This is a genomic window from Colwellia sp. C2M11, from assembly GCF_018860915.1.
GTDB lineage: Bacteria > Pseudomonadota > Gammaproteobacteria > Enterobacterales > Alteromonadaceae > Colwellia.
Genome location: NZ_JAHKQD010000037.1, coordinates 1 through 57,671, shown reverse-complemented (window position 1 = coordinate 57,671; position 57,671 = coordinate 1). Strand labels below are relative to the sequence as shown.

53 protein-coding genes (1 of these 53 running past the window's edge) are annotated in these 57,671 nt (G+C 35.9%); 18 read left to right on the top strand and 35 right to left on the bottom strand.

Annotation, left to right across the window (positions count from 1 at the left end):
- Positions 1 to 368, top strand: partial view of a methyl-accepting chemotaxis protein gene (locus tag KO509_RS09880; protein WP_215973117.1) — the end only. It extends 1,651 nt beyond the left edge of the window; 368 of the gene's 2,019 nt are visible here — the last part of the coding sequence; its start codon lies beyond the left edge, outside the window; its stop codon occupies positions 366 to 368.
- A gap of 125 nt (positions 369 to 493) precedes the next feature.
- Here KO509_RS09880 and KO509_RS09875 read toward each other — a convergent pair whose 3' ends face one another.
- The gene (locus KO509_RS09875; protein WP_215973116.1) at positions 494 to 1,960 is read right to left on the bottom strand and encodes a sulfotransferase; all 1,467 of its coding nucleotides are present in this window, start codon (positions 1,958 to 1,960) and stop codon (positions 494 to 496) included.
- 91 nt (positions 1,961 to 2,051) lie between these two features.
- Entirely contained in the window at positions 2,052 to 4,613 is a 2,562-nt protein-coding gene (locus KO509_RS09870) for a TonB-dependent receptor (RefSeq protein WP_215973115.1), read from the bottom strand.
- A 722-nt stretch (positions 4,614 to 5,335) separates the two neighbouring features.
- Between KO509_RS09870 and KO509_RS09865 the strand changes: the two genes are divergently transcribed.
- Positions 5,336 to 5,542: a cold-shock protein gene (locus KO509_RS09865; RefSeq protein ID WP_033092258.1), complete on the top strand. Its 207-nt coding sequence runs from the start codon at positions 5,336 to 5,338 to the stop codon at positions 5,540 to 5,542.
- Positions 5,543 to 5,718: 176 nt separating this feature from the next.
- On the opposite strand, the gene KO509_RS09860 is transcribed toward KO509_RS09865, so the two are convergent.
- From KO509_RS09860 to arfB, 3 genes are all read right to left on the bottom strand, one after another.
- Positions 5,719 to 6,564, bottom strand: coding sequence for an HDOD domain-containing protein (locus KO509_RS09860; protein ID WP_215973114.1), 846 nt, complete (start codon positions 6,562 to 6,564; stop codon positions 5,719 to 5,721).
- 101 nt (positions 6,565 to 6,665) lie between these two features.
- Positions 6,666 to 7,517, bottom strand: a complete 852-nt coding sequence (locus KO509_RS09855) for a DUF2797 domain-containing protein (RefSeq protein WP_215973113.1) — start codon at positions 7,515 to 7,517, stop codon at positions 6,666 to 6,668.
- Between the two features lie 64 nt (positions 7,518 to 7,581).
- Positions 7,582 to 7,995: an alternative ribosome rescue aminoacyl-tRNA hydrolase ArfB gene (gene arfB / locus KO509_RS09850; protein ID WP_215973112.1), complete on the bottom strand. Its 414-nt coding sequence runs from the start codon at positions 7,993 to 7,995 to the stop codon at positions 7,582 to 7,584.
- A gap of 43 nt (positions 7,996 to 8,038) precedes the next feature.
- On the opposite strand from arfB, the gene KO509_RS09845 reads away from it, so the two are divergent.
- Both KO509_RS09845 and KO509_RS09840 read left to right on the top strand, forming a co-directional pair.
- Complete coding sequence (locus tag KO509_RS09845) at positions 8,039 to 8,314, top strand: GIY-YIG nuclease family protein (RefSeq protein WP_215973111.1); 276 nt, start codon at positions 8,039 to 8,041, stop codon at positions 8,312 to 8,314.
- Positions 8,315 to 8,413: 99 nt separating this feature from the next.
- A complete protein-coding gene (locus tag KO509_RS09840) occupies positions 8,414 to 9,157 on the top strand; it encodes a DUF3581 family protein (RefSeq protein ID WP_252727484.1) in 744 nt (247 codons plus the stop codon).
- Between the two features lie 194 nt (positions 9,158 to 9,351).
- On the opposite strand, the gene KO509_RS09835 is transcribed toward KO509_RS09840, so the two are convergent.
- On the bottom strand, positions 9,352 to 9,864 hold the full coding sequence (locus KO509_RS09835) for a hypothetical protein (protein WP_252727482.1): 513 nt from the start codon (positions 9,862 to 9,864) through the stop codon (positions 9,352 to 9,354).
- 108 nt (positions 9,865 to 9,972) lie between these two features.
- On the opposite strand from KO509_RS09835, the gene KO509_RS09830 reads away from it, so the two are divergent.
- On the top strand, positions 9,973 to 10,863 hold the full coding sequence (locus KO509_RS09830) for a DNA ligase (protein WP_215973109.1): 891 nt from the start codon (positions 9,973 to 9,975) through the stop codon (positions 10,861 to 10,863).
- Positions 10,864 to 10,912: 49 nt separating this feature from the next.
- Here KO509_RS09830 and KO509_RS09825 read toward each other — a convergent pair whose 3' ends face one another.
- The 13 genes from KO509_RS09825 to mlaF all read right to left on the bottom strand — a co-directional run bounded on the left by KO509_RS09825 (position 10,913) and on the right by mlaF (position 24,390).
- Complete coding sequence (locus KO509_RS09825; RefSeq protein WP_159817613.1) at positions 10,913 to 11,071, bottom strand: DUF3012 domain-containing protein; 159 nt, start codon at positions 11,069 to 11,071, stop codon at positions 10,913 to 10,915.
- A gap of 170 nt (positions 11,072 to 11,241) precedes the next feature.
- Complete coding sequence (locus KO509_RS09820; RefSeq protein WP_215973108.1) at positions 11,242 to 12,138, bottom strand: class I SAM-dependent methyltransferase; 897 nt, start codon at positions 12,136 to 12,138, stop codon at positions 11,242 to 11,244.
- 121 nt (positions 12,139 to 12,259) lie between these two features.
- Positions 12,260 to 13,684 (bottom strand): sodium-dependent transporter, encoded by a 1,425-nt coding sequence (locus KO509_RS09815; protein ID WP_215973107.1) that lies wholly within the window; start codon positions 13,682 to 13,684, stop codon positions 12,260 to 12,262.
- A 165-nt stretch (positions 13,685 to 13,849) separates the two neighbouring features.
- Complete coding sequence (locus KO509_RS09810) at positions 13,850 to 14,692, bottom strand: HDOD domain-containing protein (RefSeq protein WP_215973106.1); 843 nt, start codon at positions 14,690 to 14,692, stop codon at positions 13,850 to 13,852.
- A gap of 34 nt (positions 14,693 to 14,726) precedes the next feature.
- Positions 14,727 to 15,197: a winged helix-turn-helix transcriptional regulator gene (locus KO509_RS09805; protein ID WP_215973105.1), complete on the bottom strand. Its 471-nt coding sequence runs from the start codon at positions 15,195 to 15,197 to the stop codon at positions 14,727 to 14,729.
- A 122-nt stretch (positions 15,198 to 15,319) separates the two neighbouring features.
- Complete coding sequence (putA, locus tag KO509_RS09800) at positions 15,320 to 19,186, bottom strand: bifunctional proline dehydrogenase/L-glutamate gamma-semialdehyde dehydrogenase PutA (RefSeq protein WP_215973104.1); 3,867 nt, start codon at positions 19,184 to 19,186, stop codon at positions 15,320 to 15,322.
- Positions 19,187 to 19,423: 237 nt separating this feature from the next.
- Positions 19,424 to 20,701 (bottom strand): UDP-N-acetylglucosamine 1-carboxyvinyltransferase, encoded by a 1,278-nt coding sequence (gene murA, locus KO509_RS09795; RefSeq protein WP_215973103.1) that lies wholly within the window; start codon positions 20,699 to 20,701, stop codon positions 19,424 to 19,426.
- A gap of 167 nt (positions 20,702 to 20,868) precedes the next feature.
- A complete protein-coding gene (locus KO509_RS09790; protein ID WP_215973102.1) occupies positions 20,869 to 21,120 on the bottom strand; it encodes a BolA/IbaG family iron-sulfur metabolism protein in 252 nt (83 codons plus the stop codon).
- Between the two features lie 24 nt (positions 21,121 to 21,144).
- Complete coding sequence (locus tag KO509_RS09785; protein ID WP_303495264.1) at positions 21,145 to 21,450, bottom strand: STAS domain-containing protein; 306 nt, start codon at positions 21,448 to 21,450, stop codon at positions 21,145 to 21,147.
- Positions 21,451 to 21,499: 49 nt separating this feature from the next.
- Positions 21,500 to 22,210 carry an ABC transporter substrate-binding protein gene (locus KO509_RS09780; RefSeq protein WP_215973101.1) on the bottom strand — a complete coding sequence of 237 codons (711 nt, stop codon included), beginning with the start codon at positions 22,208 to 22,210 and terminating at the stop codon, positions 21,500 to 21,502.
- Positions 22,211 to 22,236: 26 nt separating this feature from the next.
- On the bottom strand, positions 22,237 to 22,707 hold the full coding sequence (mlaD, locus tag KO509_RS09775; protein ID WP_215973100.1) for an outer membrane lipid asymmetry maintenance protein MlaD: 471 nt from the start codon (positions 22,705 to 22,707) through the stop codon (positions 22,237 to 22,239).
- A gap of 64 nt (positions 22,708 to 22,771) precedes the next feature.
- The gene (gene mlaE / locus KO509_RS09770) at positions 22,772 to 23,551 is read right to left on the bottom strand and encodes a lipid asymmetry maintenance ABC transporter permease subunit MlaE (protein ID WP_215973099.1); all 780 of its coding nucleotides are present in this window, start codon (positions 23,549 to 23,551) and stop codon (positions 22,772 to 22,774) included.
- On the bottom strand, positions 23,548 to 24,390 hold the full coding sequence (mlaF, locus tag KO509_RS09765) for a phospholipid ABC transporter ATP-binding protein MlaF (RefSeq protein ID WP_215973098.1): 843 nt from the start codon (positions 24,388 to 24,390) through the stop codon (positions 23,548 to 23,550). Before mlaF ends, mlaE begins: the two co-directional genes overlap by 4 nt.
- Positions 24,391 to 24,614: 224 nt before the next feature.
- Here mlaF and KO509_RS09760 point away from each other — a divergent pair, with 224 nt between their 5' ends.
- The 12 genes from KO509_RS09760 to mgtE all read left to right on the top strand — a co-directional run bounded on the left by KO509_RS09760 (position 24,615) and on the right by mgtE (position 34,453).
- On the top strand, positions 24,615 to 25,601 hold the full coding sequence (locus tag KO509_RS09760) for a calcium/sodium antiporter (RefSeq protein ID WP_215973097.1): 987 nt from the start codon (positions 24,615 to 24,617) through the stop codon (positions 25,599 to 25,601).
- Positions 25,602 to 25,627: 26 nt separating this feature from the next.
- Positions 25,628 to 26,593 (top strand): KpsF/GutQ family sugar-phosphate isomerase, encoded by a 966-nt coding sequence (locus tag KO509_RS09755; RefSeq protein WP_215973096.1) that lies wholly within the window; start codon positions 25,628 to 25,630, stop codon positions 26,591 to 26,593.
- Entirely contained in the window at positions 26,594 to 27,169 is a 576-nt protein-coding gene (gene kdsC / locus KO509_RS09750; protein ID WP_215973095.1) for a 3-deoxy-manno-octulosonate-8-phosphatase KdsC, read from the top strand. It abuts the gene before it with no gap.
- On the top strand, positions 27,166 to 27,816 hold the full coding sequence (gene lptC / locus KO509_RS09745) for an LPS export ABC transporter periplasmic protein LptC (RefSeq protein ID WP_215973094.1): 651 nt from the start codon (positions 27,166 to 27,168) through the stop codon (positions 27,814 to 27,816). The genes kdsC and lptC overlap by 4 nt, the downstream gene beginning before the upstream one ends.
- A complete protein-coding gene (lptA, locus tag KO509_RS09740; RefSeq protein WP_215973093.1) occupies positions 27,806 to 28,360 on the top strand; it encodes a lipopolysaccharide transport periplasmic protein LptA in 555 nt (184 codons plus the stop codon). Before lptC ends, lptA begins: the two co-directional genes overlap by 11 nt.
- The gene (gene lptB / locus KO509_RS09735; protein ID WP_215973092.1) at positions 28,341 to 29,105 is read left to right on the top strand and encodes an LPS export ABC transporter ATP-binding protein; all 765 of its coding nucleotides are present in this window, start codon (positions 28,341 to 28,343) and stop codon (positions 29,103 to 29,105) included. Before lptA ends, lptB begins: the two co-directional genes overlap by 20 nt.
- Positions 29,106 to 29,189: 84 nt before the next feature.
- Positions 29,190 to 30,701: an RNA polymerase factor sigma-54 gene (locus KO509_RS09730; protein ID WP_215973091.1), complete on the top strand. Its 1,512-nt coding sequence runs from the start codon at positions 29,190 to 29,192 to the stop codon at positions 30,699 to 30,701.
- A gap of 44 nt (positions 30,702 to 30,745) precedes the next feature.
- Positions 30,746 to 31,033: a ribosome hibernation promoting factor gene (hpf, locus tag KO509_RS09725; RefSeq protein WP_215973090.1), complete on the top strand. Its 288-nt coding sequence runs from the start codon at positions 30,746 to 30,748 to the stop codon at positions 31,031 to 31,033.
- Positions 31,034 to 31,050: 17 nt separating this feature from the next.
- A complete protein-coding gene (gene ptsN, locus KO509_RS09720) occupies positions 31,051 to 31,503 on the top strand; it encodes a PTS IIA-like nitrogen regulatory protein PtsN (RefSeq protein ID WP_215973089.1) in 453 nt (150 codons plus the stop codon).
- A 70-nt stretch (positions 31,504 to 31,573) separates the two neighbouring features.
- Complete coding sequence (gene rapZ / locus KO509_RS09715; RefSeq protein WP_215973088.1) at positions 31,574 to 32,428, top strand: RNase adapter RapZ; 855 nt, start codon at positions 31,574 to 31,576, stop codon at positions 32,426 to 32,428.
- 8 nt (positions 32,429 to 32,436) lie between these two features.
- Positions 32,437 to 32,745, top strand: a complete 309-nt coding sequence (locus KO509_RS09710; protein WP_215973087.1) for an HPr family phosphocarrier protein — start codon at positions 32,437 to 32,439, stop codon at positions 32,743 to 32,745.
- A gap of 349 nt (positions 32,746 to 33,094) precedes the next feature.
- Complete coding sequence (gene mgtE, locus KO509_RS09705) at positions 33,095 to 34,453, top strand: magnesium transporter (protein WP_215973086.1); 1,359 nt, start codon at positions 33,095 to 33,097, stop codon at positions 34,451 to 34,453.
- A gap of 98 nt (positions 34,454 to 34,551) precedes the next feature.
- On the opposite strand, the gene pmbA is transcribed toward mgtE, so the two are convergent.
- Positions 34,552 to 35,931, bottom strand: coding sequence for a metalloprotease PmbA (gene pmbA, locus KO509_RS09700; RefSeq protein WP_215973085.1), 1,380 nt, complete (start codon positions 35,929 to 35,931; stop codon positions 34,552 to 34,554).
- Positions 35,932 to 36,082: 151 nt separating this feature from the next.
- On the opposite strand from pmbA, the gene yjgA reads away from it, so the two are divergent.
- Positions 36,083 to 36,607 (top strand): ribosome biogenesis factor YjgA, encoded by a 525-nt coding sequence (gene yjgA / locus KO509_RS09695; RefSeq protein WP_215973084.1) that lies wholly within the window; start codon positions 36,083 to 36,085, stop codon positions 36,605 to 36,607.
- A gap of 155 nt (positions 36,608 to 36,762) precedes the next feature.
- Here the strand turns inward: yjgA and tldD are convergent, their stop codons facing one another.
- From tldD to KO509_RS09620, 15 genes are all read right to left on the bottom strand, one after another.
- Positions 36,763 to 38,217, bottom strand: a complete 1,455-nt coding sequence (gene tldD / locus KO509_RS09690; protein WP_215973083.1) for a metalloprotease TldD — start codon at positions 38,215 to 38,217, stop codon at positions 36,763 to 36,765.
- Positions 38,218 to 38,235: 18 nt separating this feature from the next.
- A complete protein-coding gene (locus tag KO509_RS09685) occupies positions 38,236 to 39,069 on the bottom strand; it encodes a carbon-nitrogen hydrolase family protein (RefSeq protein WP_252727481.1) in 834 nt (277 codons plus the stop codon).
- The gene (locus KO509_RS09680) at positions 39,059 to 43,111 is read right to left on the bottom strand and encodes a YhdP family protein (protein ID WP_215973082.1); all 4,053 of its coding nucleotides are present in this window, start codon (positions 43,109 to 43,111) and stop codon (positions 39,059 to 39,061) included. The genes KO509_RS09685 and KO509_RS09680 overlap by 11 nt, the downstream gene beginning before the upstream one ends.
- A gap of 53 nt (positions 43,112 to 43,164) precedes the next feature.
- Positions 43,165 to 44,622 (bottom strand): ribonuclease G, encoded by a 1,458-nt coding sequence (gene rng / locus KO509_RS09675; RefSeq protein ID WP_215973081.1) that lies wholly within the window; start codon positions 44,620 to 44,622, stop codon positions 43,165 to 43,167.
- 1 nt (position 44,623) lies between these two features.
- Complete coding sequence (locus tag KO509_RS09670) at positions 44,624 to 45,250, bottom strand: Maf family protein (RefSeq protein ID WP_215973080.1); 627 nt, start codon at positions 45,248 to 45,250, stop codon at positions 44,624 to 44,626.
- A gap of 20 nt (positions 45,251 to 45,270) precedes the next feature.
- A complete protein-coding gene (gene mreD / locus KO509_RS09665) occupies positions 45,271 to 45,750 on the bottom strand; it encodes a rod shape-determining protein MreD (RefSeq protein WP_215973079.1) in 480 nt (159 codons plus the stop codon).
- Positions 45,750 to 46,616 carry a rod shape-determining protein MreC gene (mreC, locus tag KO509_RS09660; protein ID WP_215973078.1) on the bottom strand — a complete coding sequence of 289 codons (867 nt, stop codon included), beginning with the start codon at positions 46,614 to 46,616 and terminating at the stop codon, positions 45,750 to 45,752. The genes mreD and mreC overlap by 1 nt, the downstream gene beginning before the upstream one ends.
- 196 nt (positions 46,617 to 46,812) lie before the next feature.
- Positions 46,813 to 47,856, bottom strand: coding sequence for a rod shape-determining protein (locus KO509_RS09655; RefSeq protein WP_215973077.1), 1,044 nt, complete (start codon positions 47,854 to 47,856; stop codon positions 46,813 to 46,815).
- Positions 47,857 to 48,097: 241 nt separating this feature from the next.
- Positions 48,098 to 50,014 (bottom strand): EAL domain-containing protein, encoded by a 1,917-nt coding sequence (locus KO509_RS09650; protein ID WP_215973076.1) that lies wholly within the window; start codon positions 50,012 to 50,014, stop codon positions 48,098 to 48,100.
- A 4-nt stretch (positions 50,015 to 50,018) separates the two neighbouring features.
- Entirely contained in the window at positions 50,019 to 50,690 is a 672-nt protein-coding gene (locus KO509_RS09645) for a transglutaminase-like cysteine peptidase (protein ID WP_215973075.1), read from the bottom strand.
- 47 nt (positions 50,691 to 50,737) lie between these two features.
- Positions 50,738 to 51,376 (bottom strand): OmpA family protein, encoded by a 639-nt coding sequence (locus tag KO509_RS09640; protein WP_252727480.1) that lies wholly within the window; start codon positions 51,374 to 51,376, stop codon positions 50,738 to 50,740.
- Positions 51,369 to 52,775, bottom strand: coding sequence for a TolC family outer membrane protein (locus KO509_RS09635; protein ID WP_215973073.1), 1,407 nt, complete (start codon positions 52,773 to 52,775; stop codon positions 51,369 to 51,371). The genes KO509_RS09640 and KO509_RS09635 overlap by 8 nt, the downstream gene beginning before the upstream one ends.
- A 50-nt stretch (positions 52,776 to 52,825) precedes the next feature.
- Complete coding sequence (locus tag KO509_RS09630; protein ID WP_215973072.1) at positions 52,826 to 54,199, bottom strand: HlyD family type I secretion periplasmic adaptor subunit; 1,374 nt, start codon at positions 54,197 to 54,199, stop codon at positions 52,826 to 52,828.
- Positions 54,196 to 56,370: a type I secretion system permease/ATPase gene (locus KO509_RS09625; RefSeq protein WP_215973071.1), complete on the bottom strand. Its 2,175-nt coding sequence runs from the start codon at positions 56,368 to 56,370 to the stop codon at positions 54,196 to 54,198. Before KO509_RS09625 ends, KO509_RS09630 begins: the two co-directional genes overlap by 4 nt.
- Positions 56,371 to 56,502: 132 nt before the next feature.
- Positions 56,503 to 57,671: hypothetical protein (locus tag KO509_RS09620; protein ID WP_215973070.1), on the bottom strand; the 1,169-nt coding region annotated here is incomplete at its 5' end.

Below are 57,671 nucleotides of genomic sequence, written 5' to 3'. Positions count from 1 at the left end.
CACAAGAGTCTACTGCAGAAATTCACACTATGATTGAATCTTTGCAGTCAGGTGCAGAAAAAGCAGTATCTGTTATGGATACAGGTAAAGCTAAAGCGAGTGATTGTGTAACGCAATCTAAAGAAGCGGATCGAGCACTAGAAACAATTACGCATGCGGTACATGAGGCTTATGATCGTAGTTCACAAATAGCGACAGCTGCAGAAGAGCAAAATGTTGTTGCACATGAAATCAGTGAAAACCTTGAGTCAATCGTTGCTATTGCTGAACAAACGACTGCAGGCTCACAACAAACAGCCGCCTCAAGTAGTGAAGTTGCACGTCTTTCGGAAGAATTACAACAATCAGTACAAGAATTTAAATTATAAACAAAGCTTATTAGTAAAAAGCCTGCATTGTGGAAATAATGCAGGCTTTTTTATTTTAAAATGCTGCACAAACGTGCTCAACTAACATATCAATGCTCATCTTCTTCGCCAATGGCACTCAGAAATTAACACAATTCATTAAAACAAGCAGGAAGGTATTTTTGGTAAGGTAACCACGCCTTAGCTATATTATTCTTTAAACCATTACGTAATTGTATATCACTCAGCGTATCAATATGACGCGATTTGTGTTCAAAGCTTAAGCACTCCTCTTGATAACTTAATGAGCAAAAGCCCAAAAGCTTGGTCAGCGATTCTTTAGGAGATGCGACAAGACTTTCATAACTTATATTATAAATAAACTCTGGCAACACCTGCTGCCAATGAGACATCACTTGCTGATAGTTTTTATGGTACAGAACTATTTCAGACAATGAACAGAAATAAGGCTCGGGTGCATCAAAATGATTAGTGAATATGGACCAACTAACATCTTTCACTGCACGAGAAATATGAATAACTTTCGCATATGGAAAAAGCATTTTAATCAACCCGATAGATTGATAGTTTGCAGGCATTTTATCAATAATAAATTTAGCTTTGGGTGCCAAGGCTTGCATATTAGTTAAATAATGGTGAGCTAATGACTCACGCTGCTTCACAGTTAAACGTGCACACCCATGAGGAAACTCTTGTTTAGTTAGTTGCCAAACTCCCTGAGCAATATCTCCAGCTAAAAAAGGTAATTCACCGGCAGAGTTAATATCAGTATGACTAATTAACATTTGCTCTAACAGAGTAGATCCTGAACGTGGCTGACCAACAATAAAAATTGGCGTTAATAGAGGTTTCTTTATTTGTGATAAATTCACCGCTTGTTCTTGTTTTATTTTATTTATAAAAGTAGATGAAAAAACCTTCATTAATTGCGAGAAGTAGTTTTCCATATCGTCAACCGAGAATGATACTTGTAACGCTTGTAATTTATTGGCTTGAGTAAAATGGTAAAACGCTTGTTTATAATTAGACGATTGTTGATATAACTGTGCAAAGGCATAATGAAGTAACACCTGCTCTTTCTGGGTTAAATCATTGGTTTTATCTGCCAATTTATCTAAAAAATTTTGTGCATGGTCATCAAGTATAACTTGTACATTTATTCGAACTTTTAAACAAAATGCTCGAATATTATTAGGTGCTATAGAAAAGAGTACATCGAGATATTTTTTCGCTTTAACCAACTGATTCGACTGACAATAAAAAATAGCTAAGGATAATAACGTCGTTATACTATCTTTTTTAATCTCATAAGCTGTTAATAATGCTTGTTCCGCCTCTTCAAAACGCTGCAGTTTTTGACAAGATTGAGCTAATGATAGCCACAAAGGTGAGGCATTAGCCACTAACTGCACACATCGTTTGAAAATATCATAACTAGGCTGATAACTATCGAGCGCTAAGGCAACTTTACCCAATCCCCATAATGCATCAATATTATTAGGGTTTTGTGTTAGTAACTGCCGATATAAGGACTCAGCTTGTTTGATTTTATTCTGTTTCAATAGCAAATTAGCTTGAACAATTAAACTCATAGTTTGTGCTTTATTCTCTTTATTAACTTAAGGCTAATAAAAACCCCAGCAATTGCTGGGGCTTTGGCAGATAACATTTAATGTAAAGACATTAGAAGTTATATGTCGCTTTTACATAATAGTAACCACCATTGAATCCAAAAGGAGATGTTTCATAATAAACACCACCCCATGCTCTATCATCACCACCATCTTGACGGTTGATTTTAGTTGCTTGTTCATCAAAGATGTTTTGCGCACCAACAGAAACAGTAAACGCGTCATTTATAAAATAGCTTGCTTCAGCATCAAATAATAAAGCCGCATCACCATCACCAATTGTCGCATCGTAATCTACATGAACACCTTGATATTCACCGTAGTAATTACCACGTACAAAGAAGCTAAAGTCATCATAGCTTTGTGACCAGGTCAATGTAGCTCTATGGTTAGGTAAATCATTTTCTAAACGAGATACTTTAAAGTCTCCGGTAACTTCGCTATAACTATCAACTTCCGTTTCATTATAGTTATAGGCGAAACTAAACACTGAATCACCCTCAAATAATGCTGTCGAGTAGTTTGCTATTAAATCAATACCTTGCGTAGTAGTATCAAAATCATTAGTAAAGAAACTTACTTGTTGAATTGAATCTACATTTGCTACACCCGCTAATTTTAATGCTGCTTTATCATCTTCCGTTAGACTATATTTATCCGACTGAGATATACGATCTTCAACTTGAATGTTGTAATAGTCAAGTGTAATAAATACCTCTCCAATATTCCAAACAGCACCTAAAGTATAACTTTCAGATTCTTCTGGTGTTAACTCAGTAGCACCTAATTGTTGTGCAACAGGGTTAGTAGCAGGTAGTAATGCAGAATCCGATAATACCCCGCCATCTAACGATGTTTGTACATTTGAATAGTTTGCTTGGCCAACCGTTGGGGCACGGAAGCCCGTACTTATTGAGCCACGTAATGAAAAATCTTCAGTTACGTTATATTGAGCGGTGATCTTATAATTTGTATCATCACCAAAACTACTATAATCCTCATAACGAAGTGCTGCACCTAACAATAAATCTTCTGTGATTTCTGCTTCAACATCAACATAAAATGCATAGTTTTGACGTGAAAAAACACCTGCAGACTCCGGCTTAAAACCAGGAAAACCATTAGAACCAATACCGAAGCCTTGATCTGTATATGGCCCTGCAATATATGAATCTACGTCTCCAGCGGTTACTTCAAAAGATTCCGCATGCCACTCATACCCAGCCGCAACCATTAAATAGTTGATGGAATCAAGTTCTAGCTCTTTATTAAAATCAAGATTAAATGTTTTTTCTAATTGCCTATGCTTACCCGGACTAAAATCTCTCCCCGTTTCAGGACCCAAAGAAGCATTTAACGTATCATAAATGACATAGCTGGACTCATTCATACCAACAGAGCCACTCACATCATACATAACGCCATTGTCTAATTCACCACGTGTCCCCATAGTTAATGAGGTGTCAACAATGTTACCGCCAAAGTTTGGAGTGAAACCACCCGGCAGCATTTCATTGAAACTAAAACAGTTATCATCATTGACTACATTATTAATGTAGTCATCTTGAGTTAATACATTATCTGTCGTTATGTTGACAGGGCTACAGCTTCCACCAACACCGATACCATCCAAGTCAGCAATTAATAAATTTGGATTTCCGTCCTCATCAGTGTCGCCATTACTATAGACGCCACCGCGAGTATGAGGATTACGATAGTAAAAACCGCCACGTACATCACGCTCAGAGAAGTTACCAAACATGTAAGCTTCTTTATTATCACCTAAATCTAAACCTGAATTGATAAAAATAGTGTAGTCATCTTCAATTTTCGGCGATCCCCAAATCTGAGCAGGATCTTCTATACCTTCAACACCAACAGCATCAAAAGCAGCAGCATCTGTACGCTGCACACTTCGGCTTGTAGCATCAGAATTTTTATATTGGAAACTAGCATTAATGAAGCCATCTTTGGTCAGCTCCATACCAATGTTACCTGATACTTCAAGCGTATCACCATCACCTTCATAATAAGAGCCGGCTCTTACCGTTAAATTTCCACCGTCTGAGTCATCCTTTAAAACAAAGTTCATTACGCCGGCGATAGCATCACTACCATATTGAGCCGCAGCACCGTCACGTAAAACTTCCACTTGCTTTAATGCAGAGCTAGGAATAACTGAAATATCAGGCCCCTGGGCACCATCATTTATGCCACCACCAAGTAAAGCGATAACAGAAGCACGATGACGACGCTTACCATTGACTAAAATTAAGGTGCTGTCTGAAGATAATCCGCGCAGGTTAGCTGGTTTTACTAAACTTGCTGCATCTGAGATAGGGTTGCTATGAACATTTAAAGAAGGAACACTTCCTTTCAATAATTCAAGCATATCTGTATTACCACCTTTCGCTAATTCATCACCACCGATAATATCAATAGGTACGGGTGAATCATTTACAGATCGCGGTGCGCCACGTGAACCAACAACAGCAATACGCTCTACTTTTTCTTCTTTTACTGACTCAGCTTCTTCCGCTGCATACGAGGGTGCTGTGCCTAATGCTACACCTACAGCTAAAGCTAATGTAGTGGCTCTAAATTTTGTTGACATGATACTTCCTTCTAAAATTATTATTTTTAAATTAGTTACTTACTTTTAAACTCAAAAGTAGAGTACTAATTCTTATATTTTTTATATTTTTTATATTTTTTATATTTTTTTTATAGTATAGCGCATTGAATTTTTCATGTGCCGCATGAATCAGTACAAATAATACTAATCACTACCTATTTATAATGTAGTGTTTCAATACTTACAAGGTATGAAAATTAATCCATTATAAAATCTACTATCACCTTCTCTATCCCTAGTAAAACAACGCACGTTAATAGAGCAACAATGAATATAAAAAACAATACATTACAAATAAAAGAGCAAAGTACACTAATTGATTATTGTTATTTTTTTAAAACTAAAAAGCAATAAAAGTCACCATACATATACAAAAATGATATATAAAAACACAGAAAATTAACACTTTTGTTACACTGTATACATTAAATCATCATTAAACAGGCAATTAATGATCAATACTTATCCCTGTATTGCAACATAAGTATTGACAAGAATCGCTACGGCTTTATAATTAAGGTCGCTTGAAGTTAGTTTTATATTTTTGTACACCATTTCGCTGTAAATTTCTGCTTGATAGATATTTCTCGTCCTGTTTTATAAGTAATAGCAACACTTTTTAGCAAACCCGCTTTTTCAGTTTTGTATAATACATGCTGATTAGGCTCAATTACTCATAAATAAACAAATAGGATATCCTTATGTCTACAACTACTGGTACAGTAAAATGGTTTAACGAAGCTAAAGGTTTCGGTTTCATCGAGCAAGAAAATGGTCCTGACGTTTTCGCTCACTTCAACGCAATCGTTGGCGAAGGTTTCAAAACTTTAGCTGAAGGTCAAAAAGTTGAATTCACAGTTACTGATGGTCAAAAAGGCCCTCAAGCTGAGAACATTGTTGCACTTTAATTTTTTAAATTAAAGTCACAAAAAAAGCGAGTATCTCAAAGATAACTCGCTTTTTTTATGCCTAAAGTTTGTATAAACTATATTTTAATGGCAAAGATTAGCTTTACTCTGATTTATTTTCCTACATACAACAAGTTCATGCACTTCGTCGGGGTAATATAACCTATCAACTACCTTTAATAAATAGTCACTGAAGATGGGCTTAACACCGATAAAATACTCAAACGTTCTAAATCACAATAACCAAGTGCCATACATAGCATATCATCATCGATACCAAATGATGGTAAGTCTAATTCATTAACAATTTCATTTTGGTTATGTAATTTCAATAACTTTTGATGAACCATAATTCGTTTCGAAATATAAAGTAATTGGGTCTCAGTATTAATCAGATTAAAGTCTGCCTGGTCTTGATTACGAATAGGCGAAACAATATTATAAGGTAGCTGCCACTGTTTTAACAGTTCGGCCCCGCACTCTCCATAAGTAAAGCCTAAAATGTCACGTTGGTTATCCCATGGTAACTTACCACTATCAATACTTTCGCACTGCAGCACTTTATCAGGGGAAATTCGCTTAACAATCAACTCTCCCAAATTATGTAACATACCTAATATAAATAATCGTTCGCCATTAGGAATATTTAAACTACATCCTAGAAATTTAATGAGTAAAGCACAATCAATACTTTCTTCCCAAAAGTTATCTAAATAAGCGGCATCGTTACTCATAGACTGACATGCTTTTGTTGTAAAATGTGTTATCACGAGATTATAAACTTCAGTTATCCCTAAAACTAACACCGCTTTAGATATAGTATCTATTTTTCCTGGATAATTAAAAAGTGCACTGTTAGCAAGTTTTAAAATTGTTCCTGTTAATGCAGGATCAATAATAATCACATCACTGATATCATCTATAGTTGAAGACTCATCATCAATTAACTCTTTGATACGAATAAATGAATCAGACAAAACAAAAATTTTATCCATTTGATTAACATATTCAGTAACTGTCATAAAAGCTTTTCCAGTCAAATTTATTTGTATGGTTTTATTTATTTTTTATAAATAAAGTCTAAGTTAGAATTTAACACATATTGCAAAAAATCAGTAATAAATCAATATTCAGCACTTATTTGATACGATGAAAACTTACGCATATTGATCACGCCTTCTTCAAAGATTAGATACTGCCCTTTAATACCTAATAATATCCCTGATACCGTTGAGGTTTTGTCAAAATTAAAAGAACTAATTTTCGTTAAGTACTGGCTAACAGGGAACACAATATCTACCACCTCTTCATTTAATAACTGTACAGCATCTTCACCATATTTAAGTTTGATTTCAGACAAGCGATCAGCTATCTGTGGTATTAACACTTTAGCCTGAGCTTTCAAGTCAATCGGTTCATTACTACCTTTGAGCATAGCACGCCAATTAGTTTTATCACTGACTAATTCAGATAATGCCGTTTCAATAAGCCCTGACTGTAAACGTGTTCTCACTTTAAACAGAGGTAATGCTTGTGTTGCCCCCTGATCAATCCACCGCGTTGGTATTTGTGTATGACGTGTAATACCTACTTTTAAACCTGAGGTATTTGATAAATAAACATAATGATCGACCATACAATGCTGCTCTGCCCACTCTGGCTCTCGACAAGTCCCTAAATGGTAATGACAAGTTTCAGGTTTCATAATACACATATCACATTGAGCAAGCTTGGTCATACAAGGATAACAAAAACCTTGTGAGTAACTTTTTTTAGTTGTTGTACCACAATTTTTACAAGCTATTGTACTATGAAAAACTAACGTTAATTTTCTGCCAATAAGCGGATTCAAGGCAATACTTTGTTGCTCTCCATTCTCATCGATAGCTGCCAAAGGAAGCTTATATTGAACAATATTATTACTATCAAGTTTTGCAGTCATCTTTTCCACTGCACCTATTGCTGAAATGGGCATTTTTACTCTCTTATATTATTTTTTATACAGGACTTTTATCAAAGTGCTCTTATAGTAAGAGACTTCAAAATTTAACTTTTTGACGTGTCTGTTTAACTGTTTTTTTATTGGCTTTAGTCGTCAACCTTCGTTGAACAGAGCCTTTTGTGGGTTTAGTTGGGCGTCGTTTTTTTTGTACTATCATCGCACCAGTAACTAATTCCTTTAAACGCTTAAACGCATCTTCTTTATTCATTTCTTGTGTGCGGAAAGATTGAGCTTTAATAATAATCACGCCATCTTTAGAAATACGACTATCTTTACTCGCTAATAACCGTTCTTTATAAACAGCAGGTAATGATGACCTATTAATATCAAAACGTAAGTGAATAGCAGTAGCAACTTTATTTACTCGTTGCCCACCATTGCCCATTGAACGAATAGCACTTAATTCTATTTCCCAATCGGCTAAACTTACATTATTTGATATCTCTAACACTTTTATTTACCATAGGTTTATATCAATTTTATAATTAATTTTCATGAGCACAGCACAAACTTGGTTTGTATATTTCTTGCGTTGTAATGATAATAGCTTATATGCAGGTATCACGACTGATATAGAGCGTCGTCTGCATGAACATAATTATACCAAGCTTGGTGCTAAATATACTAGGGCAAAACGTCCTGTAACACTTGTATTTATTGAAAAATCGGAAAATAAAAGCTCGGCAAGTAAGCGAGAATATCAACTTAAAAAGCTAACCAAGGACCAAAAGGAACGATTAGTTAGCACTTACCTTGATACAATCAAATGAATCACAGAGGTCTGCTTAGTTATTATTCCTTCTTTTTTTTCGATAAAACTTATTAATTACTGTTAGAATGCCTCGTTTTTTGTAAATCAAGTGATTACCATGTCTAAAAAAGAACTACCGAAAAAAGCTATGTTTATTGAAGAATACTGTCCTATTGATAATGAAATTATTAGTTTTACTCGCCAACAAGCGAGTGACTTTGCTAAGCAAGTAGCTGATGATTTTAATCCGCTGCATAATATTGATGCGAAACGTTTTTGCGTTCCTGGTGATTTATTATTTTCAGTGATCATTGCGAAAGCAGGGTTACATAAAGAAATGAGCTTTAATTTTTCAGGAATGGTAAATGACAATATTGCACTAACTTTCCCTAACGAAATAAATAATTTTTTTGATGTCGTTGATAACCAAGGTAAAACCTATTTAACGGTTGAGGCTAGTGGCGAGGTAACTCACTGTCCATCACTTATTAATGCATTAACAAAAGCCTATGTTGATTTTTCCGGTGATACTTTTCCTGATATTTTAGTAAAATTAATGGCAGAAAAAAATGTCATGATTAACCCCGCTCGTCCAATGGTTATGTATCAATGCATGAAAATAAGCCTGAACCGACTCGATATTACTAGCCTTTCGTTACAGCTTGCTCAAACCAGTTTAACTATTGAAGCAAAACGTGGCGATGCTTGGTTAGAGTTTGATTTGATCAGCGAAGGTGAAGTAGTTGGTCATGGTAAAAAACATATGTTACTAAGTGGCTTACGTGAATATTGTCAAACAAGTATTGATGAAATGGTTGCTCAATACACCGAGAATAAAAAAAGCTACTGCTATAAAAGTTAATAGTCACGATTAGTTACCAACAATCCAAAGCCGATACGACTGTAATCATTTTGTTTATAATGCTCTGAACTCGTTTGGCTTTGTTCTGCTTACTTGGTTTTTTTTCGCTTACTCTATCCCCGAATATACCACGAAATTAAATTCGGACGACAATAACAAGCTTCCCGATGAGTGGTAATTATATTTTTATCAAGTTATTGAGTTTTATAGTGCTGCTCAAAATTCCCCCGTTGCGCTTGTTTATCTTCAATACAGGCCGCAAAAACAGATAAATTTGTAGGCTTTATACAGCCTTCTGGCTGCTGGTAGTATTTAAGCCATGCTTGCTGTTTATCTCCTTGATATTTTGATTTTATCACTATTGCCCCGCTACTTTGAAAAGGTGTTACTACGTTAACGTCTTTATTTTTCACTCCATTGACATTATTTAACGCCTTACTCAAATTACTATTTTTGTGCTTCGTTGGTTTCTTTATTTTCTTAGTTTTTTTCTTACGACTACCTTTTTCACATTGCCACCAACGCTCTCTAGCTGCATCTTCACGCTTTCGTAACCTTATTCCTTCTTGAACTGAATAGCCATTACGTTGTAACGATTGCACATGATGAAGCTTTTCTAATAAGGGAGCACAATGCTTTTTTGCTAATAAATTAGGTGAAAAACTCCAAATAAGACTAACTATTAATACAAACTTAAATTGACACATAAACATTCATTCCTTGAATATTGTCGAGTAGTTATTTATTTAATCATAGTCTATATTTTAGACTATGATTAAATAAATAACATAAATAAGAAAACATGGACGTTCACAATGCTACAGCTGACAATCACAAAATTTTTAATATACTTATTTTTCAATTTACTATTATTTATCCCTGCTTATGCTTACCAATCCAAACATTTCAAGCCTGAAATTCAACATGCAACCCGCTACAAAGTAGTAGAAGATATCAACCAATATTGGGTTTCTGAAAAATTAGATGGTATGCGAGGTTACTGGGATGGACAACAGTTACTCACACGCCAAGGTAATATTATACATAGCCCAACATGGTTTACTAAAAACTGGCCCATAACACCTATGGATGGTGAGTTATGGTTGGGTAGAGATAAATTTCAAACAACTGTATCCTGTGTGAGAAAGATTAAGATTGATGAAGCTTGTTGGCATAATGTGCGTTTTATGATTTTTGATCTTCCAAAACATACAGGTACATTTACTGAACGTATAAAAGCGATGAAAACCATAACAAATACGACATCATCAGCACACTTAGAGATGATTAAACAATTCAAACTATCTAGTAATCAGCAACTTGATAAGACCCTCAATAATATTATATCTAACCAAGGAGAAGGCTTGATGTTGCATAAGGACAATGCTTATTATCATGTTGGTAGAACAAATAACATAATGAAACTTAAAAAAGATCAGCATGCTGAAGCAAGAGTTATAGCTTATATTGGTGGTAAAGGTAAATATCAAGGAATGTTAGGTGCCATAACAGTACAAACAACGACGGGTATAACATTTAATATTGGCTCTGGATTTAGCGATGATGAGCGGGCTAATCCGCCTGAAATAGGCAGTACAATCACCTATAAATATAATGGTAAAACTCAAGCAGGAATACCAAGATTTGCGAGATATTTTCGTATAAGAAATACAGAAGTAGAAGAGGAATTAATGGAGAAAAAATAATTAGCTGCTAAATTGCAGCTAATTATTTTCAATAATATACTGAATGACTTTAAAAGATACAGTGTTTTGCAAAATCTTTAGTTTCTGTTGCTGTCCAGCTGCCTTTATCTTTTTCTTTCATGTCTGCACACCAATCTTCACTTCCTACTTTAGGAGAACAAGCACTAAGTAAGAAAACAACTGATAATAAACCGATAACTTTTTTCATTTGAATATCCACATTTAATTTATATATAAAGAAGTAAACATAACGTCATTCGAAATATCTTGCAACACTTGTTTACAACAAATTAACATTAAACCTGTCAAATAATTCTCTGTGTAGAAATAATCAACAAATTAAATCAGCACTTCATACCGATATTATTTATCGACCGCTTATGGCTGATATGAAAATAATAGTACCTTGAGCCCTTTACCTGCATGAGCTTCTTTAAAAACAGTAGGATTCATTATACGCTGTTCGAAGATACATTCAGGACATGCCTCTGCCACCTCTTTTTTTAAAAAGTCTTCATCCAGATTGGGAGAATTTAAACATAATAATAACTGAGCACCTTCATTCATCCATTGTGGAATTCTACGAATAATCTTTGCATAATCACGCTCAATATTAACACTACCTTTTTGAAATGATGGTGGATCACAAATTAATAGGTCATATTTTCCATACTTTTTGATGCGACTATTTGATTTAAAAATATCAACACCTTCAAAAACAACTTGTTTACCCTCTTTTTTTGCCAGCTTATTTAGTTGATGATTTTCTCGTCCCTTACTTAATGACGACTTACTTAAATCAATATTGACAACTTTACTTGCACCACCTGCGGTTGCTGCTACAGAAAAAGCACAAGTATATGCAAATAAGTTGAGCACATTTTTACCTGCAGCTTGTTGGTAAACCCAAGAACGACCATTAGCCATATCTAAAAACAAACCACTATTTTGTGCTTTGCCAAGTTCAATGTGATAAGAAAGACCATTTTCAGTAACAATAGTCCTATCAACCGTTTCACCTAATAAGAGCTGTGTTGGCGCAAATTTTTCATATCGACGCTGTACTTGCACACTTCGACACTTATCCGTTAATGCTTGTAATGCTTTGGCTTGTGTTAGTAGCCACAACTCATCAACAGGCTCATATAGTGTTATCAGCATAACAGGAGATAACCAATCAACATTTACATGCGACAAGTTTTCGTAAGCATGCCCACGACCATGAAAAAGGCGCTGACAATCAGTAAAGTCAATTGGATTTATGTGTTCAATCATATGAAATAGCTTAATAAATTTAGAGTGTTTTTTAAAGAATAAAGCCGAGCAATAATGCCACTGCTCGGCTCAAAGATTAATGATGTGTTACTTTGTAAAGATTTTAAGTAGAAGCGTTAAGTTAAAAACCAAATAGGCTTACACTAAAAAACTTCTGTGCTACGGTGTTAATAAATATAATCAAGACAATAGCAGGGATAAAGGTTCCTAATGAAAAGTTGATATATTTTTCCACCCAAGAACCAATATATGTATCGTTACCAATACTTAAATGCTCAGATAAATTCTTTGCCTTCCAGCGGTAGCTAACAAATACACACAGTAAGAAGCCATTAAGCGGTAATATTGTGTCATAAAAAACATCATACACAATATCAAAGAATGACTTAGTGCCCCCTGCATAAGAAGTAAATTCGGTAAAGAAAGTAACCATACCAAATGATACCGTAGCAAAAACAGTTAATACTCCTGCTGTCATTAATAAAATAGACAAGGCTTTTTTACGACTATTGTTTTTTTCTGTCACTAAATAAGAAACCGGAACTTCGATAATAGACACTAATGAAGTAATGGCGGCAAAGAAAACTAATAGAAAAAAGAATGCCGCAACAGAGCTTGCCCCAACATAACCAATTGAGGTTTGTAATGCTAAAAATATTTTAGGTAAGAAGGTAAATATTAAAGAAACAGAACTGTCACTTAGTTCGCTAGGGTTTACATTAGGATTAAACGAAAAAACTGCTGGTAAAATCATTAAGCCAGCGACGAAGGCTACCCCAGTGTCAGTAATTGCCACTAACTTTGCTGAGTTAGGAATGTTGGTTTTATTATCAATATACGAACCATAAGTAATTAAAATACCCATGCCTAATGATAGCGAAAAAAATGCTTGTGATAAGGCACCATTCACAACACTAGGAGTAATTTTACTAATATCAGGAATCAAGAAGAATTTGATACCAGCTATTGCATTATCTAATGTTAAGACAAAAATAACCATCATGATGAGCATAAAGAACAAGGTAGGCATTAATATTTTAGCCGCTCTTTCAATACCATCCTTAACACCTGCTACCAAAATAAAGTTTACAATAGCCACCACTGCAGCCATAGCAGCAAATAAGTATGGGCTATTAATAAACTCACCAAACCCATTACCACTTGCTAAGTAATCTAAATTACCTGATATTGTCATCACAATATAGCCAAATATCCATACTGTAATCACCATATAAAATACGGCAATCATAAAAGGTGTTAGAACACCTAGAAAGCCTGCAGCTCCCCAAAGACTACTATTATTACTTAAAGACTTATATGCACCTACAGGCTCTTTTGCTGTTTTTCTACCGACAGCCATTTCGGCAATCATGACAGGCAAACAAATTAAAAAAACGAATAGCGCATACAAAATTAAAAATGCTCCTCCGCCATTTTTAGCTGCATTCACAGGAAAGCCAACTAAATTCCCAATACCTACAGCAGAACCTGCCGCAGCAAGAATAAAGCCAATACGGGAACTAAAATGTTCTCTAGATGTACTCATAAACGTCCTTCACTTATTTTTATACTTTTTATATTCTTATTTTAATTTTTAAAACCATTCGATGCTAGCAAGCTTTCTTGCCTTTGTCTCTTTTAAGCTCAGCATACAATATCAATAAGTGTATAGTAATTTATCCACTATTCTATGCAAACAACCTTTGTCACCTTACCTAGAAAACAGCTTAGGGTTCATTACTATTAAAATACTCTCCGCATCTTTTGACGCTATTTCAACCACTTGTTCAATATCAGCTCTAGTGAGTTTTAAGCTTTCACATAAAGACTGATCGATCAATTCATCAATTTCAAATAGATCACTATGACTATCAAATAAAGCGAGTCTTGATGCCAAATTTAAAATTTTAACATCATTATTAATTTGATTACTTTGTGCTTGATGAAAGTGACGAATGGGAATAATAATTTTTTCTGGTAACTGCCAAATTTTAAGTAATACAGCTGAAATATCAGTATAAGTATAACCAAGTGCTTCTTCTTGTAATACCCAAGGTAAATTGTCACGATTATATTGCTCACAGTCTTGTGCGACTTCAGGGGTAATTTTAGCAACTAATAATTCACCAAAATTCTGTAAAAGGCCAGCAACAAATAAACGCTCAATATCTTTTACACCAGCCTTAATTGCTAAGCCTCTGGTAACCAAACCACAATAAATACTCATACGCCAAAACCGTTTTAAATTAATGGCTTGGTTTTCGAAATGTTTAAAAGCAGAGCCGGCTAAGTCTACCAACATCATATTATATACGGCTTGTGTACCAATAATCGTAATCGCCCGTGAAATTGTACTGATTTCTCCAGGAAAATTATAAATAGCACTATTAGCTAATTGTAATAATCTAGAGGTCATCGATGGATCAATACTGATAATATCTGCAAAATCAGTGATAACTGAATTTTCATCTTCCATCAATGCTTTTACTTTAAAACAGGCATCAGGCAAAGCAAAAGAACCATTTGCTTGAAGTGCATATTCATATGCGTTCATAGTAACCCTTTTTTAAATCAATCTTGATAGTGAGTTACTTAAATGGTACACCACTATCCTCTTTAATATGTTCTGTAACCATATAGGTATGCGTTTGTGATATTGACGGTAAACCCGCAACTTTTTCTAAAATCAAACGATAACTTTCCATGTCAGAAAATCGTGTCTTCAATAAGTAATCATAGCCACCCGCAACTAAATGACATTCAACAATTTCTTCAATTTTGACCACTTCTTTTTTGAACAGCTTAAAAACATCTGCAGTTGTTCTATCTAAGGTCACTTGTATAAAAGCTGTCATACCATAACCAAGTTTTTGAGCACTTAGAAATGCGCCATAACGTTTTATATAGCCACCGTCTTCTAGGCGTTTAACACGATCTAAACACGGACTAGCACTTAAATTAACTTTTTTAGCTAACTCAACATTAGTAATTCGACCATCTATCTGAAGTGTTTTTAGGATTGCTATATCGACACGATCTAGGGGCTTTATTTTGGTCATTATCCAAAGTACCACAATTTCTAGTGAGTAAAATAAATAATGCCATATATTCAATGGATAAGAAATAAAAAAGGCGAAACCATTGAGTTTCGCCTCTTAAAATATCAATATTTTAGCTGTTGTTAGTCATCTTCTTCAACTAAAGTCATTAATGATGTATTACCCCCTGACGCGGTAGTATCTATACTAATGGTTTTTTCAGTTAATAAACGTTGAATTAAGTTATCAAAATACTCTGAAGTAATCACAGGTAAAATTGCTCCTTTGCGTTGAGAAAGCTTTTCACTCATGTAATGTTTTAAGTCACAACTACTGTCGACTACAACACCAGCAAGCGCATCATGAGCTAGCATAGCTTCTAGATGATGCAATTTGGCAACTTGTAAAATACCAACATCTGCCCCAGTAGAAATAAATTTATCTCTAAAAGCTAATGCTTCTTCATAATACAAATCAGACACCACTGATATTACCGTATTACCGGTTGCTAATGCTGTTACAACAGACATAACCCAAAAATGAAAACTTACATTATCGTCTGCAAAACAAATAAGATTTCCACGGTTTTCTAAGTAAATGATATTAGATTCACCTGTAGGCCCTGGTAACTCTTGGGGTTTTTTCATACGTTTTTCAATATTGATTAACTGATCACGCGCTGCTGCTAAGGTGCGATTTAAGTTCTCAGCTAAGTCATCCACAATTTCAACATGGGCAATTTTTGCCAGTAATTGTCTAACATGCGAAATACGTGTATTTAAATCTGTTAAGCGCCATTTCTTTTGTGCATCATCAGCTATACCCATATAATCATCAGCTTGGCTTTGCTCTTTTTTATCACCAGTTAAAGCCAGTGCTTGTGCAGGTAATAAATGAACTTTCTCTTCATCTGGTGTTGCTTTTTCAACTACTAAACGCGAAAGGTAATTAGGCCCACCTGCTTTAGGACCTGTGCCTGACAGACCTCGTCCACCAAAAGGTTGTACGCCTACAATCGCACCAATGATATTACGGTTAATATAAACATTACCTGCTCGTGATAATTTGGCTAACTCAATCGCTCTATGCTCTATACGCGTATGAATTCCCATAGTTAAACCAAAGCCTGTACTATTGATTTTTTCAATAACGTCTTCTATTTCTTCGCCTTTAAAGCGAATAATATGAACACAAGGACCAAAAACTTCTTTGGTTAAAACATTAATGTCATTAATTTCATACAAACGTGGAGCAAAGAAAAAATGACCATCTTCAGGCTGAGTATCTTGCCCGTTCTCGCCACCAAATAGTTCACACTGATATAAAAGCGTACCATTACTTTCCATGTAATCACTATGAGCATTAAGTGCATCAAGTGCTTTTTGATCAATAACTGGGCCTACATCCGTGCTTAACCTTGCTGGATTACCAATATGCAGTTCAGCTAGAGCACCTTTAAGCATGGTAATAACACCATCCGCAATATCTTCTTGTAGAAATAGTACTCTTAAAGCTGAACAACGTTGACCTGCTGATTGAAAACCAGATGAAATGACGTCATCAACTACTTGCTCTGGTAAAGCAGTAGAATCAACTATCATGCAATTTTGTCCACCTGTTTCAGCAATCAATGGAACTTGGTCGCCTCCTCGTTCTGCTAATGTTTGAGAAATTCGCGTTCCTGTTTCAGTCGAGCCTGTAAACATAATGGCAGCAACTCTTTCATCAGGCACGATTATACTGCCTACATCACTACCTCGAGCTAAAACAACCTGTACAACATCTTGAGGTAATCCCACTGATTGCATTAATTCAATAGTTCGTAAAGCAATAAGACTTGTTTGTTCTGCAGACTTCGCCAATACAGTGTTACCCGTCACTATTGCTGCAGCAACTTGTCCTAAAAATATTGCGAGAGGAAAGTTCCAAGGACTAATACATAATACAACACCACGAGGTTCAAGCCTTTCATCAACACTTTGTTCTATTGCACGGGCAGCATAGTATCGACAAAAATCAACGGCTTCACGCACTTCATCAATACCATCTTGTGTAACTTTACCTGCTTCTTTGATACATAAGGCAATCAATTCGTCCATATGTCGCTCTAAAATATCAGCGATACGACATAATAAGTCGGCACGTTCTTTGACCGGTGTTTTCGACCAAGTAACAAAAGCACGATCAGCCTGGTCTATCATTGCTAACATATCATCTTTGGTATGAAGATAATGAAAGCCAATTATTTCACTATGATTAGCTGGATTTCTAACAGGTTCGGCGCCTTCAGGTACATCATTCTTATTTAATAGATTATCAACCAGCCAATTATCTAATGCTGATTTCAAATCAGTAATAGTCGGGATATCAGTTAAATCAAGACCTTTTGAATTATCGCGACTGTCAATTGTAATGCTTAATTTTTTCTTATTTTCATTACGATAAAGGTCAATAGGCATCATGATTTGCCCGTTGTATCTATCTTTTAAGCGTTGTGTTTTTTCAACTGGATCTTCAAGTAAAGACTCTACCGGTTGTGATTCATCAACAATTGCATTCACAAAAGAAGAGTTAGCACCATTTTCTAATAAACGGCGTACTAAATAAGCCAATAAGTCTTCATGATGCCCTACAGGTGCATAAATCCGGCATTGAATGCTTTCTTGAGATACTATTTGATCATATAAAGAATCCCCCATGCCATGTAAACATTGGAATTCAAAACCATTTTTATCTTCACCAGCAAGCTCGACAATAGTTGCCGCTGTGTAAGCATTATGTGTGGCAAATTGCGGGTAAATACTATCGCGGTAATCAAGTAATTTATTCGCACAAGCATGATAAGAAACATCAGTTGAAGACTTACGCGTAAATACAGGAAAATCAACCATACCATCTTTTTGAGCGTTTTTAATCTCGGTATCCCAATAAGCACCTTTAACTAAACGAACCATCATACGACGATTGGTTTTAAGTGTAAGATCTCTTAACCAATCAACAACAAACATTGCACGTTTTTGATAAGCTTGTAATGCAATACCAAATCCTTGCCAATCACCAAGATCTGTATCTGTAAAAACCGCTTCGATAATATCAAGTGATATATCTAAACGCTCAGACTCTTCGGCATCAACAGTTAAGCCAATATTATAGTGTTTCGCTTGTAAGCATAAGGCCTTTAATTTAGGTACAATTTCATCCATTACTCGCGCTTGATGAGTAAACTCATAACGAGGGTGAATAGCAGATAATTTTACTGAAATACCAGGAACACGGCGCGGATCATTTTTACCTGAAGCAAGTGCAACTTTGCCAATTTCTTCAATAGCATCTTGATATGACTTCAAATATCGCTCAGCATCAGCCATTGAACGAGCACCTTCGCCTAACATGTCATAAGAGTAAACATAACCTTGCTGCTCTTTAGTAGCAGCACGTACAGTCGCTTCTTTAATGGTTTCTCCCATTACGAACTGCTTACCCATAATTTTCATAGCATAATTCATTGATTTACGAATTACAGGCTCGCCTAAACGGCCAATAGTTTTTTTCAATAAACCAAATTTATCTTGTTTACGTTTATCTGCGTAATCAACCATAGAGCCAGTGATTAATAACCCCCAAGAAGAGGCATTAACAAAAATAGAGTCACTTGTACCTAAATGGGTACTCCATTGACCTTGTGATATTTTATCACGTATCAAAGCGTCTTGAGTATGCTTATCAGGCACACGTAAAAGCGCTTCTGCCAAACACATCAGTACAACACCTTCATCCGAAGACAATGAGTATTCATTTAATAGTGCATCAATGGCACCATTACCTTCTTGGTCTCGACGAATCTGCAACACCATTTTACGGGCACGTTCCCAAGCACGGCTTCGTGCACTCACATTTACTTCTGCAAATGGTAAAATATGGTCAACAGCAGCATTTTCATCTATGCGGTAAAACTCACGAATTTTCTGACGAATTGGACAATCCGTATTAAATGAACCAGTAAATAGCATTGGCGAACCTCAACAAAGCAAACAGAATATTTCTGTCTTGATTATAGTAAACAAATTTCGAGGCGCATTCTAATGGTAAAACAACAGAAGGTGTTGGTTATTTTCGAAATTACGCCATTTATAATACTGAAAAAGCCAGAATTTACAGTAGAATATTCCACGTAAATTCTGGCTTTTGTATGTTATTCAGCTTTATTACAATAAAATCAATAGGATTTTACGGTAATGCCACTCTTATTAATCAATATTAATACGAGTAATATCTGCACCTAAAGCTTGTAATTTATCTTCTATTTTTAAGTAACCGCGATCGATATGGTAAATACGGTCAACTTGAGTGGGAGTTTCTGCTACTAAACCGGCAATAACTAAACTTGCAGAAGCACGTAAATCTGTTGCCATCACTTGTGCACCGTTTAATGAATTAACACCTTTTACAATGGCAGTATTACCTTCAAGGGTAATGTCTGCTCCCATTCTTTGTAACTCAGGTACATGCATAAATCTATTTTCAAAAATAGTTTCGATTACCGTTGCTGTACCTTGTGCTAATACATTCAAAGTCATAAATTGCGCTTGCATATCTGTTGGAAATGCAGGGTGTGGCGCAGTTTTAACACTAACTGCTTTTGGTTTTTGAGTCATTGCTAACTCAATCCATTCTTCACCTTCGCTATTTTCACCAATACTAATAACAGCACCAGCTTCAGTGAGTTTAGACAATACAGCTTCTAAGCCACTCGAGTCAGTATTTAAACACCTTACTTTTCCTTGAGTAACCGCTGCAGCAACCAAAAAAGTACCGGTTTCAATTCGATCAGGCATAACACTATATTCACTACCACATAATTCACTAACTCCTTCAATGGTTAGTGTATTAGTGCCAGCACCCGAAATTTTTGCTCCCATACTAATTAAGCAGTTAGCTAAATCTACAATTTCAGGCTCTTGCGCCGCATTTTCAATAATAGTAACGCCATCAGCTAATGCTGCAGCCATCATTAGGTTTTCAGTGCCGGTAACACTGACCACATCCATAAAGATATTAGCGCCAGTTAAACGACCTTCTTTATTCGCAACAATATAGCCATTTTCTACATCTATATCGGCAGCCATCGCTTTTAAACCTTGAATATGTAAATTCACAGGGCGGGCACCAATAGCACATCCTCCAGGTAATGAAACTTCAGCATGCCCCATACGGGCAAGCAATGGACCAAGCACTAAGATAGAGGCTCTCATCGTTTTAACAAGATCATAAGGAGCACAACACTGAGTGATATTACTCGCATCTATTTCTAATTTATCTTCAGCTAACCATTGTGTCTTAGCACCTAATTGACCTAATAATTTTACTGTTGTTAAAATATCATTTAACTTAGGTACATTACTAAAAACAATAGGCGTTTTTGATAACAGTGCTGACATTAAAATAGGGAGTGCGGCGTTCTTAGCCCCAGAGATAGTAACTTCACCATGTAGTGGCTTGCCACCAATAACTTTAAATGCGTCCAAAATGCTTACTTCTTACTTAAAAAATGAATGGATAAATACTTAACTAGTATTGCATGCCTTTACTTATTAAACAATTTGTCTCACAACCATTGTAGGTTTCTAGAGTACTAAATTGTTTTGAATTACGTTTGAATACCAACTAGGATTAATCGTATTAGGCACAACTCTTACATATTGAATAATTTATCACGTTGCCATTGCGCAGTAGTAAAAGTTTTTACTGTTACTGCATGTATACTGCCATCTTTAATCGCATCAGCTAGAGCTGCAAAAACAACTTGTTGTCGTTTAACGCGAGATAATTCTCCAAACATATCAGCAACGGCAATAACACTACATTGTGAACCATCAAATTTAACCAATAGTTCATCAAGCTCTAGCGCGTCATTTATCAATTTTTCTATTTCTATTACTTCCAAAGGGTATTCCTTAATCTGGTATTCTTAGCTTTTGTTAGCGAGAGGTAGAAAACCCTCTACACCACTTAAGCTAATTAAATTTTTTAGTTTTGTTGGGATGTTACTAAAAGATAATTGACAACGACTGCTATTCGCTTGTTCTAATAAATAGAAAAGCCAAGCAAGCCCTGCCGTATCAATTCGAGTAACTTGTTGTAAATCTATCACTAAAGATTGCTGGGTAATGATCTGCTTAATACTTTTTTTAGATATTTGCATCACTGTTTGTCGTGTTAATTCACCAACTAACACGCCATTATCTTCAGTTACATTTAACGTAATTTTATCCACAAATTTTTCGCCATTTACTGAGGTTATCTTAATGTTTTATCGTGACAAATTAGTCTTTAAAAACAATATCTCGCTCACTTTTCTCTCTTAATAGCTCGGTAACATGGGGCAAGCCTTTTTGACGAATAACTCCGCCTAATTCAGCCTGTTTACTGTCGAGTAAACTAACACCTTCTGCTATCATATCAAAGGCTTTCCATTCATCTGTTTTTCTATTTTTTCTTACTTTAAATGAAACATCAATATTTTCTCTATCTGGCATAATAATACGAGTATCTACTGCAACAATTTTATTATCAGCAAAGTCCTTAGCTGGAGAGAATTCCACAACTTGATTATCATATAAGGTAAAAACTTGTGCATAAGAAGTAATTAAGTACTCTCTAAAAACCGGCACAAACTCTTTTCGTTCTTGCTCGGTAGTATTCTTTAAATGCTTACCAATAACTTTAAATGCTGAATATTGATAATTAATGTAAGGCATTAATTCTTCACGAACAATATTCTTAATAATATTTGGGTCAGCTTTTATTGCTTGTTGTTCATCAGCAAAGCGCTTAAAGGTATTACCGGCAACTTCCTTGATCATTAAATATGGGTCTTTTTTATCGACATAAATACGAGACGCATCAACAAAGTCTTCTGTTTCTTCATCTTCTATATTATTCGTTGCTTGTTGAGCTGCAAATACAAAGCTGCTTTGTATTGATAAACAAGATAAAATAACAACAAGAAATAATGTGGTTTTTAAATTTATCATTTTATGGACTTTTTCCTCTTTCATTACTAATCACCACTTCCTTGGCTAAATAAAAACTGCCCTATTAATTCTTCTAAAACTAAAGCAGGTTTGGTATCTTCAATAAAGTCATTGGGTTGAAGAATATCTAACGATTCAATCATAAAGCCAGGTTGAAGGCCTATATATTGTTCACCTAATAATCCAGCAGTTAAAATAGCGACTGACGTTGCTTCTGAAAATTGATTATATTTACTGTAAATCTCTAATGTAACCACAGGCGTATAATCTGTTTCATCAAGAGAGATATCACTAACACGACCTACAACAACGCCACCTACTTTAATAGGAGAACGAACTTTTAATCCACCAATATTATCAAACTTGGCGAAAAGGTTGTAATGCTCACCTCCCCCCGACATCCCCGTATTAGCAACTTTAAGTGCCAACACAAGTAATGCAGCAATACCTAAAGCAACAAAAAAACCTACCAATAACTCTACTTTTTTTGACAACATGTTTTCACCAAACGCCTTTTAAATTTACTTAACACCCAAACAAAGCAGGTATTCACAATCAATATTACCTTGCAAACATCAATGCCGTTAAAACAAAATCGAGTGCTAAGACTAATAACGATGATTGTACCACAGTTGAAGTTGTGGCTCTTGAAATACCTTCAGAGGTAGGTTCACAATCAAACCCTTTATAAACAGCAATCCAAGTAACAACAAAAGCAAAAACTACACTTTTGATAATACCATTTAAAATATCTTTATTAAAATCTACCTGCGCCTGCATAACAGACCAAAAAGTACCTGAATCAACTCCTAACCAGTCAACACCAACTAAATGGGCTCCTAATATCCCCACCATAGAGAATATAGCGGCTAATAGCGGTAAGCTAATAAATCCAGCCCAAAACCGTGGAGCAATCACACGGCGTAAAGGGTCTACTGCCATCATTTCTAAACTTGATAATTGTTCAGTTGCTTTCATCAAGCCTATTTCAGCTGTCAGTGCTGAACCAGCACGGCCAGCAAACAATAACGCAGCAACGACAGGACCTAATTCACGCAGCAAGGATAAGGCAACCATAGGTCCAAGACTTGCTTCTGCACCATAACTCACCAAGATGGTATAGCCTTGTAACGCTAGCACCATACCGATAAAGCCACCAGAAACAACCGTAATAACTAATGACATCACACCAATACTGTACAATTGGTTTATTAACAGTGGCGTTCCTTTGCGAATGTTAGGGATATGAAGTAATGCCGAGAGTAAAACAATAACTGCCCGCCCTAACCCACTAATTAACGCTAAAGTATTTCTACCTAATAGCTGTAATTGATTCATCAACGCTTCCCTCTTTCGCTTAACGCGTTTGAACCTTTAATTAATTCATTTTGATAATTAGGCGCTTCAAAGTGAAAAGGCACTGGGCCATCAGCCTCGCCATGCACAAACTGTTTAACCAATGAAGAGTTATGATTTCTAATTTGATCAGGAGTTCCTTGACCAATAATTTTTTGTTCCGCAATAATGTAAATGTAGTCAGCAATACTCATTACTTCTGGTACATCATGAGACACAACAACAGATGTTAAACCTAAAGCATCGCTTAACGAACGAATTAAACGAACAATTACCCCCATAGATATCGGATCTTGTCCCGCAAAAGGTTCATCGTATAAAATTAATTCAGGATCAAGTGCTATTGCACGTGCTAAAGCAACACGTCGAGCCATACCACCAGAGAGTTCATTAGGATGTAAATCTCGTGCACCGCGTAATCCTACGGCTTCAAGTTTCATCAATACTATTTTTTCAATTATAGCTTCAGGTAACTGACTATGTTCACGAATAGGAAAAGCAATATTGTCATAAACATTCATATCTGTAAAAAGCGCGCCACTTTGAAAAAGCATGCTCATACGTTTACGCGTTTCATATAGATTTTTTCGAGAAAGCTGTGGAATATCATTACCTGCAAATAAGATTTTTCCAGATTCAGGTTTAATCTGCCCGCCAATTAAACGTAATAAAGTAGTTTTGCCAATACCACTTGGCCCCATAATGGCGGTAACTTTACCTGTAGGTATAGACAAACTTATATCATTATAAATAACCCGCTCACCTCGTTTAAAGGTTAGATTATGTATATCAACTAAATTCTCATGCTTATCGTTTTCGATCATATTATTAATTATGCCTTATTGATTAAAAACGATTTTACCTGACCACCTCAAATTCTTCACTAAAAATTCACAATTTAGTGAATAATAAGCATCATTAAGTGTTAGAAAATGTAAAAAGGGATGTTTTTAGCTTTTTATATCGCTTATTTTCTTTTAATCGAATTAATTCCTTTTTTTTTCTGCTACAAACAGCGACAATTTGCACCTCAAAACTGGAGTCATAAATGTTAGAACACGTTGGAATATTATTAATTGCCCTTACTGTACTCGTGTGGAGTGCGGATAAATTTGTTTTAGGTGCATCATCATTAGCAAGAAATATAGGCGTTTCACCAATGATCATTGGTTTAACGATAGTTGCCATGGGCTCATCAGCTCCCGAAATGATGGTAGCTGCGGCAGCATCTTTGCAAGGAAGCCCTGATACAGCCATTGGTAACGCGGTTGGTTCAAATATTACCAATATAGCACTAGTGTTAGGTCTTAGCGTCTTAATAAAACCCCTAATGGTATCCTCTTCAACCATTAAACAAGAATTGCCACTTTTATTGCTATTTTCTTTAGTAGCTTACTGGATGATTTCTGATAATTTCTTTAGTTTGACTGAAGGTATTATTTTAATGGTGAGTTTTTTCGGTTTTATATCAATTTTATTAATCAAGGCCATGCGACAACGAAAAGCCAACAAAATTGATGACCCTTTAATTATTGAAGCTGAACAAGATATACCAGAAGCAACAAGTACATCCAAATCTATTTTTTGGTTAATCGCTGGTATTGTTTTATTAGTATTAAGCGCTCACTTCCTTGTTGATTCTTCAATATTTATTGCAAAAGCCTATGGTATTAGTGATCTTGTTATTGGTTTAACTATTATTGCTATTGGCACAAGCTTGCCTGAATTAGCAGCAAGTATTGCGAGCATCTTAAAGAAAGAAGATGACTTAGCGATGGGGAATATTGTCGGCTCTAACCTCTTTAACATACTAGCAGTATTGCCTTTTGCAGGTATTATCGCACCAGGCCCAATAAATCCTGAAGCATCGATTCGCGACATTCCTATTATGCTCGCAATCACAGGGTTACTATTTTTACTGTGTTTTAGCCGTAAAGCGGGCTGCTTTAGACTTACCCGCATAAAAGGTGCATTATTATTAATGTGTTTTTGTGGTTATCAAGCATTACTTTATAGCCAAACAACCATTAACTAGCACAAAATATTAGTTTAAGCTGAGCCATGAAAAACTTTAAAAAACTTGCTAAAAATGTAATTAACATTGAACAACAAGCAATTAAAGAGTTATTACAATATATTGACCATAACTTTGAATACGCCTGTCAATTAATGTTTAACTGCCAAGGCCGTGTTATTGTTATTGGTATGGGGAAGTCGGGACATATTGGCGGTAAAATAGCAGCCACATTAGCAAGTACGGGCACCCCTGCTTTTTTTGTTCACCCAAGTGAAGCCAGTCATGGTGATCTGGGTATGATCACCAAAGACGATGTTGTACTAACAATTTCTAATTCAGGTGAAACAGGCGAAGTTCTCGCGATTACGCCTGTGATAAAACGCATTGGGGCAACACTCATCGCTATGACGGGCAATATCAACTCTACATTAGCCAAATTAGCTGATACACATATTTGTATCAAGGTTTCGGCTGAAGCTTGCCCATTAGGATTAGCTCCAACGTCCAGTACTACTGCAACATTAGTAATGGGCGATGCTATTGCCGTTGCTCTACTTAATGCTCGTGGGTTTACCGCAGATGACTTTGCTTTATCTCACCCTGGTGGTAGTTTAGGTAAACGTTTATTACTTCGCTTGAGTGATATTATGCATCAAGGCGATCGTATTCCTATTATTTCAGAAGATGCATTGATAAAAGACGCATTAGTGGAAATGTCACTTAAAGGCTTAGGCATGACCGCCGTTGTTAATAAACATAAGCAACTTGTTGGTTTATTTACTGATGGTGATTTACGGAGAATTCTTGATTTACAAATTGATATTCATCGGGACAATATAACAACCGTTATGACTAAATTCCCAACTTTAGCACAAGCAGACATGTTAGCAGCGCAAGCGCTAAATATAATGGAAGATAAAAAAATCAATGGTTTGATTATCGTTGATGAAAAACAAATACCTATTGGTGCAATGAATATGCATGACTTACTAAGATCAGGAGTTCTTTAAATGGAAAATATCACTAATACTATTCAAAATTCTAATACACTTTATGGTGATGTATCACTAAACGTATTAGAACGAGCCAAAAAAATTAAATTACTTGTTTGTGATGTTGATGGTGTTTTTTCAGATGGTCGTATTTATTTAGGTAATGATGGCGAAGAACTTAAAGCATTCCATACTAAAGATGGCTTTGGAATAAAAGCACTTGGTAATAGTGGTGTAGAGGTTGCAATAATCACTGGTAGACGTTCAGCTATTGTAGCTAACCGGATGTCAGCTTTAAATGTTAAACACATTATACAAGGGCAAGAAGATAAATTGCCTGCACTGATGACTTTAATTCAAAAACTTAATTTAACCCCTGATGAAGTAGCTTACATAGGAGACGATATTCCAGACTTAGCATGTATTTTACACGTTGGTTTAGGTATTGCTGTGTCTGATGCACATCCAGCTGTATCAGCAAAAGCTAATTATACAAGCTTTATTAATGGTGGTTTCGGCGCAGTACGAGAAGTTTGCGACTTGATAATGCAATGTCAAGACACTATTGATAATGCTACAGGCGCGAGTGTATGACACGGATAAATTTTTTAGCCTTTTTAATCTTGCTATTAGCCGCTACGGTTTATGGAATAATCGAATGGCGACAGTCAAAAATAATACCAGGTGAAGTCATCGACAGTGAACTCACACCTGACTTTATAGCGGAAGCACTTAAAACTGATATTTACACCGATTCAGGCGTACTTTCACATGCTATTATTGCTAAGAGAATGGAGCATTATGCCAAACTTGAACTAACACACTTCGAGCTACCTAAGTACACATTGTATCCCCAAGCATCATCGAAAGATAATATTGACGGCTCCGATTTAGCAAATGAAAATAGCTCGAGTAACAAACTAACAAAAAATGCACCATGGAAGCTTAGCGCTAAAGAAGCAACGCTATATAAAAATAATAGGGTTATTTTAAATCATCGAGTACACTTAAGTGCAACTGATAAAAATAGTTTAATACAAGAAATTCATTGCAAATATTTAGAGCTTGATTTAAATACTAATATCATTAGCTCAGATCAAACGGTAATGGTGCAAGGAAAAGACTTCACTATGTATGGCTCAGGTTTAATAATTGACTTAAACACTAAACAGATGACATTAACCGAACATGTACGTACTATTTACAAAAAAAATAATGGTTACCCTCTAAATGACAATTAAAAAAATTAGCAAAGGTTTCTTATTAAGCTCATTACTGCTCTCGTTAGCACTTCCAGTATGCGCGGCTAAGAAAGATCTCACACAAGAAATCACGATAAAATCGAAACGTCAATCAGCTGATTTAAAAAATAAAATAGCGAGTTATTTAGATGACGTTAGTATAAACCAAGGCTCTATTTCGATTAGTGCTGATATTGTTCAAGTTTACAGTAAAGTTGATGATAAAACTCAACAAAAACAAGACACTTACCTTGCCAAAGGTGAACCTGCTGTTTTCAAACAACAATTAGAAGATGGTAGTTTAATCAGCTTGCAAGCTAATGAGATAACCTATCAACCAGATCAAAATATCATTACCATCTCAGGTAATGCGCAAGTACAACAAGCAGGTAGTAAAGTGACAGGAGAAATAATCACTTACAATACGCTAAATGAGAAATTGGAAGCTATCAGTAGTGATAATGATTCAGTAACCACTGTTTTGCAGCCAGCTCAAATAAAAGCTCAACAAGATAAGAAAAGTAATGACAGTAACAAGCAATAATAATAACGGCGAAGCTAATAATTCGACTTTGATAGCTAAAAACCTATCAAAAGCTTACAAAAACAAAAAAGTTGTTAAAAACGTTAGTTTAGCGGTAAGCTCAGGACAAATTGTTGGCTTACTGGGGCCTAATGGAGCAGGAAAAACGACTTCTTTTTACATGATTGTTGGCTTAGTACCCAATGATAATGGCCAAATAATGCTGAATGACGAAGATGTAACACTATCGCCTATGCATGAACGCGCACGTCGAGGTATTGGGTATTTACCTCAAGAAGCCTCTATTTTTAGAAAACTAACCGTTACTGAAAATATTATGGCAATATTACAAATTCGAAAAGGCCTTAATGAAAATGAAAGGCAAACAAAATTAGAGCACCTCTTAGAAGAATTTAATATCAGCCATATTAAAGATAATTTAGGTATGAGTTTATCAGGAGGGGAAAGGAGACGCGTAGAAATAGCCCGTGCTTTAGCAGCAGATCCTGAATTTATATTACTTGATGAACCTTTTGCAGGTGTTGACCCTATTTCTGTCGGCGACATAAAAAAAATAATTATTCATCTTAAAAACCGTGGTCTTGGTATCTTAATAACTGACCACAATGTTCGTGAAACACTTGATGTATGTGAGCATGCTTACATTGTTAGTCACGGTGAAATAATAGCAGAAGGAGATTCTAATCAAATTCTTGCTAATCAAAAGGTAAGAGATGTATACCTAGGCGAGCAATTCACGCTATAGTTAACATATATAATAAATTCGTAGACTATACTTGCTCTAAGTTAGTAACTATAAACAATAATAACAGGAATTAAGACAACGTAGATGCGCCCAACTCTGCAACTCCGGATAGGACAACAACTAACCATGACGCCACAACTGCAACAAGCTATAAAGCTTTTGCAGTTATCGACGTTAGAGCTTCAACAAGAAATTCAAGAAGTACTTGAAAGTAATCCTCTGCTTGAAATTAATGATCAAGAAACCTCAGATAATAATTCAGAGGATAGTAGAGATAAACTTGAAGAAGCTTTTTCAGCCACCATCACAGAACGATCTACCAGTGATGGAAGTGAAGATTCATCAGCCTCTATTGATGAGATAAGTACAACAGAAGCAATGGAGAAAAATGACATACCAGAAGAGTTGAACATTGATACAACTTGGGAAGAAAGTTACAGTGCTGGTACGTCAAATACAGGGGCAATTAGTAGCCCAAGTGAAGATTACACCTATCAAGGTGAAACGATCGATTCAATACAAGATCACCTTTTATGGCAAATGGAATTAACGCCATTTTCAGAAACTGATCGCACGGTTGCTATCGCTATTATAGAGGCTGTTGATGAAGCAGGTTATCTTACGATATCGAGTGAAGAAATATTAGAAAGTGTTGGTATAGAAGGACTGGAACTTGATGAAGTCGAAGCGGTATTAAAACGTATTAATGTCTTTGATCCTGTTGGTGTTGCAGCCCGTTCTATCGCTGATTGTTTAATTATTCAATTAAATCAGTTTGATCCTGAAACCCCTTACTTAAAAGAAAGTAAATTAATTATCGGCGAGCATATCGACTTACTCGGTAATCGTGACTATCGACAATTAATGCGTAAAACTCGCCTCAAAGAAGAACAGTTACGTGAAGTAATGCGTTTGATACAGAGCTTAAATCCTCGTCCTGGTGATGCAGTAGTGAAAAGCGATGATCAATATGTTATTCCTGATGTTTCCGTAGAAAAGAAAAATGGTCGTTGGGTTGTCGAATTAAACCCTGATACTGCTCCTAAGCTATCAGTAAATCAACAATATGCTGCCATGACAAAAACAACAAAATCTTCTAGTAATGACGGACAGTTTATTCGAACAAACTTACAAGAAGCTAAATGGTTTATTAAAAGTTTAGAGTCACGTAATGATACTTTACTTAAAGTATCTAACTGCATTGTACAACGTCAACAAGGCTTTTTAGAACATGGCGCTGAAGCGATGCGACCTATGGTATTAAATGATATTGCTGAAGCCGTGGATATGCATGAGTCAACTATATCTCGCGTAACTACGCAAAAATATATGCACACGCCTAGAGGTATTTTTGAATTAAAATACTTTTTTTCAAGTCATGTTAGTACCGAAAATGGAGGTGAATGTTCATCAACTGCCATACGTTCATTAATTAAAAAACTCATTTTAGCAGAAACACCCGCTAAACCGCTCAGTGATAGCAAAATGGCAGACTTACTAGCGCAACAAGGAATTAATGTTGCTAGACGTACTATAGCTAAGTATCGTGAATCCTTATCTATACCACCGTCCAACCAACGTAAGAGTTTATTATAGCCTGTGACTTTATTTTCTGAATTAACTAGAGAAGGAACATACTTATGCAAATTAACCTTACCGGTCACCATGTAGAAGTAACGTCATCATTACGCGATTGTGTTGAAACAAAATTAGCTAAATTAGAGCGACATTTTGATCATATCAATAATGTTCATGTAGTCTTGACTGTTGAAAAGTTAGAACAGATAGCTGAAGCAACTATACATTTAAAAGGCAGTGAAATTCATGCTTCAGCAGTAAGTGCTGATATGTATACCTCGATAGATACTTTGGTGGATAAACTAGATCGCCAAGTACTCAAATACAAAGGCAAAATAACACAACATTAGTTTTATCCATTATAATTATGACACTACAAAATATATTAACACTGAACTGCACACGTTGTGCAGTTCCAGTTCAAAGCAAAAAGCGTTTACTTGAACTAATTTGCCAACTTGCCGCCAATGAACTAATTGACTCTAACCCAACAGATCTATTAGATAGCTTAATGAATAGAGAGAAAATGGGGAGTACTGGTATCGGCAACGGTATCGCTATCCCTCACGGCAGACTAAACAATACAGACAAAGCTATTGCCGTGTTTTTAACTACTGAAAACGCAATTGACTTCGATGCAATTGATAATAGACCTGTTGATATATTTATTTGCCTATTTGTACCTGAAGACAATACGCAAGCGCATTTAGAAACGTTGCAAAGTATTGCCAAATTATTTAGTGATCGCAAAACAGCTAAAAAAGTTCGTAAATGCACCAGCCAACAAGAGATGTTTGATCTTATTCAACAAACCGCTTAATCAATAAGTTGAAATATATTTCTACACAATAAAACCTAATGCATAGCTAATTCATGCGGAACTTAAAAATATGAAACTTATCATTGTTAGTGGCCGCTCTGGCTCAGGGAAATCAGTTGCATTAAGAGTATTAGAAGATTTAGGATATTATTGTGTTGATAATATTCCTGTTAATTTACTACCTGCATTAACCCATACCGTGATTAATGATTATGACAATGTTGCAGTAAGCCTAGATGTTCGTAACTTACCTAACAATCCTAAGGATATTGTAGAGATCATTGAATATTTACCTGATGCAGTTGATGTAACGACATTATTTTTAGATGCAGATGACAATGACCTTATTCGTCGTTTTAGTGAAACAAGGCGCTTACATCCTCTAATTAAAGAGAATATTGCGCTAGACCAAGCGATATCACTCGAAAAGAAACTATTAGCACCTATTTCTACCAATGCCGACTTATATATCAATACCAGCCAGCTAACTCCGCACCAATTAGCTGACTTGGTACGAGAAAGAATTCTTGGAAAGAAAACCGGTAAAATGGTTTTAGTCTTCGAGTCTTTTGGCTTTAAACACGGTATTCCTGCTGATGCTGATTATGTATTCGATGCACGCTTTCTTCCTAATCCTCATTGGGAAACTGAACTAAAACCTTTTACAGGTTTAGAGCAACCAGTAAAAGACTTCCTTTCTAGTCAGCCAATTGTGACAAAGTTTATTTGGCAAATTAATAGTTTTATGATGACTTGGTTACCCCATCTAGAACGCAATAACCGTAGTTATGTTACTATTGCAATTGGTTGTACGGGTGGGAAACACCGCTCTGTTTATATTGCTGATTTATTAGCAAAGAACTTTAGTAAAGAACAACAACATGTTCAAACTCATCATCGAGACATTAAGAAAATTAAAGAGTAAAACTCATTATGTCTATTCAAAAGCATAACAAGAACCATGATGATATCATCGTCAGTAAAGAATTAACTATAATTAACAAACTTGGCTTACATGCCCGAGCTGCAAGTAAATTAGCCTTACTTTGTCAGAAATTCTCCGCCCAAATAACCCTATCATTAGAAGAAAAAGAAGCTGACGCCAATAGCATAATGGCCATAATGCTCTTAGCTGGTGGACAAGGAAAAAATGTAACAGTCACCGCTCAAGGAACCGATGCACCCGCTGCATTAGAAGCTATAAGCCAGCTGATTGAAGCTAAGTTTGATGAAGATGAATAAATAGCCCAAGATCGGCTTAATAAATATTCCTCAAACAGCTATTTACCTGCGTTCATCATTAAATTTACGTGCGATAGACTAGCTATTGACGCTCGATTTTCCCTACTGCTTGCAGGTCAAAAGTAGAAAACTATCAAGCATGAGTATAGTAAAAGTAAGATTCTTAATATTTTCAATTAATTAAAAATATCTTAAACCAAGTTCAAGTTAAATAAGTAAAAAAGCTGAAAGAAACGCTAAGTTACGATAAACTTAACCATAATAAAAAATATTAAGTCTATTACACACCCACTCTCAAGTGTTTAATAGCGTTGGTATTTATCATTCCCTACGCTCAAGTAAGATATCTATGCCGGATCTAATAGAACAAGAATATATTCAAGAAAGACTACACCAAATTAATGAAGCACTTGATGGTGGTATGTTTGTCTATGTACGCAAATTATTACAAGACATGTCTGCCTATGATCTCGCGCTATTCCTTGAGTCTTCTCCAGCTAAGAGTCGCGCATTGTTATGGCAACTTATTGATGCTGAACACCATGGTGAAGTACTTGAAGAATTAAATGAAGAAGTACGTAAAGGCATTTTACAAAGCATGCAGCCTGAAAAACTGGCTGCCGTTGCTGAAGGTATGGATGTTGATGATCTAGCAGAAGTGTTACGTACCTTACCTGATACTGTTTATAGAAAAGTTCTCGATTCTATGGACTCTCAGGATAGAGCACGGGTAGAAACTGCGCTATCTTATGACAAAGAGACCGCAGGTGGTATCATGAACACTGATACCATTACGCTACAACCTGAGGTAAGTGTTGACGTAGTATTACGCTATTTACGCTTAAAAGGTCAACTACCTGAAGCAACAGACTCATTTTATGTCGTCGACCGAAGTAATCACTTCATTGGTGCTGTGTCACTAGCCGCTATTATAACCGCTAAACCTGAGGTTATCATTTCCAAGTTGATTGATGCAGAAATAGAAGCTGTACAAGCTAATATGAGTGAACATGATGTTGCGCAATTGTTTGAAAAGCATGACTGGTTTTCTGCTCCTGTCATTGATAAAAAAGGCCACTTACTTGGTCGTATCACCATTGATGATGTTATTGATATAATTCGTGAAGATGCAGAGCATTCTATGATGAGTATGGCAGGTTTAGATGATGAAGCCGATACATTTGCTCCTGTATTAAAAAGTACTAAACAACGCTCTTTATGGCTAGGGGTAAACTTAATTACCGCCTTATTTGCAGTAGCCGTTACAAGTATGTTCGAAGGGTTATTTCAGCAATTAGCAATACTAGCAGTACTTAACTCGTTAGTGCCAAGTATGGGTGGCGTAGCCGGTAATCAAACCTTAACCTTAGTTATACGTGGTATGGCATTAGGCCATGTTGGTAATAGTAATGCGCGCGCGCTATTACATAAAGAAGTCGCGATTGGCTTCCTCAACGGCATAATTTGGGCTTTATTAATAGCTTCAGTTGTTGCTATTTGGAAACAAGATTTAATGCTAGGCGTTGTCATAGCTTTTGCTATGTTGATGAATATGACCGCCGCAGGTTTAGCGGGGGTCGCAATTCCATTATTACTTAAGCGTTTGAATATTGACCCGGCACTTGCTGGCAGCGTTATTATTACCACGGTTACTGATGTTGTCGGTATTTTTGCCTTTTTAGGTACCGCAACAATACTTTTAACCTAAGCTTTTACTTTTATATTCAATTAACCGTATGTGCAGACTAAATCCTACGCATACGGTTTACAGTTAAAGGGGCTCTGATTACAACGTATTAAGCTCAGTTATTGACCAGCTATTTGCATCTCATCAATGAGTATTGAGCCAGTACTAATACTACCGTGCTTATCAAGGTCAGAGCCAACGGCAATAATCCCTTTAAACATTTGTTCTAAATTACCAGCAATAGTAATTTCACTTACAGGATAAGCAATCTCTCCATTTTCGACCCAGAAACCTGCAGCCCCACGAGAATAATCGCCATTCACAACGTTTACTCCTTGTCCCATTAATTCAGTAACTAATAAGCCTGTGCCTAAGGTTTTTAACATGGCATCAAAATCTGCAGCTTTACTTCCTTTAGATGCAACATTCTTATCTTTTACTAACCAATTATGAATTCCACCAGCATGCCCGGTAGTCGTTAAACCTAATTTACGAGCAGAATAACTCGTTAAAAGATAGCTTTGTAGCGAACCATTAGTAATGATATCTCTGTCTTTAGTTAACACACCTTCACTATCAAAAGCACTACTTGCCAATGCTTTAGGTATATGAGGTCGCTCATGAATAGACAAGAAGTTAGGGAAAACATCTTTACCTATAGCATCTAGTAAAAATGATGATTTACGATATAAATTACCACCACTAATTGCAGAAATAAAATGTCCCCATACTGTATTCGCAATATCAGAGCGGAACAATACTGGAACTTTCATAGTCGATAACTTTTGTGGATTTAAGCGTGATATAACTTCGCTCGCCGCTTTGGTCCCAATATCTACACCGCTATCTAATAATGAAAAGTCACGATTAACGTCATAAGCGTAGTCACGCTGCATGTCATCACCATTCCCTGCAATCACCACACAGCTTATACTATGTCTTGAACTAGGATAATCAACTAATTGCCCGTGACTATTACCATAAACTTTAAAACCTGAAAAACAATCTAAATTTGCGCCATCTGAATTGGTTATACGTTTATCACTATCTAAGGCACTACGTTCGCATTCTTTTGCTATTTCTATCGCTTGTTCAGTGCTTAGATCTTTAGGGTAATATAAATCTAAGTCTAGTGGTTTCATTGCAAGCAATTCTTTATCAGCTAAACCCGAGCAATCATCAACAGATGTATATTTAGCGATATTAACAGCAGCTTCAACCGCTTGAGTCAGTGCCTTTTCTGATAAATCAGCCGTTGATGCGCTCCCCTTACGGCCTTGTTGATAAACAGTTATGCCTAAAGCACCATCGTTCGTAAACTCTACATTTTCAACTTCACCAAGACGAGTGCCAACACTTAATCCTTGTTGACGACTCATCGCTACCTCAGCACCATCTGCGCCTAAAGATTTAGCAAGTTCAAGAACTTTAGCCACTCGATTTTTTACTTGGCCAAGTTGTTCGATTAATGGATCCACAGGTTGGTTTACTTTCGTCATAATGTTTTTATCTACTTATTTGCTGCGTTTTGAGTTTAAAATTAGATTTAAGCTAAGGTTTAGATTCAAAATATTACTTTATTAGTTTTTGCGCATTTAAATTCAAGCTATAATAAAGGTAATATTTATATAAATTACATTAGTAACCATTATGCCCCAGTCAGCCAACGATATCGACGACTTAACACCAGAAATGGACGAAGAATTAAAAAGTAAAACAGAAATAAAGAGGGAAATGCATCAATTACAAGATTTCGCTCAATCTTTGGTAGAAATGTCCAAACATCAACGTAGCTTAATTCCATTAAGTGACGACTTAAAAGATGCAATGGTTGTAGCTGATAAAATTAGAAACAAGCATGAAGCACTTCGTCGTCATATTCGACATATTGCAAAAATATTACTCGAAACTGATCTTGAGCCTATTCATCAAGCCATCGACGTTATGGCAAATAAGCATCAACAAGCAACTGCTAAGTTTGTCCGTTTAGAAAATTTAAGAGATGAATTAATAGAAGAAGGTAACGACGCTGTTGAAAGTTTATTAGCAGAATTTACACTAATGGATCGTCAAAAACTCAAGCAGTTGGTGCGTAATGCCGCTAAAGAGAAAAAAGCCGAAAAATTGGGTAAGCATTACAGAAACTTATTTGATTACCTAAAAGAGATGAGTTAGTGACGTAAAGCTGAATACAAATAAGTTAACAATGGTGAATTACCCCTTCGAAAATCACTAAATAAAAGCATTATAAGCAACATATTAGCATCGAATTTAAAAAACAAAATATGGTAAATATTTCGTTTTTAAATTCGTAACTAATCACTGTTTATTTATTGTGTGCCACCAATGGTGATACCATCTACTCTCAAAGTTGGTTGCCCAACACCAACAGGTAAACTCTGACCATCTTTACCACACACCCCAACGCCAGCATCAAGTTGAAGATCATTACCCACCATAGAAACATTTTTCATTGCTTCCGGTCCACTACCTATTAAAGTAGCTCCTTTGATAGGGGTCGTGATTTCTCCATTTTCGATTAAATACGCTTCAGAGCTAGTGAAGACAAACTTCCCTGAGGTAATATCTACTTGTCCACCAGCAAAATTAGGCGCATAAATTCCTTTTTTGACTGATTTAATAATATCTTCAGGAGCAGACTCTCCTGCTAACATATAAGTATTAGTCATACGCGGCATAGGTAAGTGAGCATATGATTCACGTCGGCCATTACCAGTTGGTTTTACGCCCATTAATGAAGCATTATGCTTATCTTGCATGTACCCCTTTAAAATTCCTTTTTCAATTAACACATTATATTGTCCTGGGGTACCTTCATCGTCTATATTCACTGAGCCACGACGGTTTGCCATAGTACCATCATCAACAATAGTACAAAGCTCTGAGCACACCTTGCTACCGACTTTACCTGAAAAAGTTGAAGAGCCTTTACGATTAAAATCCCCCTCTAAGCCATGACCTACCGCTTCATGTAATAATACACCCGGCCAGCCTGCACCAAGTACTACAGGAAAAGTGCCTGCAGGTGCATCAACAGCAACCAAATTAACCAATGCTTGACGTACTGCTTCTTCTGCGTAAGTTAAATAACGAGGCTTTCCTTGCGTTGTATTCGTTGATACTGATTCAAAAAAGTAACTATAATCAGTTCTAGCACCACCACCAGAGCTTGCTCGTTCACGTTTACCGTTATCTTCGACTAACACAGAGCAATTCAAACGTACTAAAGGTCGAATATCAGTACCATAAGTACCATCACTTGCTGCTACTAACACTTTTTCGTAAACCCCTGAAAGGCTCACTATTACCTGACTTACTCGACTATCAATTTGCCTAGCATGTGCTTCAACCTGATGTAATAAATCAATTTTTTGTTCTTGCGTTAAACTACCTAATGGCTCTACTGACTGATAAACCTTAATTGGAGACTGACGTTTAAACGCTTGAACTTTTCCGCCCTGCCCTGCATCAGCAATACCTTTAGCTGCATCTGCCGCTTTTTGTAAAGCTAACGGTGATATATCATCAGAATAAGCAAAACCTGTTTTCTCACCTGATATAGCACGTACACCTACGCCTCGCTCGATATTATAAGAGCCTTCTTTTACTATGCCATCTTCTAACATCCATGATTCATGCTGACTAGATTGGAAATAAAGATCAGCAAAATCAACTTGACGTCCCATCATACTATTTAATGTTTTAGATAAAATATCATCATCAATATGGCTATCAGCTAGTAAAACTTGTTCAACATTATTCATTTATCACTCAACTTAACATTAGGTTTTAGCAGTATGCATTAATGGCATACTTGCTCGTATTCGTTTAATTTCTTGTGGGAGGAAATCACTACTAATAATTCCCTCTCCCTCTTCAATAGAAGCTAAAATTTCCCCCCAAGGGCTAATAATCATTGAATGCCCCCAAGTTTCTCTTCCATTCTCGTGTACGCCTTCTTGTCCTGCAGCAATAATATAAACTTGATTTTCTATCGCTCTTGCTTGCAATAAAGTTTGCCAATGAGCTTTACCTGTAACTCGCGTAAAAGCACTTGGCACGGTAATGATGTCAGCTCCCATTGCTGTTAGCCTTTGAAATAGCATTGGAAAACGTAAATCAAAACATATCGTTAAACCTATATTTACAGTAGGTGTTTTTACTATGTAAGGGGTGCTACCTGCATGAGTAAATCGTGATTCACAATAAGTTTTCTCACTATCTGCAACACTTACATCAAATAAATGTATTTTATCATAACGGCCTATTAATGTTCCGTTTGAATTAAAAGCACAGCTACTGTTTGTAAATTTGTTTCCTTCAGCTGTTAACAGAGGAATGGAGCCGGCAATCAGGGTGACCTTATACTTTTTTGCCAAAGCGCCTAATGCAACTTGCAGGTCATTATTAGCAGATGACTCTTTGGCTAACGACAACTGAGCATTATCTCTTGCACCAAAAAATAAACAACATTCAGGTAAAACAACAATATGTTGCTCATAAGTAGCTAGCGTGTTTTGGCTAGTTAACTTGACAAGTTTTTGTTCTATAACTTGTAAGTTGTGCTTAACATCAGCTTTAGAGTTAAGCTGAATAGCACTCAGTTTAATCATCATTTAGCTCCTCTAATGGTTTATTATCATTATATGGGTCTTGTTTATATTCTTGTTCAAGCAAACTAGGAGACTGATGTTCTTTAAAAGATTTAGTATTTATTTTGTCTTCTGGAGATACTATTATCTTATCGACATTATCAACAAACTCAGGGGGAGTGGAACGGCCAACACTGACATCTCTGCTCTTACGGTTTACTTCTTTAAAATTAGGATCACTCACATCACCTGTTAGCTCAAAGTTAAACTCAGAAACAACTTGTGAAGTAATAACTTGATCTATTGCAACGCCCGCTAAAAATACAACTGGGTTTAATGTTGCTATCCATGCAAGTACCGGCAAGCTAGAAGTCAAATTAGGCTTATAGGACATTTTATAATCAAGCGTATTATTTACAAAGCTAGTATTACCTTTAATATATAAATTTCCTGCAGAGCCATTCATGCGAGTATTATCAGTATATAAAACACCTTCTTTTATATGATAATCACCCTCAATATCTTTATAAAACATACCATCGCTAAAGATATCTCTAAAATCTAAGGTTAACTTTCGAACAATAGACTGTAAACTTAATACCGAAAAAATACGTGCTTTGTCGCTTACATCAGCTAAGTAACCATCGTCTATATCCGCTTTAAGATCGCCATTAAGTTGGCTTAATTCAAAATGCTGAGGACCCCCTTGCCAATTCAAATTAAAATCAAGTTTACCACCACTATCACGTATAATAGAGGCATACCCTAATTGTTCTAATTCATATTCGATATTTTTTAACGACAAGCTTCCAGAAACAGTAGTTTTTGAAATATCACCTATCTTTTGCCATTCACCTGATAAGTTAAACTCAGCTTGCTCACGCTTAGCTTGGAAGTTTTCAATTTTAATCACCTTATTATCTGCTCGTAACAAATCGAATTTAACACTGCCTAAATTTAAGTCACCGATTAAACAACGCTCACAGACAAAATTCATTTTAGGTATATTAGCAAAAACCTTCTCACTCGTTAATTCAGTTACCACGCTATTATCGTCTTCTTGCGTTACCTCCTCACTTAAAGAGCTTACAGTCTTACTTGTTAGGTGAAGAAAATCGGCATTAACATCAAGGCCTTGCTCTAGCCAATTAGGATAAATTTTAATCTGACTACGCGTTTCTTTAGCATTAAGCTCCAATAACCACCAATGCGTTTTATCTAATAAGTTAAAAGATACATTATGTAAATTTTGCCCTAACACAGCTAAATTATCTATCGTTCCTCGGATACGCTCTGGGTTAGAAAATAAACCCGTGGTTGACTCAATTGTACCGTCAGCATTCAACGTCTTTTTCACTTGCGAAGTACTATTAATAATATCAGCAATAAAAGGCTGCCATTCACTTGCAACCACATCCTCTAAGTCACTAGTAATATGAAAACCATTCATTGGTAAAAGCATTTTTTCATTGCCTAAAACAATGTGCGCTCTGGAAAAGTGGTTAGTTCGATGATCTAAAACACCAAAAAAGCTGAGTTTATCTCCATAGGTTGCATTAAAAACTGACTCTTCTAATTGCCCCTTTACCTCTATTTGTAGAGGTGTCTTTATCTTAGCTAATTTGTTATATGGCTCAGGAATCTTAATTTCTAACGGTTCAAGGTTTGAATCAATATTTAATTGATAAGAAAAGCCTCCACCATGGTGTTGATATAAAGATAAATCACCTTGCAACTGTAGTTGACCATCAAAATATTTTTGTAAATGTGGAGATATATGCTGTAACCATGCATCGTGATGCCAATCAGCTTTAAGTGCTATATTGGTATCATAATAATCTGCTTTATCAATGCCATTTACCGCTATTTCTAACGGTAAACCAAGCCAAGTTAGTGACAAATTACTTGTTGTAATTAAATCATTTTCAAACGTTAACTGCCCATTTACTTTTTTAAAATCCATTCTAGGGGCTTGTAAAGAAACTGTATTATTAGCAAAATTAACAATACCACTAGCTACTACCCCGTCAGGTGCACCAATTGGTAAAGCTAAATGAAACTCACCGTTAACTTTTCCTCCAATGTTTAATTGCTGTAAAACACTACCTACGCTATTTTTAAGAGAGCTTTGCGTCATTAAATTAGCAATACTCGTTGCAGCGGAATCTTCAATTAAGGTATCTACAGTTAACACTGGATCATGAGTTAAATCATCTATAGCAACTTGTACGCCTGCTACATTAAGCCCAGCCAAGCTACCTGAACGCCCAGTAATTAACATACTATTATTAGTAAAATTCAAATTTGCGGATAAATCCGCTATCGTTGGCCAACGCTCATTAAATTTAAATTTTGCTTCTTCTAACTCAGCATCAACGATGAATGTGCCTGAATTATCAATAAAAGGAAATTTACCTAACTCTCCATTTATTAGCACTTGAGCTTGATGAATTTTGCCATCAATTAAGGCGCTATTTAAATAAGTAACCAGATTATCACTCATTGCTGTTAGTGGATAATAATGCCCTGTTTTACTAGCATCTCCATCAGTGATATTCGCTAATAACGCCATTGTCATTGCACTATTGACTGGAGAATCTATGGTTAAATCTGCAGCTAATACTAATTCACTGGAAGAAAGCTCAACATCATTAACCTTTAATCGCCAACCTGTATCCATAATGGATAAGTCAACTATCGCTTTCAATGAATCATAAGGGACAGGTGCTACAAGATGTTTATTAAAATCTAAGGCTCCCTGATCTGCAGCAAGCTCTACAGTTAAGTGTTGTTGATTATAACTTAGCGAGCCTGACACATTATCAACACCCGGAATTCCTTGACTGTAATGAGTCGAAACATCGCTAAAATTAGCGACAGCTTGAATATCGAGTGCTGTTTTTTTTAAAAAAGCATCCCTTGCTTGACCGCTAATATTTAAGTTAGACATCAATGCTTGTTTACTTGGCGACTCGATAAATAAGGGTGAAAGGTGACTAATTAAAGATAGATCTAAATATGAGAGATAAATATAATATTCTTGAGCTGTTTTAGTCATTTGTACTGTATATTTTTCTACTGCATCTGTATCTAATTGCAATAGCATAGGTGTACTATACAGCTTAAAACTTTCAGGCTCTTTGCCTTCAACGAGTAATAACTGACCAGCACTTAACTTCAGTAAATGAGATTTTTGCTCTATTTCATCATCATTTTGAGTGTTTTCCTGCCAACTAATAAAATTATCATTTAACGATAATTGTAAACGTTCAACACCTCCATTATGCACTTGTAGCCAAGCTGAAAAACTAATATCAGTTTTAATTTTATCATTATCAATGGTTAAAATATTATCAAGCCAAGGCGTAATATCTAGGTGATTAGCATCAACATAAATAATCCCTTCCAACTCATCAATTGAATGCCCATGAATATCTATTTTTAGGCTTAAATTGTTTGAACTTAATTCATCAACAATGATATTACCTTGCGCTTGATGACGATCGTCAAGGTTTAACCAATCTAAATTATTTACTCTAAACTGCTGTGTCAGTGATTCATTTTCTATTGCAATATTACTATTTTTTAGAGAAAAACGATTAATCTGATTTAAAAAAATATCAGTAATTCTTTCAAAACCATCAAGCTGTTGAGCACCACCAACATCCTTTGCTTGTGTGCGCCAAATATTTTTTTGTAATGTAACAACCGCACCATCAAGTATTAAATTATTTGATATTAAATTGCGTCTCGTTAACGTTGCCCAAAAATCAATTTCAACTTCTAAGTGGTCCACATAAACATAAGCACCGTTAGTTTCCACTAAAGTAACATTATTGGCGATTAATGTTGGTCCAGATAGCTGCCAGCTCATTCCTAAGCCACCAATAACAATGTTGGTTTTATTTTTTGTATTTATATAATTTTGAAAATCTTGCTTATAGTTTTCAACATAAGGAAGGAACAAGCGAAACGCGCTAATCAATACCGCTAGCAATACCAGCATAATAGCTAGTATTTTGTAAAGACGGTTAAGCCAACGGTTAGAAACGCTTGCAATCGACATTAATGGTTTTTCCTTTAATCAGCTCTATTGTTTGATATTGACAGTACTAGTCACTACATCATTACAACATCAAATTGTTCTTGAGAATACATAGCTTCAGTTTGAACTTTGATCGATTTCCCAATAAAAACTTCAACTTCTGCCAAAATATGGAATTCATCATTCACAAGAAAATCACTAACAGCCGAAGAAGCATAAACAATAAATTTATCTGCATCATGAGCACGATTTACTCGCACTATTTCACGTAAAATTTCAAAACATACCGTTTCAACCGTTTTTAGATTGCCACGTCCAGTACAAACAGGACACTCTCCACATAAAACATGCTCTAAACTTTCCCGAGTACGCTTACGTGTCATTTCCACTAACCCTAAAGAAGAAAAACCATGAACACTAAATTTAACGTTATCTTTTGCCATCGCCATTTCTAAACTATTCAACACTCTACGCTTATGATCTTCATTATGCATATCAATGAAATCAACAATAATTATCCCGCCAAGGTTTCTCAACCTTAATTGACGTGCAATCGCTTGTGTCGCTTCAATGTTTGTACTAAAAATAGTATCTTCAAGATTTCTGTGTCCGACAAAAGCCCCTGTATTAATATCAATGGTTGTCATGGCTTCTGTTTGATCAATAACTAAATGCCCACCTGACTTTAATTCAATTTTACGATGTAAAGCACGTTGTATTTCAACTTCAACAGAGAATAAATCAAAAATAGGCCTTTCACCTGGATAGTACTCCATGACCTCTGTGAGCTCGGGTATAAACTCTTCGGTAAAATTGATAAGTTGTTCATAGGTCAATTTAGAATCAACACGAATTCGTTCAAATTTAACACCGACAAAGTCCCTTAATACTCGTAACGATAAAGACAGATCTTGGTAGAGGGGAAGATCGACCTGTTTCCGTTTTTTCCGTTCTTTAACTTTTGTCCACACTCTTCGCAAAAATTCAGCATCATGTTTTAATTCTTCCTCTCCCGCGCCCTCTCCTGCGGTGCGTACTATAAAGCCTTGTTCTTCATCGCAATAAGGGCTTACAATACTTTTCAAGCGCTTACGTTCACCTATATCTTCAATGCGTTGAGATATACCAGCGTGACTCGAGTGCGGCATTAACACTAAATAGCGAGAAGCAATCGTAATATCAGTAGTTAAACGAGCACCTTTTGAGCCAAGTGGATCTTTTACTACTTGCACCATTAACAGTTGACCTTCATGAACCAAAGCTCGAATATCAGGTACCTGCTCAGTCTCTTCATTTAAAATAAGCTTAGAGTTAATGTCTGATGCATGTAAGAAGGCCGCCTTATCTAAACCTATATCAATAAAAGCCGCTTGCATACCAGGTAAAACACGAATAACTTTACCTAAATATATATTGGAAACAATGCCACGTTTAGCTTCTCGCTCAATATGTACTTCCTGCAAAGAACCATGCTCAATTAACGCTACTCGCGTTTCGCTCGGTGTCACATTGATTAATAATTCACTGCTCATTTTATATTAATCCTTCATTGATACTTGACGGCAAACCTGCTTGAGCCAACAATTGTGTTGTTTCATATAGAGGTAATCCAACGACAGCGGAGTAACTACCATTAATCATAGTTACAAATTGCCCGCCAATACCCTGGATAGCATAAGAACCTGCTTTATCACATGGCTCCCCCGTATTCCAATAACGTTTAATTTCGTCAACAGTTAACGGTTTAAAATGAACTTGCGTTTCTACAAGGGCTGTTATTGCATGATAATTTTGTGGTGAATTTTTTGAGTCTTGAGTGATTATCGCTATTGCAGTTAATACTTGATGTTGTTTATTTTCAAGACGCATTAAGGTAGTTATACATTCAGCTTCATCGATTGGTTTCCCCAAGATTTCACCATTAATAACGACACTTGTATCTGAGCCTAAAACAATTGTCTGGGCTTTATTTTCTTCAGGTAAAGCAAGAAAAACTGTTAACGCTTTTTCTTTTGCTAAACGTATCACATAGTCTTCAGGCTTCTCATTACAATAAACCGATTCATCTATATTCGCAGGTTGGGTATTAAATTGGTAACCTAATTGCGCTAAAAGTGTTTTTCTTCTAGGCGATTGAGACGCCAAAATAAGTTGTTTCATACATACTCAAGTAAAAATTGCTATTTAATAGAAAAATGTCTACGTACTTTTCGTAACAGATAAAAAACCCATGGCCACAGCACAATAGTAGTTATCACCGGATATAAATAGCTTGTAAGAAAAGCAACATTAATTAAAAAATGTTGTAACCAAAAAACTACTAAGTGATATAACGCTGCTAAAACACCGGTAATAAGTGCTTGTTGCCAAATGGAGAAATTGCGTATCTTTTGAAAGTTTTCTGCAACAATATAAACTGCAATTGCCATAGCCGCAGCATGAACACCTAAAACCGATCCTAGAATAACATCAAGTAAAAACCCCATAACCCAAGCAGTAATAATGTTTACTCTATCAGGTAAAGCCATACACCAATAAATAAGTACAATAAGCACCCAATCTGGTCGAAAAGCATCAACACTTAATGGTAGCGGCATAATGCTGGCAATTATAGCAATCAAGAGTGTTAGTAATATAATGATACCGTTATGAGCAAGCATTACTTCACAGCCTCAGTTTCTGTTTTTGGTGCAAAAATATTAATAGGATCTTCATCTGATAATAATAATAAATAACGTAAACGATCAATTTGCGCGATAGGTGTGCTATATACCCTTAAAAACTCTCTAGATTCATCGTTACTTATATACGAAATCGTTGCAACAGGGTAGCCTTCAGGGTACTTCCCTCCTAACCCCGAAGTAACTAATACATCACCTACTTGAACATCAGCACTTTGTGGCACAAAATTAAGGTTTAATCGGTCTATTTGTCCGCTGCCCGAGGCAAGTAACCTTAAACCATTACGCTTAACTCTAACAGGTACTGCATGAGAAGTGTCGGTAATGAGAATAATGCGAGAAGTTGTTTGACCAACATGTAATATCTGTCCAACAATACCTAAGGCATCAAGTACAGGTTGCCCTTCATAAACACCATCTCTTGCGCCACGATTGATCACTAATTGGTGACTGTATGGGTCACTATCTACAGAGAGGATTTCAGCCACCATTTTCTTTAACTCACTACGCAATGGTGAAGCAAGTAACGTACGCAAACGTTCATTTTCTTGCTTTAGAATATCAAGTTGCATCGCTTGCTCATGAAATACTAATTCATTCAATCTAAAATATCGATTCTCATTCATCAATTGTTGGCGAGTGGTGACATTAGTTGAGATCCATGTCATGGCAACCTTAGGTGTATTAGCGATATATTGCAAAGGACTAATCATTGACTGTAAATAACCACGTAACGACTCAAAACTGGCCATTTTATGATCGAAGAAAACCAATAGAGCAGAACAAAACAGCACCAAGACAAGTCGGTGCTGTGGGGATGGACCATGTTTAAAAATTGGGTTCATAGAAAACCAGTTATGAATTGCACACTTCTAATTGCAAATTAATACTTATGACTTTTAAACCATATAAAAAATAATCAACCTAGTTGTTTTTTACATACTTTAATTCGAGTACACAGCAAAAGCATAAAATTAACAATAATTATTGCATACTTTTGACACTGTAATTGAATTAAAACGCAATAAGAACTAACCAAATTTATTCATAGGAGAAAAGGTCACCACCATGCATATCGATCATTTCTAGTGCCTTACCACCACCTCTTGCCACACAAGTTAACGGGTCTTCTGCCACAACAACAGGAATACCTGTTTCTTCCATCAATAAACGATCTATATCTTTTAATAATGCACCACCACCAGTTAGCACCATGCCACGCTCTGAAATATCTGAAGCTAATTCAGGTGGTGACTGCTCTAAAGCAACCATAATGGCACTAACAATACCGGTTAGTGGTTCCTGTAAAGCTTCAAGTATTTCATTGCTATTTAAAGTAAAACTACGTGGCACACCTTCAGCTAGATTACGACCACGAACTTCAATTTCAGCTAACTCATCACCAGGATAAGCTGAGCCAATTTCATGTTTAATACGTTCTGCTGTCGCTTCGCCGATTAGACTGCCAAAGTTACGACGCACATAATTGATAATGGCTTCATCAAATTTGTCACCACCAATACGCACTGAAGATGAATAAACGATGCCATTTAGAGAAATAATTCCGACCTCTGTAGTACCGCCACCTATATCAACAACCATAGAGCCAGTTGCTTCTGATACAGGCATACCTGCACCTATTGCTGCCGCCATAGGTTCATCAATTAAATGAACTTCTCGAGAACCTGCCCCCATAGCTGACTCACGAATAGCACGTCGCTCTACTTGCGTAGAACCACATGGAACACAAACCAAAACTCTAGGGCTAGGGCGTAAAAAATTATTGCTATGCACTTGTTTAATGAAGTGCTGTAACATTTTTTCAGTAACAAAAAAGTTAGCTATAACGCCATCTTTCATTGGGCGTATCGCTTCAATATTACCAGGAGTACGCCCTAGCATTAATTTTGCGGCCGTACCGACGGCAGCAACACTTTTTGAGCCACCAGTACGATCTTGACGGATAGCAACCACTGAAGGCTCGTCTAATACGATACCTTGATCTTTAACATAAATAAGGGTGTTGGCTGTACCTAAGTCAATTGATAAATCGTTAGAAAACATACCGCGTAATTTTTTAAACATAAGCTCGAAATGTCCTGTGAAAATGCGAGTTAATTAGAGCGTGTTATTACTTTAGAATAACAGATCGAACAATGATACCTCAGTATTACCAATTTGTGTTGCTTGTTTTGTATAAATTGCAAAAAAATATTTTTTTCGTTAAAAAAATAGCAAAAATCATCATTCAATCAGATAAAATACACTCATCAATATGGTAGTACTGAGTTCATATTGTGATAAATTAGTAACTGCCAATATCTTTTCAAATATCTTCAACTGGTGAAATATATCCTTGATACCCTTGTACTTTTAATGCATTAAAATGTGTTAGTTGTTCTTTATCTTCAATACCGGTAATAATGACATCGATTTGTAACCCTTTAGCTACATTAACAAGTGCCCGACAAAGTTCTTTGTTCTGATTTAATTTATCATAATAGGCAAATGATAAATCTAATTTAATATAGTCAGGTTGTAATTTATGTAAGTAGTCTAAAGATCCAATTTGACGTCCGCATTGATCTATCCCTATTTTAGCACCCGCTGCTCGGGTAATTTCAGCTAAATTAACACACTGCTCAAATAAATGAATGGCTGCCGATTCCGGGATTTCAAATGAAATGCGTTCCGCATGAACTGTTCGTTTAAGAAACCCACTTAACCATTGAATAAATTCATCATTTTGTAAACTATCATGAGTAAGGTTAATTGCGATACTATTATCTGCTTTCGCTAAAATATTTTGTTGTTCAATTGACTCTAATAAGCATTGATCAAGTTGGGCACCTAATGACAACAACTCGATAAAAGGCATAAATTCTGATGCTGTTACTATTTTGTCATCAATGGTTAATCGACAATATATTTCCCGGTGAATTATTTCTTGTGTTGCTATGCTGACAATAGGTTGCCACTGAAATATAAAAAAGTTGTTATTAATCGAATCGACTAATTTACTACGCCATTGCTCTCGACTATATTTTTGTGGCTGTTCAGCGTCTATCCAATAGCTTATTTTATTAGTTTGTTGTGCCTGTTGCAGAGCATTATCTGACTGTGCCAATAAATCAGAAGCATTCATATTTTCAATACGTTGGCTAATACCTAGCGCAAAACGCGTATTAGCTGTACAACCAGCTTTACTAATTTCTTGATTAATAATTCTAATTAACGATTGTAAATACAATTCAATCGTACTTTTCTCTGCTTTAGTAATTAAAAATGCAAACTCAGTGTTAGCAATACGAGCAATCACACTTTCCGCAATTTCAGGTAACTCCGCCTGCATTCGTTGTGAGACCACCTTAATAATCTCATCTCGCCCTTGAAAACCATACTTGGTATAAATATCTTCTAGCCAGTCAAACTTAGCTAATATAAGGCCACCAAAACCAGGTTCATTTAACCAATTATTAATTTGTGCTGACAAGTATTGACGATTAGGTAGTTGTGACACATGGTCAATTAATTTATCTTCTTTGAGTTCATTAACTTCTTTATCTAAAGTAGAAAATATTTGCTTTAATTGTCCAGACATCGAGTTTATCGCCTCCACTACATCTTTTAATTCTGTAGTTTTTGGTATCTCAATATCATGGCTAAATTTACGCTCTGAAATTTGCTTTGCTTGAATCGCAATATTGTTTAATGGTTTTAAAATACGATTAAGCTTAAATCTCAGTACAATAATTGAAAGTATAAATAATAAAAATAAAACCATCACAGTATTATTCATTACTCGCCATAGTTCTTTATACCCAAACGCTGGGTGTCCTTCTATTTCAAGAGTTGCTAACTGCATCCACCCAGAAGTTATTAAGGTTTCTTTTTTCTGAGATTTAAACAAATCTAAATTAATAAACCATTGAGGTACCCCTTCGATAAGAATAGGATTTTCCCAAACTTGTACTTTATCATTCGCTAACCACTTCAATGTAACTTTACGATAGAATCCTCCTTCAAAAATCACATTTACCAAGGTTTCGGCGGTAACAACATCTCCTGTTTCAAGATGAGGCTTTAGCATTAATCCTAATGAAGTAATGGTATTATTTAAATCTGATTCCATTTGCTGACTCATAAAGTCACGCGTTTGGGTAAACTGAAAATAAACCAAACTTGTCATAACTAATAAGAACAGTCCGAATAGTAATGAGTTTATTTCTCTAAATAAGGTCATGATCTTAAAACTCCATTTTTAGCTTGGGTTGTTTAAGTTTTGAAGTAGTGATACGTTCTCGTAGCTCACGCCAAAGTTTCAGTTTTGATGATTTTCCACTAATCACACCACGCCCCTTCTCTTTGTTTAGCCATAATTGACTGGCATTAAAACTATATATTGGGATTAAATCATTTCGCTGACTTGCGGGCTTAATAACACCATCAATATTGTCTAATATTAACGGCATGGCATTCGGGGTATCATAATAAGCAAGCACCATATGATATTGATTCAGTTTTACTGCTTTTACCATGGTGATCCTCATTTTTTCATCCGCAATACCAAGCTCTAATAATGTAAAGTATTTCGCTATTGAATAGTCTTCACAATCTCCGCCATTAACACCAATAAATTCAACAGGTGTTGCCCAATAGTTACTTACACCCCAAAGTATTTTATCGTCTATAAACCTAAAAAGATTAAAAAAATTATTCACTTCCTTTAATTTTTCAAGTTCAGAGATATCTGACTTCTGTTGCATTAAATTAAACCAAGTCTTACCTCGTTTACCCGCCCTTTCACCATAACTTTGCGTTAGCGATGATATAATTTTTTCTTCATCAAGTGGCAAGATAGATCGAGCAAAAATAGCTGGTGATAGCAACAGAATAAGTAGTACTTGAACAAATTTCATTCCAATACTTACAAAAAGAATATTGCTCTTAATACTACTCATTATAATTAATTAACTTGGTCTACCGTATAAATGGTCCATTTGAGTTCATCAATATTCTCTATATTTGAAATCTCGGCCATTATACGACGATTTACTGCATGATCTTGCTCCGTGTCCCCCATAGCTTCTAAGCGCTCAAACCCATAACCAATAGTAGCAATTCTGCTTTTATCAATTGCAAAGTCATTTTCTAATACTGTAGCTACAGCTTCGGCGCGAGCATTAGAAAGCGCTTTATTCAACGCAGCAGTACCAACTTTACTGGTATGGCCTTCAACCAATACATTAATTGCAGAATTTTTCTCCAAAATGTCTGCTAATTTACTAATTTCAGCATAAGCTGCAGCAGGTATTTCAGATGAATTACGTTCAAATTTAATATCTATTTGAAAAGGTTCGATAGTAGATATCTTTATGCCACAGCCATAATTATCGACAGAAGCTCCAATGGTAGTTCCATCACATTTTTCTCGTGCTTTTATCACACCATCACTATCATCATCAGCTAAATTAAATTGCTGTTCAACAGAATCCTCTAGGACAACAACCCGTGTATCAGCACATGCCGTAAGCAGTAAAGCAGACACTATCATTGCCAAATACAGTGAAATATACTTATTGGGATTGCGTAATACTTTATTCATTGTATGCTCCTTCCTCATATTCGTGCTCTCCCTTCCAAGCGGCAGATCTAGTCACCCTTAGCGAGTCTAATAACTGTCCTGTTGAGTTTAATATACGATATTTAGCACTTAACTCATTAAAGTCTGCATCTAAATAATCTTGACGGGCTTGAAACAACTCATTTTCAGTATCAAGTAAATCAAGTAAATTACGTTGACCAATATCAAATTGTTGTTTGTAGGCTACTTGAGTGTCTTTAGAGGTTATAACATGTTGCTTTATATATTTTTTTTGTAAGGCTAACATTTGAAAAGCATTCCAAGCCAGACCAAAACTTTCTGTTACTTGCCTATGAGCACTTGCATTAATGTCTTGTGCTTCTGATACTTTATAGGCTGCACTTCTTTCACTGGCAATATCTTTTCCACCAGAATAAAAATTATAGCGCAAACGTAACATTGCTGAGGCATCATTACGGTGACCCCCCACATCAGCACCAAACTGATTTAATCCACTCTCGCCTCCAATATCATTATCTGAATTAGCAGCTAACTCTAACGATAATGTAGGGTAGTAATTTGATTTTACAGCACTTTTAAATGAACGTGCAGCTCTTACATCTTGTTGAGCTGATTTAATAACCGGGTGACGTTTAATTGCTAGATCTAGGCCACTTTCTTTATCTTTAGGTAGCATGTCAGCATCGGGGACTGGAATCACTAAGTTTTCAGGCAGTGTGTTTGTTAAACGAATAAACTGTGTTCTTGCATCAAGGTGGTTATTTCGCGCGGCTATCATATTTGACTGTGCTCTAGCTAATCGCCCTGTCACTTGTGATAAATCAGCAATATTACCTAATCCAGAATCAGTACGCTCTTTTATTTGTTGATAAATTATTTCGTGTGATTCAATATTTTTTTGTGCTAACTCAATAAGTTGCTCTGTTTTAATATAATTCAAATATGCTTGCGCAACTTTCAAAGCGAGATCTTCAGCATTTGAAATTAAAGTCCATTGCTCTGCACTTGCTTCAAATTTAGTTCTATCTACTTCATGGCTAGTAAACATACCATCAAAAAGTATCTGTTTAATACTAATACCAAACTCACCACGCGCCAACTCAGTTTGACCGTTACTATTATTGAGTTCGGTCCTTCTATTACTTGGCGTATCTGTAAACTCATAACCATACCCAGCAGTTAAATCAACGGTAGGAAGGTAACCTGCTGATGCACGATTAACATCTTCTTCTTTCGATTTAAATCGAGCAAAAGACTGGCGAATATCAGGATGCGTATTAAGTGCTTCCGCAACAGCCTGCTCTAAACTTTGGGCATTACTACTAACCGACCACAATGTCGATAAACCTAGCACACCAAGTATTGCTATTTTATTCAAGGTAAAAACAACATTATTCATAAATATTCCCTGTTTGTATTATTTTTTATTCTTAATTTTTTAGTTAAGCGCTATCGTTCCCTAAGTGCAGCTTCATTCGCCCGTAATATTGGGTTTAAAATATATTCCAAAATAGTTCGTTTACCAGTGATAACATCAACTTCCGTTAACATTCCTGGAATAATTGGCATTGCTTCACCTTTTTTGTTTGTTATGCTTGAAGCATCCGTACGTACTCTAATCAGGTAAAAGCTATTTCCTTCCTCATCTTGGGTCGTGTCTGCACTTATATGTTCAACTTTGCCCTTCAATCCACCATAGCGAGTAAAATCATACGCTGTAATTTTTACAACAGCAGGTAACCCCGGATAAATAAAAGCAATATCTCTTGGTTTTATTTTAGCTTCAACCATCAATTTATCTTCTGTAGGCACTATTTCTGCAATTGTTTCCCCAGGTTTTACTACACCACCTAATGTGTTGATATGAATTGTTTTAATCGTACCAACAACAGGAGATAATATTAAGGCTTTAGTAACTTTATCTTGAGCACCAACTTGTGATTCATTAATACGAGATAATTTATTTTGCATATCATTAAGTGTTGCCCTAGCTTCTGATCTATAAGCAAGGGCTGTTTCTCGACGATTTAATATTGATTCTTGTAATGAGGACTTTAACTTAGGCGATAGTAGCCGTACTGCACTTAACTCGCCTTTCAGCTCATTAACACTACGCTCTAATTTATATAATTCTATTTTAGAAACTATATTTTTTTCAGCGAGAGGCCGCGTAAGATCAAGTTCTTTACTCGCTATTTGGTAACTTATTTGCAGAGTGTTAATTTTAGAATCTAACTCAGCAACTTCTTGCTCTCTCTGCTGAATTTGTTGTTCTTGAATAGCTAATTGATTTATTAAATTATCTAACCTTCCAGAATATTCTTCTTTTTGTCTTTCAACCATAAATTTGGCATTTTGCAGGAGATCATCAGGGTAAACAGGTATATTTTTATTAATTTCTATTTGACGTTGCCACTGTTCATTATGGCCAATTAAGATACTTGAAAGTTCGGCTCTAAGACGAATCACATTTGCTCGTAAACTATTAACTTCTTGTTTTTGTTCAGCAAAATCTGATCTGAAACGGGTGTCATCAATTCTTGCTATAGGTTGCCCCTTCACAACCTGCATACCTTCTTGTACAAATAACTCTTGTAATACACCACCATCTAAACTTTGAACAATCTGCACTTGTGTTGAAGGGATAATTTTACCTATGCCAGAAGTAACTTGCTGTAGTGCTGCAAAATAAGACCACACAAGAAAACACAAAAGTAAGCTAGCCATAGCCCAAATAGTTAAGCGATGTAAACTTGGCACTTCAGTTAGCATTGCGCCGTAGACATCGTCAGCCATTTCTAAATCTTGTTGACTCACCTTCATGCGCTTGTCTCTTGATTTAATTGATTACCTTTTAGCTTTGCTAATACTTCATCTTTTGGACCATCTATTATTAATTTACCTTTGTCTAACACCAGAATTCTATCAACCAATTTTAACAAATCCATTTTATGTGTAATTAATAACATAGTACGATCTTTAGCCGTCGCATGTATTGATTTAATAAACTGCTTTTCAGCGCGAGCATCAAGGCTAGCAGTTGGTTCGTCTAATAATAATATTTGAGGCGAATTTAATATTGCTCTTGCTAACGCAATAGACTGCCTTTGCCCACGAGACAGGGCATTACCACTCTCGCCCACTTGTTGATCAAGTCCTTGACTATTCTGATCAGTAAAAATACTGACCCCAGAAAGTTGCACAGCTCTAATCAGTTGATATTCTGTAACTTGTCTAGTACCAAAGAGTATATTATCTCTGATAGTACCGTGAAATAACACGATATCTTGTGGTAAGTAACCAATATTCTTACGTAAATCACTGGGGTGTATTTGTTGGTAATTCAAACCATCAAATTGTATAGAGCCTTGACTAGGTTGATAAAGTCCAAGCAATAATTTTGCTAACGTGGTTTTACCTGAGCCGTTATGTCCAACAATCGCAACTCTTTCGCCTTGACGAATATTCACAGACATCGGTTTTAAAGACGGGATATCCGCATTTGGGTATTTAAAACTCACATTATCAGCATTAATATTACCCGCAAGCTTATTTCTACTGACTAAATGTGCTTTATCTTCAAATTCACCTTCTTGTTCCATTAAAAGATCAAGTTGCTTTAACGCACTAATGGTTTGATTAGAGCGCGTCATTAAACCTGCAAGTTTGGCAACAGGTGAAATAGCTCTGCCTGTTAACATTACTGCCGCGATAATTCCGCCCATTGAAATTAAGTTATCCGAGACTCGATAAACCCCTAAAACCACTACAGCAACAACTGATATTTGCACAATAAAACTGGCAAAATTTAACACTGAATTCGTAATGATTTTTGATTTAAGCAACCAAGTAGAGGTGTGCCCTATCATTTGTTGCCAGGCATTTTGAACAACACCTTCGGCTCCATTGGCTTTGATCGACTCTAAAGTGCTTAAACACTCAATTAGATGGCCGTGTCGTAAGCTGGAATACTTATTCGTTTCTTCAATCGCTTGCTTGAGCTTTGCTTGATTCAACAAGGTATAACCAATAATCAAGATAGAGGCAATAATAGGAAACATCACTAAGTCTCCAGCAACAAGCCAAATACAAAACATAAAGAGCAGTGCGAAAGGTAAATCGACAACTGCACTGATAGTTGCAGATGATAAGAACTCTCTCACATTATCAAATTCACCTATTTGCTTAGCCATTCCACCAACACTTGGAGATCGTTTTTCAAGGGGCATACCTATGACTTTTGCGAAAAGCTTCGAGGAAACTTCTATATCAATTTTTTTACCCGCGACATCAATTAAATAACCACGTAGTTGCTTTAAAATCAAATCAAATATATAAGCAATTCCGGCACCGACAGCAAGTACCCAAAGTGATTCAAATGCAAGATTAGGAACGACTTTATCATAAACATTCATAACAAAAAGAGGCGAAACTAACGCAAAAATATTTACCATGATAGAAGCTATAATCACATCACGGTAGATAGTGGAAGTGTTTTTAATTCTTTTCCATAGCCAATGCTCTTTCGAACTATCGTGCTGAACATCAAAATTTCTATCGCCACGATATTGTTGCTTTACTAAAAACAAGTAGCCGACAAAATTTGATTCGAGCTCTTCAATAGTTAATAGCTCTTCTCCACCAGTTTCAGGCAAGGAGACTATTGCTTTATTATTTTCAATATCAAGCTCTTGTAAGACTATTGCTTTTTTATCTTTGAGCATCAAAATACAAGGTAGCAACATTGAAGGCAGTTCATTCAAGCCTTTACGTACTAGCTTGGCACTTAGCCCTGCCCGAGAAGCTGCTTGAGGTAAAAGTTCAGGCGTTAAATTTGTTTCTGTCAGTGGTAAACCTGCTGAAAGAGCATCAGCAGAGCAGGGATTGCCAAAATGCTCAGTGAGGAGCACTAAGCTATCTAATAAGGGATCTGAACTTAACTTTTGTGAAGCATTGATTGACCACTCAGATGACGGTTGCACTGTTGATTGCACGAAGTATTTGATCCCTTAAAATAAATTCACTGTCTAACTAACCTGAACTTGGCTAATGACCTAATGATGTTATAAATACATATTACACCATTAGATCATTTTTAATATCATTTACTAATATTATCAGATTAATTATATATGGTCGTTGGAGTCAAGTTCAATTTGTTGTGGAACATTCTCTGGAGACGCATCACTGATCAATGTAGCCCCTTCTTTTAATAGGCTATTTGTCACTATTGTTTCAGCCTCACTTTCTTTAACTACACTTTCAACTTCAGCATCTAATCCGAGTTCTCCTTCAAAATTATCTGCTACTTCATCATTCGAAAGCTCATTGAAACTTAAGTAGTCATCGAGATTATTATCATCTGACGTTAAAAGATCACTTAAGTCTGTATTAGTACTCGACTTATTATTTTCGTCGTTTGCATTTACAATACTGGCTTCAGCAGCAAAAGATAAATCAATCAGCTCATCTTCAGAAGAAGTGTTCGCTGCCTTGGCGCTAACGTCAACATGCGTTAAGTAAATTGTTAATGTTGCCTCACCTGTTTCAGGGTTTTTAGTCTCACCCATTTCATTTTTATCATCATCTCGAATAGTATAGTCAAATTCAAGAGAAGGTGGGATCGTAGTGATATCGACACCTTCATCAAGGAAAAAATAATACACTCCGGCATCATTAAGAGTAAATTTGCCAAAATCAGTCGTTATTATATGTGAGGTAGTAGTATCATCAAACTGATAAACTTGTGATCCATATTCAACCTTCGTTAAGATAACAGTCTCACCGGGACTACTATCTCCTCTATCCCCTGAACTTCCTCCTTTTAGGATGTTACCTGAAATAAATTTTCCAACACTTAATCCTTCATTATCGTTATATGTTATATAGTTAGTATCATCAACAGGATTAGGTGCAGTATCATCAATATCAATTGTCACCTTCGCTGTATCTGTGTCAGTTCCATCACTTAAGGTGTACAAAAAACTTGGGGACTCACTATCTAAAATGTAACCATCACTATTATTATAAGTAAAATCACCTGCTGCATTAATGGTTACTGCTCCACCATCAACATTCACAGTCGCAAAACCATCAGCCCCAAAAACCAAATCAACACCATTAACTTGCGTTATAGTGAGCACTGCCCCATCACCACCATCATGATCGGCAATACCATCATTACCATCGACATGTGTGATAAGGTTACCGCTAACGCTTTCCCCTTGATAAATACTAAAGCCATCATCTTCTGCTACAGGTGGAATATTATCAGCAGGTGTCACCACAATCGTTA

Excerpts from the sequence above, each read along its gene's own strand:
- KO509_RS09870 (WP_215973115.1), bottom strand. The coding sequence starts at position 4,613 with ATGTCAACAAAATTTAGAGCCACTACATTAGCTTTAGCTGTAGGTGTA.
- mgtE (WP_215973086.1), top strand. The coding sequence starts at position 33,095 with ATGCCGGATCTAATAGAACAAGAATATATTCAAGAAAGACTACACCAA.
- KO509_RS09820 (WP_215973108.1), bottom strand. The coding sequence starts at position 12,138 with ATGATTGAACACATAAATCCAATTGACTTTACTGATTGTCAGCGCCTT.
- lptC (WP_215973094.1), top strand. The coding sequence starts at position 27,166 with ATGACACGGATAAATTTTTTAGCCTTTTTAATCTTGCTATTAGCCGCT.
- KO509_RS09860 (WP_215973114.1), bottom strand. The coding sequence starts at position 6,564 with ATGACAGTTACTGAATATGTTAATCAAATGGATAAAATTTTTGTTTTG.
- KO509_RS09640 (WP_252727480.1), bottom strand. The coding sequence starts at position 51,376 with ATGAATAAAGTATTACGCAATCCCAATAAGTATATTTCACTGTATTTG.
- ptsN (WP_215973089.1), top strand. The coding sequence starts at position 31,051 with ATGACACTACAAAATATATTAACACTGAACTGCACACGTTGTGCAGTT.
- KO509_RS09835 (WP_252727482.1), bottom strand. The coding sequence starts at position 9,864 with ATGTGTCAATTTAAGTTTGTATTAATAGTTAGTCTTATTTGGAGTTTT.
- rng (WP_215973081.1), bottom strand. The coding sequence starts at position 44,622 with ATGAGCAGTGAATTATTAATCAATGTGACACCGAGCGAAACGCGAGTA.
- pmbA (WP_215973085.1), bottom strand. The coding sequence starts at position 35,931 with ATGACGAAAGTAAACCAACCTGTGGATCCATTAATCGAACAACTTGGC.
- KO509_RS09865 (WP_033092258.1), top strand. The coding sequence starts at position 5,336 with ATGTCTACAACTACTGGTACAGTAAAATGGTTTAACGAAGCTAAAGGT.
- KO509_RS09710 (WP_215973087.1), top strand. The coding sequence starts at position 32,437 with ATGTCTATTCAAAAGCATAACAAGAACCATGATGATATCATCGTCAGT.
- KO509_RS09685 (WP_252727481.1), bottom strand. The coding sequence starts at position 39,069 with ATGATGATTAAACTGAGTGCTATTCAGCTTAACTCTAAAGCTGATGTT.
- mreD (WP_215973079.1), bottom strand. The coding sequence starts at position 45,750 with ATGCTTGCTCATAACGGTATCATTATATTACTAACACTCTTGATTGCT.
- KO509_RS09855 (WP_215973113.1), bottom strand. The coding sequence starts at position 7,517 with ATGCCCATTTCAGCAATAGGTGCAGTGGAAAAGATGACTGCAAAACTT.
- KO509_RS09670 (WP_215973080.1), bottom strand. The coding sequence starts at position 45,250 with ATGAAACAACTTATTTTGGCGTCTCAATCGCCTAGAAGAAAAACACTT.
- KO509_RS09815 (WP_215973107.1), bottom strand. The coding sequence starts at position 13,684 with ATGAGTACATCTAGAGAACATTTTAGTTCCCGTATTGGCTTTATTCTT.
- KO509_RS09840 (WP_252727484.1), top strand. The coding sequence starts at position 8,414 with ATGTCTAAAAAAGAACTACCGAAAAAAGCTATGTTTATTGAAGAATAC.
- yjgA (WP_215973084.1), top strand. The coding sequence starts at position 36,083 with ATGCCCCAGTCAGCCAACGATATCGACGACTTAACACCAGAAATGGAC.
- KO509_RS09650 (WP_215973076.1), bottom strand. The coding sequence starts at position 50,014 with ATGACCTTATTTAGAGAAATAAACTCATTACTATTCGGACTGTTCTTA.
- rapZ (WP_215973088.1), top strand. The coding sequence starts at position 31,574 with ATGAAACTTATCATTGTTAGTGGCCGCTCTGGCTCAGGGAAATCAGTT.
- mlaD (WP_215973100.1), bottom strand. The coding sequence starts at position 22,707 with ATGTTGTCAAAAAAAGTAGAGTTATTGGTAGGTTTTTTTGTTGCTTTA.
- hpf (WP_215973090.1), top strand. The coding sequence starts at position 30,746 with ATGCAAATTAACCTTACCGGTCACCATGTAGAAGTAACGTCATCATTA.
- KO509_RS09805 (WP_215973105.1), bottom strand. The coding sequence starts at position 15,197 with ATGACCAAAATAAAGCCCCTAGATCGTGTCGATATAGCAATCCTAAAA.
- KO509_RS09730 (WP_215973091.1), top strand. The coding sequence starts at position 29,190 with ATGCGCCCAACTCTGCAACTCCGGATAGGACAACAACTAACCATGACG.
- KO509_RS09760 (WP_215973097.1), top strand. The coding sequence starts at position 24,615 with ATGTTAGAACACGTTGGAATATTATTAATTGCCCTTACTGTACTCGTG.
- KO509_RS09875 (WP_215973116.1), bottom strand. The coding sequence starts at position 1,960 with ATGAGTTTAATTGTTCAAGCTAATTTGCTATTGAAACAGAATAAAATC.
- KO509_RS09825 (WP_159817613.1), bottom strand. The coding sequence starts at position 11,071 with ATGAAAAAAGTTATCGGTTTATTATCAGTTGTTTTCTTACTTAGTGCT.
- KO509_RS09645 (WP_215973075.1), bottom strand. The coding sequence starts at position 50,690 with ATGAAATTTGTTCAAGTACTACTTATTCTGTTGCTATCACCAGCTATT.
- putA (WP_215973104.1), bottom strand. The coding sequence starts at position 19,186 with ATGCTATTTACTGGTTCATTTAATACGGATTGTCCAATTCGTCAGAAA.
- kdsC (WP_215973095.1), top strand. The coding sequence starts at position 26,594 with ATGGAAAATATCACTAATACTATTCAAAATTCTAATACACTTTATGGT.
- mreC (WP_215973078.1), bottom strand. The coding sequence starts at position 46,616 with ATGAACCCAATTTTTAAACATGGTCCATCCCCACAGCACCGACTTGTC.
- KO509_RS09780 (WP_215973101.1), bottom strand. The coding sequence starts at position 22,210 with ATGATAAATTTAAAAACCACATTATTTCTTGTTGTTATTTTATCTTGT.
- mlaF (WP_215973098.1), bottom strand. The coding sequence starts at position 24,390 with ATGATCGAAAACGATAAGCATGAGAATTTAGTTGATATACATAATCTA.
- KO509_RS09680 (WP_215973082.1), bottom strand. The coding sequence starts at position 43,111 with ATGTCGATTGCAAGCGTTTCTAACCGTTGGCTTAACCGTCTTTACAAA.
- KO509_RS09635 (WP_215973073.1), bottom strand. The coding sequence starts at position 52,775 with ATGAATAATGTTGTTTTTACCTTGAATAAAATAGCAATACTTGGTGTG.
- KO509_RS09655 (WP_215973077.1), bottom strand. The coding sequence starts at position 47,856 with ATGTTTAAAAAATTACGCGGTATGTTTTCTAACGATTTATCAATTGAC.
- KO509_RS09830 (WP_215973109.1), top strand. The coding sequence starts at position 9,973 with ATGCTACAGCTGACAATCACAAAATTTTTAATATACTTATTTTTCAAT.
- lptB (WP_215973092.1), top strand. The coding sequence starts at position 28,341 with ATGACAGTAACAAGCAATAATAATAACGGCGAAGCTAATAATTCGACT.
- lptA (WP_215973093.1), top strand. The coding sequence starts at position 27,806 with ATGACAATTAAAAAAATTAGCAAAGGTTTCTTATTAAGCTCATTACTG.
- KO509_RS09630 (WP_215973072.1), bottom strand. The coding sequence starts at position 54,199 with ATGAAGGTGAGTCAACAAGATTTAGAAATGGCTGACGATGTCTACGGC.
- KO509_RS09845 (WP_215973111.1), top strand. The coding sequence starts at position 8,039 with ATGAGCACAGCACAAACTTGGTTTGTATATTTCTTGCGTTGTAATGAT.
- tldD (WP_215973083.1), bottom strand. The coding sequence starts at position 38,217 with ATGAATAATGTTGAACAAGTTTTACTAGCTGATAGCCATATTGATGAT.
- KO509_RS09810 (WP_215973106.1), bottom strand. The coding sequence starts at position 14,692 with ATGAACGCATATGAATATGCACTTCAAGCAAATGGTTCTTTTGCTTTG.
- KO509_RS09755 (WP_215973096.1), top strand. The coding sequence starts at position 25,628 with ATGAAAAACTTTAAAAAACTTGCTAAAAATGTAATTAACATTGAACAA.